47 protein-coding genes (2 of these 47 cut by a window edge) are annotated in these 57,671 nt (G+C 39.8%); 7 read left to right on the plus strand and 40 right to left on the minus strand.

Annotation, left to right across the window (positions count from 1 at the left end; genetic code table 11):
• The 11 genes from PI20285_RS08955 to croR form a co-directional block, all read right to left on the minus strand.
• On the minus strand, window positions 1–4,606 hold the 5' portion of the coding sequence (locus PI20285_RS08955) for an MBG domain-containing protein (protein ID WP_105782227.1). It extends 2,486 nt beyond the left edge of the window; 4,606 of the gene's 7,092 nt are visible here — the first part of the coding sequence; it begins with the start codon at window positions 4,604–4,606; its stop codon lies beyond the left edge, outside the window.
• A 30-nt stretch (window positions 4,607–4,636) separates the two neighbouring features.
• Entirely contained in the window at window positions 4,637–6,760 is a 2,124-nt protein-coding gene (locus tag PI20285_RS08960) for a beta strand repeat-containing protein (RefSeq protein WP_057773720.1), read from the minus strand.
• The gene (locus tag PI20285_RS08965) at window positions 6,757–9,720 is read right to left on the minus strand and encodes a lectin-like domain-containing protein (RefSeq protein WP_057773722.1); all 2,964 of its coding nucleotides are present in this window, start codon (window positions 9,718–9,720) and stop codon (window positions 6,757–6,759) included. Before PI20285_RS08965 ends, PI20285_RS08960 begins: the two co-directional genes overlap by 4 nt.
• A gap of 9 nt (window positions 9,721–9,729) precedes the next feature.
• On the minus strand, window positions 9,730–9,882 hold the full coding sequence (locus PI20285_RS08970) for a KxYKxGKxW signal peptide domain-containing protein (RefSeq protein ID WP_105782228.1): 153 nt from the start codon (window positions 9,880–9,882) through the stop codon (window positions 9,730–9,732).
• Between the two features lie 381 nt (window positions 9,883–10,263).
• Window positions 10,264–13,050 (minus strand): cation-translocating P-type ATPase, encoded by a 2,787-nt coding sequence (locus PI20285_RS08975; protein WP_057773724.1) that lies wholly within the window; start codon window positions 13,048–13,050, stop codon window positions 10,264–10,266.
• Window positions 13,051–13,230: 180 nt separating this feature from the next.
• Entirely contained in the window at window positions 13,231–13,563 is a 333-nt protein-coding gene (locus PI20285_RS08980; protein WP_057773725.1) for an AzlD domain-containing protein, read from the minus strand.
• A 156-nt stretch (window positions 13,564–13,719) separates the two neighbouring features.
• Window positions 13,720–14,496, minus strand: coding sequence for an AzlC family ABC transporter permease (locus PI20285_RS08985; RefSeq protein ID WP_057773727.1), 777 nt, complete (start codon window positions 14,494–14,496; stop codon window positions 13,720–13,722).
• A 148-nt stretch (window positions 14,497–14,644) separates the two neighbouring features.
• Window positions 14,645–15,145 (minus strand): GNAT family N-acetyltransferase, encoded by a 501-nt coding sequence (locus PI20285_RS08990; protein WP_057773728.1) that lies wholly within the window; start codon window positions 15,143–15,145, stop codon window positions 14,645–14,647.
• A 15-nt stretch (window positions 15,146–15,160) separates the two neighbouring features.
• On the minus strand, window positions 15,161–16,438 hold the full coding sequence (locus PI20285_RS08995) for a D-alanyl-D-alanine carboxypeptidase family protein (RefSeq protein WP_082623277.1): 1,278 nt from the start codon (window positions 16,436–16,438) through the stop codon (window positions 15,161–15,163).
• Between the two features lie 165 nt (window positions 16,439–16,603).
• Window positions 16,604–17,743 (minus strand): sensor histidine kinase, encoded by a 1,140-nt coding sequence (locus tag PI20285_RS09000; RefSeq protein ID WP_057773732.1) that lies wholly within the window; start codon window positions 17,741–17,743, stop codon window positions 16,604–16,606.
• A 15-nt stretch (window positions 17,744–17,758) separates the two neighbouring features.
• Window positions 17,759–18,448 carry a response regulator transcription factor CroR gene (gene croR, locus PI20285_RS09005; protein ID WP_057773734.1) on the minus strand — a complete coding sequence of 230 codons (690 nt, stop codon included), beginning with the start codon at window positions 18,446–18,448 and terminating at the stop codon, window positions 17,759–17,761.
• A gap of 456 nt (window positions 18,449–18,904) precedes the next feature.
• Between croR and PI20285_RS09015 the strand changes: the two genes are divergently transcribed.
• Entirely contained in the window at window positions 18,905–19,168 is a 264-nt protein-coding gene (locus tag PI20285_RS09015) for a hypothetical protein (protein WP_057773738.1), read from the plus strand.
• 179 nt (window positions 19,169–19,347) lie between these two features.
• On the opposite strand, the gene guaB is transcribed toward PI20285_RS09015, so the two are convergent.
• From guaB to PI20285_RS09090, 15 genes are all read right to left on the minus strand, one after another.
• Window positions 19,348–20,493: an IMP dehydrogenase gene (gene guaB / locus PI20285_RS09020; protein WP_057773740.1), complete on the minus strand. Its 1,146-nt coding sequence runs from the start codon at window positions 20,491–20,493 to the stop codon at window positions 19,348–19,350.
• A gap of 70 nt (window positions 20,494–20,563) precedes the next feature.
• The gene (locus PI20285_RS09025) at window positions 20,564–21,265 is read right to left on the minus strand and encodes a DUF1129 domain-containing protein (RefSeq protein WP_057773742.1); all 702 of its coding nucleotides are present in this window, start codon (window positions 21,263–21,265) and stop codon (window positions 20,564–20,566) included.
• 30 nt (window positions 21,266–21,295) lie between these two features.
• A complete protein-coding gene (gene ychF, locus PI20285_RS09030; protein WP_057773744.1) occupies window positions 21,296–22,402 on the minus strand; it encodes a redox-regulated ATPase YchF in 1,107 nt (368 codons plus the stop codon).
• A 221-nt stretch (window positions 22,403–22,623) separates the two neighbouring features.
• A complete protein-coding gene (locus PI20285_RS09035; protein WP_057773746.1) occupies window positions 22,624–22,809 on the minus strand; it encodes a DUF951 domain-containing protein in 186 nt (61 codons plus the stop codon).
• 40 nt (window positions 22,810–22,849) lie between these two features.
• Window positions 22,850–23,713 carry a ParB/RepB/Spo0J family partition protein gene (locus PI20285_RS09040; RefSeq protein WP_057773748.1) on the minus strand — a complete coding sequence of 288 codons (864 nt, stop codon included), beginning with the start codon at window positions 23,711–23,713 and terminating at the stop codon, window positions 22,850–22,852.
• Entirely contained in the window at window positions 23,703–24,461 is a 759-nt protein-coding gene (gene rsmG, locus PI20285_RS09045) for a 16S rRNA (guanine(527)-N(7))-methyltransferase RsmG (protein WP_057773750.1), read from the minus strand. The genes PI20285_RS09040 and rsmG overlap by 11 nt, the downstream gene beginning before the upstream one ends.
• A 154-nt stretch (window positions 24,462–24,615) precedes the next feature.
• A complete protein-coding gene (locus PI20285_RS09050; RefSeq protein WP_057773752.1) occupies window positions 24,616–24,957 on the minus strand; it encodes a type II toxin-antitoxin system PemK/MazF family toxin in 342 nt (113 codons plus the stop codon).
• On the minus strand, window positions 24,950–25,192 hold the full coding sequence (mazE, locus tag PI20285_RS09055; RefSeq protein WP_057773754.1) for a type II toxin-antitoxin system PemI/MazE family antitoxin: 243 nt from the start codon (window positions 25,190–25,192) through the stop codon (window positions 24,950–24,952). The genes PI20285_RS09050 and mazE overlap by 8 nt, the downstream gene beginning before the upstream one ends.
• A gap of 245 nt (window positions 25,193–25,437) precedes the next feature.
• Window positions 25,438–26,355 carry a ribonucleoside hydrolase RihC gene (gene rihC / locus PI20285_RS09060; protein ID WP_057773756.1) on the minus strand — a complete coding sequence of 306 codons (918 nt, stop codon included), beginning with the start codon at window positions 26,353–26,355 and terminating at the stop codon, window positions 25,438–25,440.
• A gap of 94 nt (window positions 26,356–26,449) precedes the next feature.
• Window positions 26,450–27,139, minus strand: coding sequence for a class A sortase (locus PI20285_RS09065; RefSeq protein ID WP_063698630.1), 690 nt, complete (start codon window positions 27,137–27,139; stop codon window positions 26,450–26,452).
• The gene (locus PI20285_RS09070; RefSeq protein WP_082623278.1) at window positions 27,140–27,964 is read right to left on the minus strand and encodes a class C sortase; all 825 of its coding nucleotides are present in this window, start codon (window positions 27,962–27,964) and stop codon (window positions 27,140–27,142) included.
• Window positions 27,965–28,056: 92 nt separating this feature from the next.
• The gene (locus tag PI20285_RS09075) at window positions 28,057–29,535 is read right to left on the minus strand and encodes a SpaA isopeptide-forming pilin-related protein (protein WP_057773761.1); all 1,479 of its coding nucleotides are present in this window, start codon (window positions 29,533–29,535) and stop codon (window positions 28,057–28,059) included.
• A 108-nt stretch (window positions 29,536–29,643) separates the two neighbouring features.
• On the minus strand, window positions 29,644–32,214 hold the full coding sequence (locus PI20285_RS09080) for a DUF7601 domain-containing protein (RefSeq protein WP_057773763.1): 2,571 nt from the start codon (window positions 32,212–32,214) through the stop codon (window positions 29,644–29,646).
• A 278-nt stretch (window positions 32,215–32,492) separates the two neighbouring features.
• A complete protein-coding gene (locus PI20285_RS09085) occupies window positions 32,493–33,773 on the minus strand; it encodes a NupC/NupG family nucleoside CNT transporter (protein WP_057773765.1) in 1,281 nt (426 codons plus the stop codon).
• 249 nt (window positions 33,774–34,022) lie between these two features.
• Window positions 34,023–36,392: an ATP-dependent DNA helicase gene (locus tag PI20285_RS09090; RefSeq protein ID WP_057773767.1), complete on the minus strand. Its 2,370-nt coding sequence runs from the start codon at window positions 36,390–36,392 to the stop codon at window positions 34,023–34,025.
• Window positions 36,393–36,515: 123 nt separating this feature from the next.
• On the opposite strand from PI20285_RS09090, the gene PI20285_RS09095 reads away from it, so the two are divergent.
• Window positions 36,516–37,124 carry a C40 family peptidase gene (locus tag PI20285_RS09095; protein WP_057773769.1) on the plus strand — a complete coding sequence of 203 codons (609 nt, stop codon included), beginning with the start codon at window positions 36,516–36,518 and terminating at the stop codon, window positions 37,122–37,124.
• 190 nt (window positions 37,125–37,314) lie between these two features.
• Window positions 37,315–38,604: an ISL3 family transposase gene (locus PI20285_RS09100; protein WP_245080578.1), complete on the plus strand. Its 1,290-nt coding sequence runs from the start codon at window positions 37,315–37,317 to the stop codon at window positions 38,602–38,604.
• Between the two features lie 212 nt (window positions 38,605–38,816).
• On the opposite strand, the gene PI20285_RS09105 is transcribed toward PI20285_RS09100, so the two are convergent.
• The 4 genes from PI20285_RS09105 to PI20285_RS09120 all read right to left on the minus strand — a co-directional run bounded on the left by PI20285_RS09105 (window position 38,817) and on the right by PI20285_RS09120 (window position 43,341).
• Window positions 38,817–40,229, minus strand: a complete 1,413-nt coding sequence (locus PI20285_RS09105) for a C69 family dipeptidase (protein WP_057773826.1) — start codon at window positions 40,227–40,229, stop codon at window positions 38,817–38,819.
• A gap of 130 nt (window positions 40,230–40,359) precedes the next feature.
• Window positions 40,360–41,787 carry an APC family permease gene (locus PI20285_RS09110; protein WP_057773823.1) on the minus strand — a complete coding sequence of 476 codons (1,428 nt, stop codon included), beginning with the start codon at window positions 41,785–41,787 and terminating at the stop codon, window positions 40,360–40,362.
• A 133-nt stretch (window positions 41,788–41,920) separates the two neighbouring features.
• Entirely contained in the window at window positions 41,921–42,694 is a 774-nt protein-coding gene (locus PI20285_RS09115) for an ABC transporter permease (RefSeq protein WP_057773821.1), read from the minus strand.
• A complete protein-coding gene (locus PI20285_RS09120) occupies window positions 42,691–43,341 on the minus strand; it encodes an ABC transporter ATP-binding protein (protein WP_057773819.1) in 651 nt (216 codons plus the stop codon). Before PI20285_RS09120 ends, PI20285_RS09115 begins: the two co-directional genes overlap by 4 nt.
• Before the next feature lie 127 nt (window positions 43,342–43,468).
• Between PI20285_RS09120 and PI20285_RS09125 the strand changes: the two genes are divergently transcribed.
• Entirely contained in the window at window positions 43,469–44,404 is a 936-nt protein-coding gene (locus PI20285_RS09125) for a glycosyltransferase family 2 protein (RefSeq protein ID WP_057773817.1), read from the plus strand.
• Window positions 44,405–44,458: 54 nt separating this feature from the next.
• On the opposite strand, the gene PI20285_RS09130 is transcribed toward PI20285_RS09125, so the two are convergent.
• From PI20285_RS09130 to PI20285_RS09140, 3 genes are all read right to left on the minus strand, one after another.
• Window positions 44,459–44,998 carry a MerR family transcriptional regulator gene (locus PI20285_RS09130; protein ID WP_057773815.1) on the minus strand — a complete coding sequence of 180 codons (540 nt, stop codon included), beginning with the start codon at window positions 44,996–44,998 and terminating at the stop codon, window positions 44,459–44,461.
• 82 nt (window positions 44,999–45,080) lie between these two features.
• Window positions 45,081–46,292 carry a multidrug effflux MFS transporter gene (locus PI20285_RS09135; RefSeq protein ID WP_057773813.1) on the minus strand — a complete coding sequence of 404 codons (1,212 nt, stop codon included), beginning with the start codon at window positions 46,290–46,292 and terminating at the stop codon, window positions 45,081–45,083.
• A gap of 67 nt (window positions 46,293–46,359) precedes the next feature.
• Entirely contained in the window at window positions 46,360–47,244 is an 885-nt protein-coding gene (locus PI20285_RS09140) for an NAD(P)-dependent oxidoreductase (RefSeq protein WP_057773811.1), read from the minus strand.
• 143 nt (window positions 47,245–47,387) lie between these two features.
• Here PI20285_RS09140 and PI20285_RS09145 point away from each other — a divergent pair, with 143 nt between their 5' ends.
• The gene (locus tag PI20285_RS09145; protein WP_057773809.1) at window positions 47,388–47,855 is read left to right on the plus strand and encodes an 8-oxo-dGTP diphosphatase; all 468 of its coding nucleotides are present in this window, start codon (window positions 47,388–47,390) and stop codon (window positions 47,853–47,855) included.
• Window positions 47,856–47,897: 42 nt separating this feature from the next.
• Window positions 47,898–49,340: a 23S rRNA (uracil(1939)-C(5))-methyltransferase RlmD gene (gene rlmD, locus PI20285_RS09150; RefSeq protein ID WP_057773807.1), complete on the plus strand. Its 1,443-nt coding sequence runs from the start codon at window positions 47,898–47,900 to the stop codon at window positions 49,338–49,340.
• A 45-nt stretch (window positions 49,341–49,385) separates the two neighbouring features.
• Here rlmD and PI20285_RS09155 read toward each other — a convergent pair whose 3' ends face one another.
• From PI20285_RS09155 to PI20285_RS09175, 5 genes are all read right to left on the minus strand, one after another.
• Window positions 49,386–49,802 carry a YolD-like family protein gene (locus PI20285_RS09155; RefSeq protein WP_057773805.1) on the minus strand — a complete coding sequence of 139 codons (417 nt, stop codon included), beginning with the start codon at window positions 49,800–49,802 and terminating at the stop codon, window positions 49,386–49,388.
• 4 nt (window positions 49,803–49,806) lie between these two features.
• The gene (locus PI20285_RS09160; RefSeq protein ID WP_082623283.1) at window positions 49,807–50,124 is read right to left on the minus strand and encodes a hypothetical protein; all 318 of its coding nucleotides are present in this window, start codon (window positions 50,122–50,124) and stop codon (window positions 49,807–49,809) included.
• Window positions 50,117–51,415 carry a Y-family DNA polymerase gene (locus PI20285_RS09165; RefSeq protein WP_057773801.1) on the minus strand — a complete coding sequence of 433 codons (1,299 nt, stop codon included), beginning with the start codon at window positions 51,413–51,415 and terminating at the stop codon, window positions 50,117–50,119. Before PI20285_RS09165 ends, PI20285_RS09160 begins: the two co-directional genes overlap by 8 nt.
• Window positions 51,416–51,511: 96 nt before the next feature.
• Window positions 51,512–53,281 (minus strand): ABC transporter ATP-binding protein, encoded by a 1,770-nt coding sequence (locus tag PI20285_RS09170; protein ID WP_057773799.1) that lies wholly within the window; start codon window positions 53,279–53,281, stop codon window positions 51,512–51,514.
• Window positions 53,281–54,996, minus strand: a complete 1,716-nt coding sequence (locus tag PI20285_RS09175) for an ABC transporter ATP-binding protein (RefSeq protein ID WP_057773798.1) — start codon at window positions 54,994–54,996, stop codon at window positions 53,281–53,283. The genes PI20285_RS09170 and PI20285_RS09175 overlap by 1 nt, the downstream gene beginning before the upstream one ends.
• Window positions 54,997–55,151: 155 nt before the next feature.
• Here PI20285_RS09175 and PI20285_RS09180 point away from each other — a divergent pair, with 155 nt between their 5' ends.
• Window positions 55,152–55,814: a TetR/AcrR family transcriptional regulator gene (locus PI20285_RS09180; protein ID WP_057773796.1), complete on the plus strand. Its 663-nt coding sequence runs from the start codon at window positions 55,152–55,154 to the stop codon at window positions 55,812–55,814.
• Window positions 55,815–55,872: 58 nt separating this feature from the next.
• Here PI20285_RS09180 and PI20285_RS09185 read toward each other — a convergent pair whose 3' ends face one another.
• On the minus strand, window positions 55,873–57,039 hold the full coding sequence (locus tag PI20285_RS09185) for an ArgE/DapE family deacylase (RefSeq protein ID WP_057773793.1): 1,167 nt from the start codon (window positions 57,037–57,039) through the stop codon (window positions 55,873–55,875).
• Window positions 57,040–57,058: 19 nt separating this feature from the next.
• A protein-coding gene (locus PI20285_RS11855) for an ABC transporter substrate-binding protein (RefSeq protein ID WP_245080686.1) crosses the window boundary here: on the minus strand, window positions 57,059–57,671 show its 3' portion. It continues 284 nt past the right edge of the window; 613 of the gene's 897 nt are visible here — the last part of the coding sequence; the start codon falls outside the window, past its right edge — the gene reads right to left on this strand; the stop codon is at window positions 57,059–57,061.

Below are 57,671 nucleotides of genomic sequence, written 5' to 3' on the forward strand. Positions count from 1 at the left end.
CATACGTAATCTCATCATTACTTGTGACAGTCAAAGTTGCTTTAGCTTTACTAATTGTGGCTTTGTTGACAATCGCACTTAAATCACCTAAGTCGTAACCATTATTGGCATTAGTGACTGCTGTGATCCCAGACTCAGTTAATTTAATCGTGTAGTCGCCTGCGTTAACTGGATCTTTTACTTCATTACCATCCTTATCGTAAAATACATACTCTCCAGTTGTTAAGATGACGTCATTCTCTGGTCCTTGAACAACAGGATTCCCACTAAACGTCTTACCATCATAAGTTTTACTGAGATCTTCTCCGTCCGCATTACCGATAGTGATTTCACCTGTTGTTGGGGCTTTAACAATCGTCATTGAGCCCTTGCCAGGAGTAATCTCATAGTTGCTGTTAACTTCATTATCATCGGCACTGGCCGTAACCTCATAGTGACCGATTGTTATCTGACTGTTGTTTTTAGCTGTATATGTGATCGTCTCACCGTATACTGCGCCCGTTACCTCAATATCTATGCTATGCGTATCGCCATCGTATGTGATATTGTCATTGCTTACGATATTAATTTTCGCTGGTGCTTTTCGGATCGTAGCCTCATTCGTCAAAGGACTTAAATCACCTAAATCGTAGTCACTGTTCGCATCCGTGACCGTTTTAATCCCAGCCTCAGTCAGTTTAATCGTGTAATCACCGGCATTAACTGGATCTGTAACAACCTTACCTTCAACGTCCAAATATTCGTATTCGTCACTTGTTAAAATAACATCCTTTTCCGGTCCCTGAACCACGGGACTTTCACCAAACGTTTTGCCATCATACGTCTTGCTTAAATCATTACCATTTGCATTACCGATGATGATTTCGCCAGGTGTCGTTGGTGCTTTAACAATCGTCATTGAGCCAGAGCCTGCCGTAATTTCATAGTTGCTGTTAACTGCATTATCCTTATCGGCGCTTGCTGTCACATCGTATTGGCCAACTGATGTGTGACTATTATTAACAGTTGTATAGGTGATGGTTTCACCATTTACTGCACCAGTGACTTCAATCTTCAAACTATGTGCATCGCCATTGTACACAACATGATTATCACTGGTAATGTTGATGCTAGCCTTTGCTTTTTGGATCGTGGCTTTGTTGACCACTTCAGTTAAGTCGCCTACATCATAGTTACTATTGGCATCTGTGACCGCAGTGATTCCAGACTTAGTTAACTTAATCGTGTAATCTCCTGCGTTAACTGGATTTGTAACTTCATTACCGTCTTTATCGTGAAATGCATACTCTCCAGTTGTTAAGATGACGTCATTCTCTGGCCCTTGAACTACAAGGCTCCCACTAAATGTCTTACCATCATAAGTTTTACTGAGATCTTCTCCATTCACATCGCCAATCTTAATTTCACCAGGCTTTGTTGGGGATTTAACAATCGTCATTGAACCTTTACCACTGGTAATCTCATAGTTACTATTGACCGAACTATCATCAGTGTTGGCTGTCACGTCATATTGACCAACCGCTGTGTGGCTATTGTTGTCAACTGTATAAGTGATCGTTTCACCATTTACCGCACCAGTCACCTCAATATCTAAACTATGTGAAGAACCATCATACATGATGTTATCATCACTGGTGATATTGATACTAGCCTTCGCTTTTTGGATTGTGGCTTTGTTAACCACCTCGGTTAAGTCACCCAACTCGTAGTTACTGTTAGCTACTTTAACTTTGGCCACGCCACTTGAAGTTAGGTTAATTGTATATTCACCCGCATTAACTGGATTTGTAACTTCAGTACCGTCTTGGTTGTAATAGGCATACTCACCGGCCTCTAAGGTAACATCCGCCTCTGGTCCTTGAACTACTGGATTCGAGCTAAACGACTTGCCATCGTATGTTTTACTGAGATCGTTGCCGTTCGCATCACCAATCGTAATTTCACCAGGCATTGTTGGGGCTTTAACAATTGTCATTGAGCCTTTGCCATTGGTAATCTCATAGTTACTGTTGACCAAGCTACCATCGCCGTTGGCCGTCACATTATATTGACCGACCGCTGTGTGACTATTGTTGTCAACTGTATAAGTGATTGTTTCACCATTTACCGCACCAGTTACCTCAATTTTTAAGCTATGTGAAGAACCATCATACGTGATGTTATTGTCACTGGTGATATTGATGCTAGCCTGTGCTTTTTGGATTGTGGCATTATTAACAAGCGTCTTCAAATCTCCCAAGTCATAATTACTATTGGCATTTGTGACCGCTTGGATCCCGGCTTCAGTTAATTTGATCGTGTAATTTCCTGCATTAACTGGATCCGTCACTTCTTTGCCATCTTTATCGTAATACGCGTACTCCCCAGCTGTTAAAGTAACGTTTTTCTCTGGGCCTTGAACTACGAGGCTATCGCTAAACGACTTGCCATCATACGTCTTGCTCAAGTCATCTCCATTCGCATCACCGATATGAATTTCGCCAGACGGTGTCACCGCTTTTTCAATTGTCATTGAGCCATTAGTAACCGTAATATCATAGTTACTATTAACAGCATCAACAGCAGCTGTTGCTTTGACGTCATATTGACCGACCACTGTGTGACTATTGTTTTCAACCGTATAAGTGATCGTTTCGCCGTTTACTGCTCCAGTCACCTCAATAACCAAACTATGGGCATTGCCGTCATACGTGATTTTGTCATTACTTACGATATTAATTTTCGCTGGGGCCTTATTGATTGTGGCTGTATTCTTCAGTGTAGTTAAGTCGCCCAAATCATAATTACTATTTGCGGCAGTCACAGCTGCAATTCCGGCCTCTGTTAGTTTAATTGTGTAACTGCCAGCATTGACAGGATCCGTCACTTCTTTGCCATCTTTATTGTAATATGCGTATTCACCCGTTTTTAATGGAACATTATTTTCTGGCCCTTGTACTACTAATACTGGGCTCCCACTAAACGTCTTACCATCATACGTTTTGATTAATTCAGCCCCATTTGCATCCCCAATAATAATTTCACCAGGTGATGTTGGTGCTTTCACAATTGTCATTGATCCAGAACCTGCTTTGATTTCGTAATTGCTGTTAACGGCGTTATCATCAGCCGTTGCCGAAACATCATATTGGCCAACCGTTGTCTGACTGTTGTTTTCAGCTGTATAGGAAATCGTCTCACCATTTACTGCCCCAACCACCTCAATCTGCAAGCTATGCGCCACACCATCGTAAGTAATGTCGTCATTGCTTGTGACGTTGATCGTTGCTGTCGCTTTATTAATTGTGGCTTTGTTGACCACGGTAGTTAAATCGCCTAAATCATAATTACTGTTCGCAGCTGTCACGGCTTTGATTCCAGACTCGGTTAATTTAATCGTGTAATCGCCGGCATTTTTAGGATCTGTAACGACACTACCTGCTGCGTCGAAATACGCATAATCGCCGCTTTCTAAAGTGACATCGTTTTCTGGTCCTTGCACAACCGGACTGCCATTAAACGAGTGCCCATCGTACGTTTTGCTGAGGTCATTACCTTTCACATCACCAACTGTAATTTCACCTGGTGTTGTGGAAGCTTTGACAATTGTCATTGATCCGGTGCCTGCTGTAATTTCATAGTTACTATTAACCGCATTATCAGTTGCCGTTGTTGAAACATCGTATTGACCAACCGTTGTCTGGCTATTATTTTCTGTTGTATACGCGATTATTTCACCATTTACTGCGCCGGTTACCTCAATAACCAAACTATGGGCATCGCCATCATACGTAATCTTGTCATTACTTACGACATTGATACTTGCCTTCGCTTTATTGATCGTGGCGTCGTTGGTCAAACCACTTAAGTCGCCTAAATCATAGTTACTGTTTGCGTCAGTAATAGCTTTGATCCCGGCATCAGTTAGCTTAATCGTATAATTGCCAGCGTTTAACGGCTCTGTAACAACCTTACCGTCAGCGTCTAAATACTCATAGTCACCAGTTGCCAAGGTCACATCTTTTTCTGGACCTTGCACCACTGGACTCTCAATAAATGTTTTCCCATCATACGTTTTGTTAAGATCGTTACCGTTTGCATCCCCGATCGAAATTTCACCAGGTTTTGTTGGTGCCTTAACAATCGTCATTGAACCCGTACCTGCGGTTATTTCGTAATTACTGTTAATCGCATTAGTGTCAGCCGTGGTTGTAACATCATATTGACCGACTGTCGACTGACTATTGTTGGAAACTGTGTAGGTAATCGTTTCGCCGTTTACTGCACCAGTAACCTCAATCTCTAAACTATGCGCATTCCCGTCATACGTAATCTTGTCATTGCTTGTAACGTTGATGCTGGCTTGGGCCTTATTAATTGTGGCGTCGTTGGTCAAACCACTTAAGTCACCTAATTCATAACCACTATTCGCATCTGTAACAGCTTTGATCCCGGCTTCGGTAAGTTTAATTGTGTAACTACCCGCGTTTACAGGATCAGTCACTTCGTTGCCGTCTTGATCGTAATAGGCATACTCACCGGTTGTTAAAGTGACATCTTCTTCTGGGCCTTGCACAACGATCACGGAACTTTCAGTAAACGTCTTGCCATCATACGTCTTGCTCAAGTCATAACCGTTCGCATCACCAATGCTAATCTAGCCTGCTGGGGTCGTTGCTTTGACAATTGTCATTGAGCCATCGGTAACCGTAATGTTGTAGTTGCTGTTGACGTCATTATCATCAGCAGTTGCTGTAACCTTATATTGACCGACCGCTGTGTGACTATTGTTGTCAACTATATAAGTGATCGTTTCACCGTTCACTGCACCAGTGACCTCAACATTTAAACTATGCGCATTGCCGTCATACGTAATTTGGTCATTGCTGACGATGTTGATAGTTGCCTTCGCCTTATTAATCGTGGCGTCATTTATCAAACTACTTAGATCACCTAAATCATAATTACTATTTGCAACAGTCACGGCGTTGATCCCCGATTGAGTTAGCTTAATCGTGTAATCACCAACATTAATCGGATTGGTAACAACATTGCCTTTGGTGTCCAAATATTCGTAATTGCCAGTCACTAAAGTAACGTCGTTCTCTGGTCCTTGAACCACAGGACCTTCACCAAACGTTTTGCCATCGTAAGTTTTGTCAAGATCATTGCCATTTGCATCAGTAATGATGATTTCGCCTGGTTTCGTTGGAGCTTTGACAATCGTCATCGAGCCAGTGCCTACAGTAACCTCATAGTTATTATTAACTACATTCGTATCAGCAGTTGCCGATACATCATATTGCCCAACTTTTGTCTGACTATTATTGGTTGCCGTATAAGTAATCGTCTCACCGTTTACTGCCCCGATTACCTCAATATCCAAGCTGTGCGCATTGCCATCAAACGTGATGTTATCGTTACTTGTAATATTAATCTTTGCTTGTGCTTTGTGAATTGTGGCATCATTCTTCAAACTGCTTAAATCACCTAGGTCATAACCACTATTTTCAGCAGTAACAGCGTCGATTCCTGATTGGGTCAGTTTAATTGTGTAACTGCCAGCGTTAATCGGATCTGTAAGAGTGTCACCGTTAGCGTCCAAATACTCATAGTCGGCAGTTGTTAGCGTAACGTCTTTCTCTGGTCCTTGGACTACAGGGCTGCCATCAAACGTCTTGCCATTATACGTCTTATTGAGGTTCTCACCATTTGCATCCCCGATGACGATCTCACCTGGAGTCGTTGGTGCTTTGACAATTGTCATTGAACCCATGCCTTCAGCAATTTCATAGTTGCTATTAACCGCATTCGGATCAGCAGTTGCCGTAACAGTATATTGGCCGACCAGCGTCTGGCTATTATTGACCGGTGTATAGGTAATTATTTCGCCATTAACTGCGCCAGCAACTGTAATTACCAAACTGTGTGTCTTGCCATCATATGTGATGTTGTCATTACTCGTGATGTCAATAGTTGCTTTGGCTTTATTAATCGTTACTAATCCAGTCGTCGCATCGCTGGTTGCCGCTAATTGATAGTTGCCGTTAGTGAAGCCATCAAGTGCAGCATTAACTGTCGCCAAACCAGTAGAATTCAGATTATAAGCATACGTATCAGCATTAGTTCCATCCGTCACAAAATCAACATCTGCATTGGATAAGGCAACCTTAACTGTAGAATTGCCTCCATTAACAGCAACAGTTGCGTACAATTCAGTTGAACCACTTGCTTTCGTAGTCCCATCGTAAACAAAATCTGTCTTACTTAATTCGGCAGACGTTTTAGCTGCCAAAATATTAAATGGTGCCGTTGCTAGATCAAAGTTAACTGTATAATTACCATTTCCAGTTGCGGCCGTGATAGCCGCCTGAATGGCTAATTTACCAGTGTCACTCAATACGACATCATAAGTGCCAGTATTAATACCGCCGCTTGTTAATTGAATGTCACTATCCTTCAACGCATACGTCACACCTGTTGGTAACGTAACCCGATAGTTGCTGGCCTTTGGAACTTGTTGATTGCCATTATAAGTCTCGGTTTCATTACCACTCAATGTCACAGTAGTGTCTGCTGGTGTAATGATAAATGTCCCAGTTGATTTACCAAGGGTTACATTATTATAATTTCCACCAGTCGCTGCGATAAGGGCCGCCGTAATATTGTTTAAACCAGTTCTTGTTAATTGAACATTGTATGATCCGACATTAGTACCACCACTGACTAACGCAATATCTCCAGCTTTCAATACATAGGCTGTCCCGTTTGATAATGTCACGGTATAGTTACCGAAATTTGGAATCTGTCGTGAACCTGTATAAGAAACCGTTTGCTACCATCTAAGTTAACCGTTGCAGTCGCTGCCGTCACTACATAAGTTCCATTGGCTGGTGTAATCGTATAGTTTTGTGCAGCGCCATTTGTAGCTTGCGCCGCTGTCAGTTTAGCTTGGCCTACTGCGCTCAATTGAACCGTGTATGATCCCGCATTAATTGGCGTGGATACCACCGTTGTGCCATCAGCCGCTAGATACTCAAAATCATTAGCGTCCCATGCAATTGTGGGTGCAACCATACTACCAGAGAGAACCGTATAGGCTACAGTTGGTGTCGTGACTGTTGCTGCACCATCATAAGCTTTTGTACCGGAACTAATCGTTGCAGTAAGCGGTGCTTTTGTAATTGTAAAAGTTGTCCCATTGGCTGCTTCAAAAGTAGCTGCATTATAGTTTGTCCCAGTTGCAGCTGTAATTGCGTTCTGAATCGCCGCTTTACCAGTCGTACTCAATACAACATTATACGTACCAATATTAATGCCACCGCTAGCCACCTGAACATCACTATCTTTTAAAGTATATGTGACGCCGGTTGGTAAGGTAATCTTAAAGTTACTTGCCTTAGGTGTTTGTTGTGCGCCATTGTACATTTCTGTTTCAGTGCCACTCAAAGTGACCTTGGTGTCCGCTGCTTTGATGATAAATGAACCAGTAGCCGTGCCGAAAGTTATCGCGTAGTTAGTCCCAATGGCAGTCGTAATATTACTCAAGCCAGTTGGACTTAATTTAACATTATATGAGCCAACATTAATACCACCGCTTGCTAATTGAATGTCGCTATCCTTCAAAGCATATGTGACACCAGTTGGTAAAGTAATTTTGTAGTTAGTCGCCTTTGGTGTTTGTTGGACACCAGTATAAACCTCGGTTTCAGTACCACTCAGGGTCACTGTGGCGTTGGTTTTATAGTAAAGCGTAATTGAAGTAATAGTCTTACCATCTACATCGGTTGCAAACACGTTACCATTGGCATCCAGTGCGGTAAAATTAACCACCGTTGCTGGAAGGTTCTTTGAATCTGTTGCAGTAAACGTATATCCGGCGATCGTTGGAACAGCTGGATTAGTAGTTGTTGTACCATTAATTTTTGCATCGCCGTAAGAGCCCGTCAGCGTTGCATCCTTTGAAATGGTGTTGCCAGCATAATCTTGATAATGTACCGTAACTGCCGCTGTTTGCTTGTTATAAACTAAGTTCACATTTGAAGAGCCAACCATAACGGTGCTGGATACTGGGCCTTGGAAAACATATCCAGGGACTTTTGGTGCCACCACGGATAATTCTGCAGTTGCTGTTCCTGCTGTGATTGCAGCATTAGCACTCGCTTGATCCGCAAATACTTGGATGGTGTCCCCGATATTACCAAGAATTGAGTGACTAGTCGTTCCAGGTAAAATTTTGCCTGAACTGTCGACTTCTTGATAATTTACCGATGCAGTTGCTTTAGTATAGCTATAATTATTAATCTGAACGCCAAAAGCATTAAAGTCATCTCCGGTGGATGCGGCAATCGACAATGACATACCTACTTTTTGTGCAGCCGTCAATGTGCGCGTCCAAACGGTTGCACTAGTGGCGCCGGTTGGTTTATAAATTTGATTCTGATTATCATTATCCGGAATAGAAATTGTTAATACGCCAGTTGTGGCATTATATGAAATGGAAAATGCATGTGCTTTTCCATCGATCATGTTATTATTCATTGCCACTACTTGAGACGTCTTATCAATTGCGCTAACGTTTCCATAGCCAAAAATATTTCCTTGTCCCTGTCTGGTGTTAGGGTTCAACTTCCCCGTACTATCGGTTGTGCGCCACGAGATAGTTGCGGCTGTCAAATAAGGGTTTCCTAATATGGCGCCTGCGTTATCAAAGTCGCCGTAAGTGCCACTATTATAATGTTCGTCAAGAGCTAACCCAAATGAATTAGGTAAGCCACCTAAGCCAAGGTTCCCACCAGTACTGGCAGTTCCCAGTGAGGACGGGTTACCTGGGCTAAATACAAAGGTCAGACCATCGGCTGCATTACTGACATTGTCTCCAAGATAGATTGTCCCTGAAATACTAAAGTCAGAACTAAAATTAAGTTGATTGTCTAGTACTAAATAACCAGATTCATTCTGTGCTTTCGTGGTTAAACTTGAATAACCACTTCCGGTTGGTACAGTAGCTGTTCCGGCCGCTGTAAAATCTTGTGCGACTGTACTAGACGTGCCAGTATACTTTTCCCCAGCCTTATTAATATTTGTCACATTATTTAAATTAGGAACAACAACGTTCGCATCTTTAGCTTCAATTACTACCGGCAAATTCAAATTAGCCTTGGCAACTAATGCTTTAACGGCCGTTTCATCAGCCCCAACAGCAAGCGCGATCACCACCGTCCCATCTTTTTTAGTTGTAACAACGGAGTCCGCTGGCAATTTATTTTTTAGGGTTGCTAATGCATCTGAGTTGGTCGTTGTTGATTCATTAACCTTTGATGCACTGGTCGCATTAGAATTGGTAGCCTCGCTTGTGCTAATAGTTTTACCTTCAGCGGATCCTTCTGTACTTGAACCACTTGTGGCAGAGCTATCTACAGACGAAACAGCACTACTCACCATACTTGAACTTTGACTAGAATTGGTCCCAGATGCCACTGAAGTTGCCTTTGTGCTGGCAGATGAAGAAGACACCTTTTCCTCAGAATTTGTCGCTGCATTAGACGTTTCACCAGAATTAACTGCACTTGCAGATGAAGCATCAACTATACTAGTTTCACTACTTGGTCCACTTTTATTTACATCAGCAGTAGAAGAGGACGATGCTTGATCTGTAATACTCGCGTCAGAAGAAGTATTTGCCGCACTATCAATTGAGATTGTTTCACTTGAAGCGTTTGAATTAGTATCAGCCTTCACAGCTGGTAATCAAAAAGAAACTCCGGCTCCAAAAAATATAATGGTAATTCCAGCAAATAACCAGCTTTTTCCTGCCTTGTACATCTTATAATGTTCTTTTTGTTGAACTGAGCTCCGCAATAATTTCATTTTTCTTTTATTTGTCTCATCTTTTTTTAACATGTTAATCCCCCATTTTCCTTAATCAACTGAAGTTATAGTTGTAAGCGCCCACAGTATAACATCATTTACAATGATTTGCATTAAAAATATGATTATTATTCAAAGTATTTTATATGATTATACTAAGTCTGACAATAAATAGCTCTTAATGAGATTTATTAAGTATAAAAACACGAATTAATCATTAATAAGTAATTAAAGCTGCTGTATTTTCCTTAATATACAGTAAAATTAGTCTATTTATCTTACTTTTTAATCAAATGATAATTAATGACTACCAGTTTGTTCTTTTGGGTGATTGAATATAAAAATATTTAAACAAAAAAACAGAATCAAAAGTTTTTCAACTTTTAATCCTGTTCCAAATTCATTTGTCCTACACTACCAAATCGTAATTCCAAATATTTCCTTTAATCCCGAGAGCACAAAAGTAGGAATTGCTGGCAAGAAAATAACTGCCAGGTACAATTGCCAGCTCAATGCACTCGTCCCCATCAGCATATTAAAGAACGGCAACATTGTAATCGCTAGGGAAGAAATTCCTGCAAACAAAATCATAGTAATTAAATAGGGATTACTGAATGGATTTCGTCTAAATAACGTATGTGCACTTCGAGCGTCAAACGCGTGCCACAATTGACCAAATACTAATGTCAAAAAGGCAATTGTTTGAGCTTCGTTGGTTTGCATTCCTGCACTTGCAGCCCAATAAAAGGCTACAAAAACTGCCAGGCCCATAACAAAGCCCCGAATTAATACCCGTGACAAGAGATGTTTAGCTAATAATGATTCCTTCACATCCCGCGGCTTTTCCGCCATAATATCGTGTTCCGGTTCGTCGTATCCCATCGCAAATGATGGCAAGGAATCACTAATCATGTTAACCCACAAAACCATAATTGTAGTTAGCGTTGGTGTCAATTCAGAAACGTGTCCAATCGGTTGAGTGATTAAAAACGTTCCCAATAAGATAGATAATACTTCTGCCACATTGGTTGTAAGCTCTTGGCGCATAAAGTTTTTGATGTTTGCAAAAATCGTCCGACCTGCTGATACTGATTTTTCGATTGTGGTAAATTTATCATCCATCAAAATGAGATCGGCAGAATCTTTTGTTACTTCAGTCCCATTAATCCCCATTGCAATTCCAATATCGGCAGCACGTAAAGCGGGCGCATCGTTCACACCATCCCCAGTCATAGCAACAATCTCATTATGCCTTTGGAGAGCTTTAATAATCCGTTGTTTATGTTCCGGAGATACCCGTGCATAAACTCGAATATCAGGGACTATCTCAAACAGGTCATCGTCAGACATTTTTTCAATTTCATAGCCTTCAACGACCCGTCCTTCTTTATCTTTAACCAGGCCAAGCCGATAAGCAATCGCACGAGCCGTTTCTGCATGATCTCCGGTAATCATAACTACCTCAACCGAAGCTTTATGCAAAGTTCTGATCGATTTTTTCACTTCTGGGCGGGGAGGATCAATAATTCCGACAATTCCCAGCATCGTGAGTTCTGTTTCCAAATCAGTTTGGTTAGCATTTAATGCCTCGTCCTTGGTTAAATCTCGTTTGGCAACCGCAATGGTTCGCAGCGCATCGTTCGCATAATCCGAAATCTGTTTTTCAAGCGTTTGTTCCGCCTCATCAATCGAAACGGCCCTATTATTGAAAATCGCATCTTTTGTATGTTGCATAATGACATCCGGAGCACCCTTAGTGAGTAATTGATAGTTCTCACCAATCTTAACCACCGTGCTCATCATTTTTCGGGTACTTTCAAACGGAAACACGCGTAAAATATCACAATCTTTGTCACCAGTTTCGCCTAATAGCTTATCCCGTGAAATCTTTGCCTTGCGTCCCAACACAATCAAAGACACATCGGTAGGATTGCCCAGTGGTTCATAGTTTCCTGCATCATTACGCTGAATTTGGGCTTCATTATTTAAAACGGCGCTTTGTAAAAACGGCACAAAATCGGATTCTTGCACATTTTTACCATCTTTAACGGAATGAATCTCACCAACTGGGTCGTACCCATTTCCATCCACAGCAAAATTTATCCCATTAGAAAAGAACCGCGTAACCGTCATTTCATTCTTGGTCAACGTTCCCGTTTTATCCGAAGCAATAAACGTCGTTGCCCCAAGGGTTTCAACGCTACTAAGTGACTTAATCAAGCCGTTATTGCGGGCAAGTGAACGAGCACCAATCGTTAAAACAATTGAAAGCACCACAGGCATAGAATCGGGAATGGCAGCAACTGCCAAGGCAATGGCACCAGAAATACTGTCCATTAACCCAGTAACCGAGATTGCATTTGTATTAAGATACTCTTTAACTAAATCAAACGTAATGGCGACAACAACCACTCCAGCAGCCGCAACCATTAACCGTTTCGTTAATTGACTCACAGTTCGCTCAATCGGTGTTTTTTCTTGTTTCGTTTGTTGGAGAAGATCAGCAATTTTTCCTAATTCAGTTTGCATCCCCGTGGCCGTTACCACCCCGATGCCACTTCCGTTCACGACAGTCGAGCCGGAGAAACCCATATTGGTTCGATCCCCCAGTTCTGTATCTTCAGATAAGGCATCCCGCGTCTTGTCGATCGCATCTGCTTCTCCCGTTAAATGAGATTCATTAACCTGGAGTTCATTTACAGAAAGCCACCGTAAATCAGCTTCGATAAAATCTCCCATCTTCACATCCACGATATCACCCGGAACAAGTTGATTGGCGTCGATTTTTTGCCACGTTTCACCCCGGAGCACATTTGATTGATGCCGCGAATCTGAACTTAGCGCATCTAGCGATTTCTGAGCCTTTAATTTTTGCCAGTAAGTGAGGCTAGAATTAACTAAAATTACGACTAGAATAACGAGTCCTTCATAAATCGCAGACATACCATGATTAAAATCGTTTCTGACAAAAAAATCATAGCTGGCACTAATTAAAGTTAAGATAATTGCAATCCACAAGATAATGATAATTGGCTCTGTTAAAGATTTTAAAAACACTTTCCAAGCAGGTTCTCGTTGCTCGTGCTGCATTTCATTTAAACCATATTTCGTTAGTCTTTCGCTGGCTGCTTCAGTGGTCAAACCATCGTGGCGTGAAGTTTCTAGTTGATCAAGTACATCGTGACGGTGTTGTGAGTGCATTACATGTCCTCCTTAGGCGATTGGTCAGTTGATTATTTATAATAAAAACATTATTACAAGTATAATTATCCCAGAGAAATACTAGGTTCGTCAATTCAGACGCTGTCGGGTCGAACCTAAAAAGAGCCCGCTTAACATCTTTATCGGATGTTCAGCGAGCCCTATCTGTTTTGTTTTATTTTATATAATCATTGATAACAAGATAACTGCAACTAATCCAAACACAACCGAGAGTGCCATCGACCGCGTCCAATAAGAAATGACAATGACAATCAGGGAAGCCAAAATCAAATCAAGTTTGCCGGAGGCCACAAACTGATATGAACCAGAAATAAAAATATCTTTAACCACAATAGCCGTGAACAAAGAGACCGGCACGTATTTCATCCAGTCATTAAACCATTCTGGTATTTTTCGATTTGAAAAGAAAAGAATTGGTATGTATCGCGGACCAAATGCGACAAAGAAACCTAGAATAACAATTAACAAATGGTCAGTTGTACTATAGTTCATATCATAATCTCCTGAACTTTTTTGAATACCTTTGTGCTGAAACGTGTTTCAAAGAGCAGCTTTTTCCGTTTAGCTACGATAACCAAACGATTCCAAGAACGAATCATTTGGCTATCTAGGCTATACTCGAAAGCTAAACGCTCTTTGAAACACTCTTTATATTTCAATATCTTCCTTATCCACTTCCGGTTGTCCCGATGGATCGTGAATCTTATACAATAAATGACTGTTTGGCCAACGTTTTTTCACGTATCCTTCAATCATAAACCCTAAGAAAGAGGCAATCAGTGTTGAAATTACCAGCCCTAATGTACTCTTGGTCATCATCATAAAGACTGCCGCCAGCACGCCCGCAATTATTGAAACCAATAAAATCAAGCGGGTCTTAAGTTGCATCACAATCATATACAAGAACAATGCCGTCAATGCAAAGTTTACCACTGTAAGGTCAATCGAAACGGCACTTCCAATCAAGCTTCCCACAACGTTAGCAACCGTCCACACTAATAAAGACCAGTGTTCCACCTGCAACGCATCTTTTGGTGTCCAGTTACGATCCGTTACAAATTTCAAATAATTAATTGCATAATTTTCATCATTCATAGAAACTGCGAAGAAAAATAAAAAGCGATGATTTTGGCCCTTTAAGTAACCGGCTAAACTTGATCCTAGTAATGCATAACGTAATTCAAGGAAAAAAAGCATTAAAATAATGGTTAGGATTGGTGCTGTGGTAGTTAACATCTGAGCAATCATAAATTGAGCCCCACCCGAAAACACAAGAATGGATACAAGCCCTGTCATGAGCGTATTAAAACCAGCAGCGTGTAAAAGGATTCCACAAGCCAGTCCAATTGGTGTGTAACTTAAGCACAATGGCCAAGCTTCTTTAAGCGTTACTCGCCATTGTGATCCATTTTCAATCTGTTTCACAATTTGTTCCTCCAACACATCTTTAAAGTTGGACCATAGTTACTGAAAAATACTAGAAAACACTGCGAAATCATTTTAACATTTTCAACCTATATTGAATAGTAACTTTTTTCATTTTTGGAGTTAAATTGCGAATAAACATTCAAAATTACCGAACGGCTTTACCCAGAATTTCTAAATCCATCAAATTTCCCGCAAGTAATGCGACTTTTGGCAACGTTCCCCATGTTTCATAGCCTAACTTTTTAAATAAACCTAAGCTCGGTAGATTAGCTCCGAAAATTAAACAAACAATATTTTCGAGTCCTAATTTAGGGGCTGCATTTTCTGCAAATTTCACCATCTTAGTTCCTAGTCCTAAATGGTGAAATTTCTGATCAATATAAATACTAATCTCAGCCGTAATTCGATAGGCTGCCCGTGGATGATAAGGTGATAAGCTCACCCATCCAGCCCGCTCACCATCCACAAAAGCCACCCAAATTGGATGTTCGTCTGGTTTGTGTGCAAGAAACCACGGCTGACGTTGAGCAACCGTCACCGGCGTCAACGTGGCAGTCACCATGTGTCCAGCAATAGTTTGATTATATATTTCTACAATAAACGGTAAATCTGCTTGGGTTGCAATTTTAAATTCAATTTTACTCATTAACTTTCCTCTATGTTAAAACACACTAACGACTGATCGCCACATTCTGACAAAAATATTGGCCTTTTCAACAGACTTTTTAGCAACTAATTGCAGCTTAGCATCACCAGCTTGCAAATAAGAAACATTTTTGTCTGCGATCTTGGCAGTTGCAGTTCCTAATTTTTGGCCTTTCGTGACCGGGGCGGTCAGATTCTTTTTAGTCTGGTTACTTATAAAACTGATCGCTTGTTTTGACTGTTTATTAGCTACCCAAATTGTGGTTGCTTGACTAATCCCGGCCTTGACCGTGGTCGTCTTTCCCTCTGGCACTTTAAATTTGTTGGCTTGTTTTAACTGCTCACCTTTTTTGTATCGGATGGGCGTGAAATTAGTGTACACATATTTCATAATTGTCTCTGTGTTTGTAAACCGCGCATCCGCCTTTTTAACCGGATTTGCGTTCATCACCACGGTAATCACTCGATGACCATTTTTATTGGCCGTTCCCGTAAAACAGTTACCTGCTTTATCAGAGGTTCCCGTTTTCAGACCATCTACATTGTAGCCCTTCATGTAATTTTCATTGCCCGCCAGCATTTCATTATGCGTTGTCATTTTGACGGCATCGTCGGTCCCTTTCGCAAACCAAGCGCTAGTTTCCTTGGTAGTATTCAAAACTTCTGGGTAAGTGTTAACCAGCTTCGAAGCGACAACGGCAACATCGTTAGCTGACATTTCGTTTTCTGCCGACTTAGCAGTATTCGGGTAGGCTTCCGTGCCAACTTCGCTTTCTGTTAAACCAGCAGCGTTATAGAGTTTCGCATCTGTGATTCCCCACGCATTTACCTGTGCGCGCATTTCGTTCACAAATTTTTCAGACGATCCTGCTTGCGCAACCCCCAAGGCGATTACCGCTGCGTTAGCCGAATAAATTAACGAGGCTTTGTATAAGTCACGAACTGTGTACGTTCGGCTGGCATTCAGAGGCACATTTGTCAGTTCCGTATTACGACTGATTTTGGCCACGTTGGCACTTACATGTACACGCTGGTCCCACTTCAGTTTACCTTCATGAATACTTTTTAAAATAATATAAATTGCCAACATTTTTGACATCGAGGCAATTGGCATTACCTTTGAACTATTTTTAGAATATAAAATCTGACCTGTTTTAGCATCCACAGCAAGCCCAGCTTTGGCTGAAATATTGGTGACCGCTGCGTTAGCCTGAATTGGTGCCAGCGCCAGTGTACTTAACATTAAAATTGCACTAAAGATAACTATTAACTTTTGTTTCCACTTTTTAAGCATCAAAACGCCACCTTTTATAACAAGAATATAACAAACTACGCGTGTTACGCAAAACTTTTTTAATTTCTCCAAACAAAAAAACGCGAATCGGTTATTTCAGTATGTTTAGGTAATTTAAAAGTGCTAGTTATGCCTAAATCAGAGAACCGTTCGCGAATTGCATTTTTATTTTTTGTTTGATTTATGTTGCTTTAAAGGTAAATCAATAATAAAGCTGGTTAATTTTTCACTCGACTCAACACGGATTTTTCCTTGGTGCAATTCCACAATACTTTGGGCAATCGTTAATCCCAGTCCAGTACCGCCCGTTGCCTTTGAACGTGAAGATTCTACTCGATAGAAACGCTCAAATAAATGGTTAAGCGATTTTTCCGGAATTTGTTCACCATCGTTGGACACGATAAACGTAATTTGCTGGCCGTTTTGGTTTGCTTCCAAATTAATATGGCGACCGCCCTTCGCGTATTTCAACGCATTTGAAATCAAATTATTAAAGACCCGTCCTAATTTTTCGGCATCTGCCTCAATTTTCAATGCAGTTGGGGTCGTTTTTACACCAATTTCAATTTGTTTTTTCTGAGCTTCCAATTCAAAACTTGCAGCCAGTTGTTCTAACATCGGTTCAACCGAAATTTCACTAAACGTCATTTTCGTAGAGGTTTGGCGGACCTTTGTATATTCAAACAAATCCTCTACCAGTGACTTCATCTGCTCAGCCTTAAGAAACGCTGTGTGCGTATATTTAAGCACATCGTCTTTTGTTTTATACTGTTTATTTTCGATCAGACCTAGGTAACCGATAATTGAAGTGAGGGGTGTCCGTAAATCGTGACTTACGTTGGTAATCAAATCATCTTTGGATTGCTCAATTTTGCGTTCCTCATCCATTGATTCAATCACTGAATCAACCAATGCATTGACACTATCCACCACTCTTTGAGTATCGCCTTTTAACGTAAACGGAATTCGGTGATCAAAGTGACCATCAGCAATATAGTGCAACTCACTAATAATATGCCGCAATTGCATTTGCTTGTACCGTCGCATCAAGCGCCAGTAAACCACCCACACATCCACAATCACCATAAAGAAAATGAAGAAATTCTGATAACTCCAAACTCGATAATTATTGGGACCAATGGTGATGGATTCTTTAATTTGAAAAATTCCTCGCTCCAAACCCGGGTTTGTTCGAATAAATTCGTTAAGCAAAATCAAAAGTGACAGATTCAAAAGAAGCAACAAAATAACTGTCACAAATCCTTCACCGAATAATTCACTTTTTTCTCGTGCAGTTAGTTTCAATACGTTACTCCTCGTTTAATGGGACTCAATCTTGTAACCCACGCCCCAAACGGTTTCGATTACTTTCTCGCCGCCAGTTGCTTCTTCAATTTTGTCACGCAAATGACTCACATGCACCATAACCGTCTTCGCTGAAATAATGCTTTCCTGCTGCCAAACACGCTCAAAAATATCATCTGCTGAAAATACACGATTCGGATGACTTGCCAGTAAATATAAAATCCCGAATTCCAAAGCAGTTAACTGAACTGATTTACCAGCTAAAGTCTTCACTTCGTGGGAATCACTATTGATCGTTAAAGGACCGATATCCAAGACTTCGGGTTCGTCTTGTTTCATATCGTTTTGACTCCGGCGAAGCAACGACTTTACACGTGCCATCACTTCCAACGGATTGAATGGCTTAGCAACGTAATCATCAGCACCCGTTAACAGGCCTTTAATTTTATCCATATCTTCCGTTTTAGCAGAAAGAATTAAAATTGGGAGTTGTGAATCACGACGAACTTCGCGAACAACTTCAATCCCACTCATTTCAGGCATCATCACATCCAAAATCATCAAACCAATGTCCGAATCTGTATGTAACTTTGTGAGTGCCTCTTTGCCATTAAACGCTGAAACTGGCTCATAACCTTCATTTTTAATGTAAATATCGAGGAGTTCAACGATTTCTTTATCATCATCAACGACTAAAATTTTCATTATTTGAAATCTCCTTATAAACTCAATTTTCTTTAGTGTAGCAAAAAAAACATCAACAAGGAATTATATCCATCGATGTTTTAGGTAATGTTAAGAATACGCCTATAAGTTTTGTCTGTTTCTAACCCGTTTTTGCGTCTATTTCGAAATCAGGTTGGCATTGTCACGCCTTGCACAAAGGTGAATACACCCACCACCGAGAGTGCTAGCGCGACTAAAACAAGAAACCAAATCAGCACTAATAAGTTAAAGAAGCCATCTCTTCTAATTGTTCTAATTAAGCTGATGAGCACATATAGCGTAACTAAAAACATGAAAATAATATAAAGGGTTATTCGCATGTTGTTGTTCCTTCTCTAATCTGAGTATTTACAGGAGAAGTATATCATACCCGCTGTAAAACTAATGAATAAAAGTCATTTTTCCTATGATATACTGGGTTTTAGGGGGGTATTTATGTTTAAAAAAGCTATGTTTGAAAGTATGTTGTTTATTGTCGCTATGCTTGTACTGCATATTTTAGGAATTCCAATCGAATTGTTAACCCATCGGCCCATATTTAACAGCCTAGTCACCAGTTTTGTTGAGGCTCCAAATCGCCCTGCCTTGTTGGGGGTTATTTTAATTACTGCCATTTCTTGTTGGTTTCTTCTGGCTTTGGTCATTTGGTTCTTTCTTTCACTTAATCGCCAATTAGCTAAACATGATTATAGAAAATAAGTTTATCTAGTTTCTTATAAATACAGAAAAACCGTTATCGATTAGGATAACGGTTTTTGTTTTGTTTTTTAGGACAGTTTCTTGAAACAGCTTTAGTGATATAAGAACGTCTTACCGCGGGATTGCGATCCCGCATCCAGGACAGTTACAGTTTGGCTTTTACCGCTTTGTTTCACTCACTACTTTTTGTAATTCGGTGCCACCTTTGTCATCTGCACATCATGCGGATGCGATTCTACTAAACCTGCATTCGTAATTTGCACAAATTGGGCACTCTCTGTCAGTGCATCAATCGTTGGTGCGCCCACATAACCCATCCCAGAACGCAATCCACCAATCATCTGGAAAATAATATCTTCAACTGAACCCTTATATTCCACACGTGCCTCAATACCTTCAGGCACCAACTTATTGGCTTCGTTTACGCCACCTTGGAAATAGCGATCTGCCGAACCATTCGACATTGCACTCAAGCTTCCCATTCCTCGGTAACTCTTGTACTTTTTACCGTTATCTTCAATGATTTCGCCTGGTGTTTCGTCAGTTCCTGACAACATACTACCCAGCATAACGGCGTTACCACCGGCAGCCAAGGCTTTTACGATATCACCAGAAAACTTAATTCCACCATCCGCAATAATATGTTTACCATATACTCGTGCAACCGTTGCTGCATCATAAATGGCAGTAATTTGAGGAACACCGACACCGGCAACTACTCGGGTCGTACAAATTGAGCCAGGACCAATACCTACTTTGACAACATCCACACCAGCGTCAAACAGTGCTTTGGTTCCCTCGCCTGTTGCCACATTTCCGGCAATTAATGTTGCTTTTGGAAAATGCGCACGAATTTCAGAAATCTTACGTAAAACACCTGCTGAATGTCCATGAGCGGTGTCGATTACAATGGCATCAACCCCGGCATCCAACAACGCCTCTGCACGGCCAAATGTGTCACTTGTCACACCAACTGCAGCAGCAACTAAAGGCCGCCCATCTTCATCACTCGAAGCATGGGGGTTCTTTTTAGGATCCGCTTTTCCAGCTGCCTTAGCTTCTAATACTTGGGTTGCTTGATCTTCAATGGACATATTCTTATGAATAACGCCCATTCCGCCTTGTCGTGACATTGAAATGGCCATTGCTGATTCAGTTACTGTGTCCATCCCTGCACTAATAATCGGAATATTTAATTTGATATTGTCCGCAAGCTGCACTGACAAATCAGTTTCATTTGGTAAAACGTGACTTTCTGCCGGTATCAATAACACATCATCAAACGTTAACCCTTTTTTTACAAATTTCGTATCCCAGTTAGACATAATTAAGATCTCGCTCCTTTTCGTTTTTAAGTTCTATCCTCGTATTCTCAAAAATTGTTCTTAAGATATTCTATAAAAATCCACCAGTTACGTGGTAGCGGCGTTTGAACCACATACGAACGCCAAACAAAACAGCTGCCAAGACTAAGTATGCTTCAAATGGTAACACAGGATTCAGTGATTGTGGTAATGATGAGAACGCCATGTAGGCTACCATCCAAACCAAAATCATCCCTGTAGCCATTCCGATCGTCTTCCAAATAGAAGTTCTTTCTTTTTTCTTGCTTGTTGGTTGCAAACGATCCGTCAAGAATGGCGCGCATGCACCACCAATGATCGAAATTGCTAACATCGCGGTGATTCCTGCAGGTCCTGGCTCACTAGTAATGGACTTAGGCTGCGCAATCAACATGATTCCAAACATTAAAGCAAAGATCATGAGAAAGACCATTCCGTTATCCAAAGCTTTCATCCAGTATTTTGTTTCTACCGGCGCCTTTTTAGGTCCTTCAACGATTGACTTCACACGGTCGGTTGGCGTGCCATAAATTTGTTTCGCCGTTTCGCCCTTTAGTTGACCGGCAAGTAAACGTAATTTTGTTTCTTCAAGTGCTTCATTTTGTTTTTCGACCGCAACATCACTTGCACTTAATTCTTTTTTAAGCCGAAACATAAAGTCTTCGTTCCGCTTGGTAAATGTTTGGTTCGTTTTGCCAGCTGAAACCTGCTGCTTGCCAGCATTACGTTCTTCGGTTGTTTTATCTTCACTCATATGCGAATTCTCTCCTCTATTTGTGCTTGTTTACACGTTAAACCGGAACTCGATAATATCTCCATCCTGAACAACGTATTCTTTACCTTCTGAACGAAGCTTGCCGGCTTCACGAACAGCTTGCATGCTACCTTTTTCATCTAAATCAACATAAGAAACTGTTTCAGCACGGATAAAGCCTCGTTCGAAATCAGAATGAATAATTCCTGCACATTGAGGTGCTGTCATTCCCTTTTTGAAAGTCCATGCTCGTGTTTCAGGACCACCAGCCGTGAAGAATGTTTCTAGACCTAATAATTTATAAGAAGACCGAATTAAGCGGTTCAATCCGGGTTCTTCAATTCCTTCAGCCTCTAAGAAATCTTTTTTATCTGCATCTTCAAGCTCAGCAATTTCTTCTTCAGTTTCAGCAGAAATTCCTAAAACCTCTGCATCAGGGTCGTCTTGCGCAATATAGTCCTTGATGGTTTGGTAGTACTTGGAATTTTCGGGATCCGCCATGTCATCTTCGGCAATGTTTGCTACATATAAAACTGGTTTTGAAGTCAATAAGAACAAGCTTCTCACAATCTTTTGTTCGTCTTTGTCGAAATCAATTGAACGAACCGCTTTGCCACTTTCCAAAACTGGTTGAATTTTTTCAAGAACAGCTAACTCAGCTAAAGCGTCCTTATCACGACTCTTAGCAGCGCGTTGGACCTTACCAAGGCGTTTATTAACAGCATCTAAATCGGAAATGCTTAACTCAATATTGATTGTTTGGATGTCTTCAACTGGATCCACTTTTCCAGAAACAGTTGTAATTTCATCATCATCGAATGCCCGGACAACATGCACAATGGCATCAACTTGACGAATATTTTCCAAAAACTTGTTTCCTAAACCTTCGCCCTTGCTGGCACCCTTAACAATTCCAGCAATATCGGTAAATTCAAAGGTTGTGGGCACGATCTTTTTGGCTGGCACAACTTCTTGAATCCGATCCAACCGAGCATCTGGCACTTCAACCATTCCGACGTTAGGATCAATCGTTGCAAACGGATAGTTAGCCATTTCGGCTCCTGCTTTGGTAATTGCATTAAACAAAGTTGACTTCCCAACATTTGGTAAACCAACAATTCCTGCTGTTAATGACATTCTTCACACGCTTTCTTTTTAATAATTTTAATTTAAGTGTATACAGTATATATAGTAACAAAAAAGGCCATCAAGGGACAGAGGCAACTCTAACGATCCATTAAAAAGCATTGCTAAATTTAGCATAATCGCTCGTTTACAGTGCTAATCCTAAAAAGACAAATTAAAAAGTCTCACAACCGTAAATTAACTATGGCTGCAAAACTCTTCTGCTCTTATACTTAAGCTTCTGCCTTTTTCAAAATTTTCTTCAATTTGCGTTCAAAATCACGCCGAGAAAGCATGACAATGTGACCACAATTCATGCACTTAATCTTGATGTCCATGCCCATGCGGATAATTTGCCACTCATTAGCCTGACAAGCATGTGGCTTTTTCATTTCAACAATATCATGTAGATCATACATGCCGTTTTTCCTCCTGCTTTGTATTCATACAATTTCTTTTCTAATCCAATGAAATATCTAACAAACTCAAAATCCGACTTAAATCATCATTTGACACATAATTAATTTCGATTTTACCGCCCTTGCTCTTCTGGTCAATAACGGCTTTGGTACCAAATTTTTCCTGTAATTGTTCTTCAATTTCACGGACATATGGTGACTCTCTGTGCGCACTCGTGAGGGTCTGTTTTTTTGTGACTTGTTGTTCATTCAAACGATTAACTAAGTTTTCCAATTGACGAACAGTCAAATGTTCAGTAATCACTCGTTTGGCCAATGGGATCAGTTTATGCCGATCCTTCAAAGCAAGCAAGGTTCGTGCTTGGCCCATCGATAGGTCGCCATCTTGCAACATTTTTTTAATTGCTTGTGGCAACCGTAAAAGTCTTAAATAGTTCGCAATGTACGGACGACTTTTGCCCAATTTTTCTGAAACTTGAGCCTGCGTAAAATTTAGCTTAGCCATCAATGAATCGTAAGCCTGCGCTTCTTCTAGCGGCGTCAAATCTTCACGCTGCAAGTTCTCAATCACTGCAGCTTCCATTGTTTCCGCATCGTTTAGTTGGCTTATCAGCGCTGGAATTGTATGTAAACCGGCCATTTTAGCAGCTCGATAGCGTCTTTCGCCCGCAATCAGTTCATAATGATTAGCGTTTGAAAGTGGCTGGCGCACAATAATGGGTTGAAAGACTCCAGAAGCTTGAATAGAATTTGCAAGTTCTCGCAAAGCCTTAGAATCAAAATTATGGCGTGGTTGATAAGGATTGGGACGAATGTCGTCTAGATTAATCTCTACAACTTGTTTGCTATCCTCATCTCGCAAAAGCTTTTCGGCGCCCATTGTAGGTTTAGATTTACTTGTCATGCTTGGTAACTTCCTTTTTCTGGCTGGCAATGGGTTCACGATTTGGTGTGCCCGGTTTACGCGGATATTTATTTGGCGTTTTACGAATTTTTTCAATCCAAACTAAATGGCGTTCATCACCTGAAACGGGTAACTCTAAATGCTCATCTTTAGTCAACTTTCCGCCTAAAACTTGCATCGCTTTGTCGGCATCTGTAAGTTCGTCTTGGGTGTGACTCGCCTTCAGTGCCAGTAATTGGCCGCCGATCTTGACTAGTGGTAAACAAAGCTCCGTCAAAACAGATAACCGCGCAACTGCCCGCGCTGTCACAAGATCGAAGGATTCGCGATGACCAAGCTTAGGAGCCGCAAAGGTTTCCGCACGGTCATGATAAAGTGTAACGTCTGTTAATTGCAATTTTTTCACTAACTCTTGTAAGAAAGTGATGCGCTTATTCAAAGAATCCACAATTGTCACTTGCAACTGGGGAAACACGATTTTTAGAGGAATTGAGGGAAAACCAGCACCGGCACCCACATCGCACAACGTAATTGGTTGCTCAAATAAAGCCGGATTTTGGACTCCTGGTAAAATTGAATCGTAAAAGTGTTTCAAATAAACGTCTTCAAGGCTGGTAATCGCCGTTAAATTTACGTGTTCATTCACTTCTACTAAGTATTGATAATATGTATGAAACTGTGCCATTTGCGTTTCAGATAGGTTGATACCATGTGCCGCAAGTGTCTGCTGAAATTCTTCTGGGTTCATGTTGTTCCTCCATTGTGAAACATTAAGTGTTCCACATTATTATAAACAAAATAAGCGGATGGAACAAGGTAAGACTTGTCTATAGTGGCTAACTAAGCCTGTTTATCTGTTAAAAAAGATACCAATCGTTTGATTAGCATCTTTTCTGTGTAATTCACAAACTCATTCCATTTTCTAAAATTTGCGTATAATTTTGAATGACTAAATTAAAATCCGCTGCCGACATTGTGGTCACTTTTTGCATATATCTTTTCCGGTAATCAAATGAGTAAATTTGCCATGCATTAACATAGCCATCAATTTTGATGTCGTGCACTTTAACGGAACCAAATTCATGTTTAGTATGTGTAATAGGACACACCACGCACAAACCAACCAACTTATTGTACGGCGTAACACTGATTACAACTGCCGGACGGCGTTTATTGATCTCTTTGCCCGTAGAAGGATCAAAACCTAGGTAGATAATGTCCTGACAATGAGGATACTCAGTCATCAAATTCACGCCCTAATCTTTTTACATCTTCAAATTCTGATTTTTGTGGAGTGATTTTCTTCATTAATTTGGGATCTTTAAATGGGTTCTGAACTTTTGGCATAAACACAATTTCTCCTTCTGGCCCTTTAGTCACAAAATAGCGTACATTTTCATCAAGTTTAATGCTTGCGGGAACGGTTAGGACTGTGGAGTTACCAACGTGTCGAGGCTTGATTGTTTGATCCATTGCCATATTTTCTCTCCTCATCATTGTATTCTAGAAATTATAAAGTCATCATTAACAACTCAAATCATATCGTATACACACCGTGTTTACAAGAAAAACGGTCTTCTACAACCCTATCACAACTCTCACAAAATAAATTACGCGCCATGAACGTTTTTCTACTAATTAATTTGGACATTTTTCAGTTGAACAAAAAAACAAGCTCTCACATTTTTGTGCGAAATCTTGTTTCAAGTTCACTCTATTTTTAATTATTCGACTTTCATATTCCGCACTTCTTCAATGAACCACTGATTAAAGTCATCGGCATCAATGCCAACTGCCACTTCAGCGTTCGTTTTCCCTTGATGATAAGCCCCGCGAATATCGGCCACTGTTTCACCGATCGCCGGACCGCTTGTTTGCACATCAATCCAGTAACTTGCCATTTGGTAGAACTCCGGATGTAATAAGTAACAAATCGTGTTGACGTCGTGCATTGGGATGCCACCTTCATGACCTTCATAATAATGTTTGAAAATGGCTGCCAACATGTTCCCTGCTTCACCCAGAGTTGCAACGGTATCCAGTGTTTTTGGAGTAAGCAACGCCTTCATTGTGACATCCAAGCCAATCATTACGATCGGAATTCCAGAGGCATACATAATCTTTGCTGCGTCAGGATCGGTAAAAACATTAAACTCAGCAGCACTGGTCATGTTGCCACGGCCTAAAGCACCCCCCATGGCAACGATCCGAGAAATTTTAGACTTAACTTCCGGATGAACTGCCAAAAGTAGTGCAATATTCGTATAAGCTCCCGTTGGAACTAAGGTGATTGGATCCTCGCTGCGCATAATGGTAAGGTACAAAGCTTCCATTGCGGAATGCTTCACAGTATCTCCGACCAGTTCATCGAAATCATAGCCAGGCATTCCTGATTCACCGTGAATCCGCGCTGCATCTTCAAACGGCTTCAGTAAAGGTTGTTCGGCACCACTAGCCACCGGTACTTTTTTGTTAAAAAAGTGCACTAATTTCAAAGCATTCTTAGTGGTTTTATCGACAGTTACATTGCCGGCAACTGTTGTAATTAGTTTGACGTCAAATGCTGGATTATTCAAAGCTACAGAAATTGCCGCAGCATCATCGATTCCTGGGTCGCAGTCTATAATTATTTTGGTGGTCATTGTTTTGCCCTCCTCGATTTGTTAGATCTCTCTAACCTCCATTGTACTGGATTCTCGGATTTTTAATAGTCTAAATTCTTTACAGGTGCTTGGCCTAACCAAAAATATTTTTGTACTGATTCAAGTCGGTACTCGTCCCCACAAGTTCTCCTTTCACCACGATCCGGTTAGGTTCATTCGCATATGGCGACGCACAGGTAATTAAAGTCACTACTTTTTTCCCTGCAACCTCTTTTAGAACTTCAACCTCATTTTTAGGAACGGTGCGTTTGCTGTAAGTTCGGTAACGATAAACTTTCTGCATATCCGTTAAATAAATCATATCCCCAATTTTAACTCGTTTTAATGGGGAAAATAGAATCTGCGTATTCGTCATATAATGGCCAGCCATGGCATAGTTTCCCTGACCCATCTGTTGATCTTCACTCATCGTTCCAGCACCGCGAGAAAGCACCTGGTGGCCCAGACCTTTCCCAATTGGAAGTCGCAGCGAAACATTTGGAATGGCGACTTTTCCAACTGGCGCATAGTCTGATGTATCCCCTTGAACAAAATCTTTGGCGGTACCCCAAGTCGTGCTGGCGGGATTCAGCATTTTAACAGATGAGTAATCAAAATTGGCTGGTTTTCGTTTGGAAGCTTCCACTTTTTTGGGTGTCATGTTATCCACTTCTTCATTTCCCATGTTTTGAATTAGCGGATTACTTAACAAGCCAATCAGCGCGATGATCAATCCGACACAAAAGATGCTGGCGACTAACCACTTTTTAAATTTTCGGCTCATCTACTTCACCTTCTTTTTCTTATACCAACGATAGCCACCATATGCAGCGCCTCCAGCTACAATTACTCCGAGACCGATCCAGATCCACGGAATTTGTTTCTTAGGGGCTGGTTCTTTCTCGTTTGGAATCCGATGTCCCCGAACCAACAAACGATGCGTGTTAATCATGTATGGCGTACAAGTCATCAACGTCACATAGTTATAATTATCATCCTTCGCAAAATTACCTAGTTCGGTCGGCTTGATCGTTTTGATTCGATCGACTTTGTAAGTCATCTTCTTACCCTTCGAATTAATGAAGAAACGATCACCCTTTTTTAATTTGGGCAAATCTGTAAAGAGCTTGCTTCCAGGCAACCCTCGGTGAGCCGTCACCACACTATGCGAACCCTTCTTGCCATCTAGTGGTGAAGTCTTTTCCATCAGCCCGGCGCCTTCACTTAATTGAAGATCCGCAGTTCCTTTAAAAATTGGTAATTTTGAGTCAATACCAGGAATATTAATCGTTCCCAACATTTCAACCTGAGTCAGCATTCCATTCATCGTGTGTGATTTTTTGTCTTTATCTACCTTTTTGACATTAAACTGTTGAAACGGGTTTTTAAACCAGGACAACGTTTTATTAATGCGGGAGGTGGAAACAACGACGGCTTGCTTACTATGTCGCGAAACGTCATTATATGTGTCGATCATGCGGTGCTGTTGTTGTTGCGACATTGCATTTGAAACGAACGGGAAGGCCAGAATTCCCAGCCCGATGACAAATATTAGCGTTGCAAGTATTCGTTTTAGCCATTTTTTCTTAATGACTAACACCTCCTTCATAAAATTTATTTTTACTATTTATGTATAACAATAAGGATGAGTTTTCATCCTTATCGTTGATAAAACTTATGTTGTAAAAGTCAGATTAGTGATTAAACTAATTTGTTTTTACGTGATTTGTAGTAGTAAAATCCTGCGCCACCCATCATTACTGCACCAACAAGGACGAATAACCAGATTCCCATACCACCAGTGGTTGGAAGACCAATCTTTGTATTTTCAATTTCTTGATCAGAAGTTGCCGAACTACCGGAATTGATTGTGAAAGGAATTAATTCTTTCTTTAATCCATAACCAGCTGGGGCCTTAGTTTCTTGGAGATAGTATCGTGTGCCTTCACCGTTATATGGCAATCCAGAAACAGATAATTTTCCATCGTCATCTGAAGTAATCTCACTTGCATTATCAAGATTGGTTACCCATTTAACAAATTTGTTATTACCATCTAGTTGCGCATACTTACGTGTGTCCGTGTTGTTATTAGTAACAACGAACTCAGCACCTTCTAAAACTAATTCTTCATCTTCACTATCGACTTTAATAAAGTCTTTATCTCCAGTCGTTAAGAAGTTGTCAATTTTAAAGACCCATCTACCATCTGTAGGCTCTGTTAATGTAGCCCAATCAGCTGATCCTTCACGCTTTGTAAGTGTTCCGTTATTAACATTAAATAAGAATTTACCTTCAAGTAATTTCCATCCATCTAAAGTCTTAGTTTCTTCAAGGGAATAGTCTCCGTTTGAAAGCTTTTGAATTTCAATTTTTCCGTCTTCCCCGGTTGTTTTAGTAACACTCCCATTCGGCCCTGTTAGAGTAAATTCAACGCCTGCTTTTGTAATATATTTTGTTATATCCTCAGGATCTTGCATTTGTTTTTCCAAACCTGGGTCGGTTTTGGGAACTGTGTTTTTGGCATATAGATGAATTTTACTTGATGTTTCATGATCTTTCAGCGGAAGTCCAAAAATTAACGGTGCCGAAATCGAAGTTGCTTGACTAGAATCAGCATCTGTTTCTAGAATTAAATATTTACCTTCATTTGAAATGCCTTCTTTATTGAAATTGAAAGTATTTCCTGTCCAGCCTTCGCTCTTAGTGTCAATCGTGTGTACAGCAGTTAAACCATTAGATGTAAGATATGTTCTTTGTGCCGCCAATATTTCGTCAACAGTTAAATCATTACCCTCGGCATCTTTTGAAAACTTGGAGATCAATTCCTGCTGAAAAGCGTTAAAGGCCTCTTCGTCATCTGCATATTGCCCCGATGGTTGCTCATCTTTCCAAGCTTCAAAAGTTGATTCAATATCGAAAATTGAAAACTCAACATTCCCATCTGTTTTTTTATCATAGACTTCGTACCCTGGAATATCAGTTTTTTCAGCCCCGTCACTTTCGATAGTTTGAGCATCATCAGAGTTTTTTACCATTTTATGCAAACTAATTGTAAAATCTGTTTCCGCTGCACTCACACTCTTAATACTTGTTAACCCAAGTGCTAAAGGTGCCATGGCTGCTGCAACCAGCAGGCCGGCCCCAATTTTTTTAAAAAGCCCTTTTTTCTTTACTGTCATGTGTTTTCCTCCTAATATTTAGCTATTACCCTCTTTGATTTTTTCTCGGACGCTCAATAAAAATTCATTTAGCCTCGCCGTTCCAGTACTAATGGCAATATGATCCAATTATCCATTTAAGCTACCTCGGCGGTTTTTGTTAAACAAGAAGCCACCCAAGGCTACTAATATAAAACCAACGAGAATAACTATAAAGTTTCCAATTCCACCTGTTACAGGCATTGTAGGCTCAGTTAAATGATTATTAAATACGACTGAAGTTGAGCTAGCGCTGATATTTTCAAAATCAATTGTGATTTCTTTTTTGTCTTCAGCATCATTTTCATCATGTTTAACTGTTGTTTTGTATCCATCTGCGTCAATTTCAGTAATTGTGACCTTTGCATTCTCTGGCAGTTCCTTAATTGTGGCAGTTTGGTCGGCTTCTAATTCGATTGAAGAAGTTGAGTTCCCTTCTTCATCAAATTCAATGGTTTGTTCTGTACCACCGTCAATTGAGTATTTATAACTACCCGCTTCTTTTGGATCAATACTCAAATTAAATTTGAATTTAGTGCCGCTTGGAACATTACCAGTCACTGTTTTTTTAATTTTAAGATCTTTAGTTTCTGGTTCTTCTTCGTCAAATTTATTTGTGTAGTTAACAATATGGCTCTTACCGGTCTCTTCAGTTCCCATTTCAATTTGCCCAGTTTGTGTGCCACTAATTAAACCCTCTTCGCCTGCGATATCAATGCTCGTTTCTGCCCCATGCGCTTGTGTTTCATTAATGGAAAATTTAGATCCATTTGGTACGGTTAATGAAACATGCTCTCCATGCTTCAAACTAATTTCTTCTGATTTACCATCCTTAAAGTTAAGGTCAACTTCCTCGCTTGAACCATTAATTCTTATTTTGAGAGAACCTGTAAAGGTCTCATCATCTAAACGTGTAATAACAAACTTGAAGTCTTTATTTTTGTCCTCGTCGCTACCATCAACTGTTTTTTGGACAACTAATTGGGTAGTTTCTGGTTCAGGATCTACTGGTTTAGTTGGGTTGTACGTCCAAGAATGCGTTTCAGCAGATGACCCTGTATAGGTATCAGCAACAATTGTTCCATTAAAGTCAGTTGTACTTGTAACTTTCTGGGTCGGTGCCAATATGGATCCAAAGAACCTACTACCAACAAGTGTGATGTCCTTAAATTCTTCTGGAATTACCCACAAAATTGAATACTTAAATTCATTTCCTCCACTTTCAGGATCGGCACCAACATCATCACCATCAACAGTTATTTTCATATGAGCAGCACCCAGTGTGCCTTCGCTATTTGGCGATGCAATAAAGATGACATTTTGATCATTTCGTAATTTAATGTCCAATTCTTTACCAGCTATTTGTGAATTATTGACCTTAATAACAAATGTATTTTGTATCAATTCATTCTCAAAATTTAACACTACCCGATTATCATCATTTGTCGTCAAATAACGAGTGTCATTAAAGTCAATTGCATACGGTGTTCGAACTAGGTCATCTCTTGTCGCATCTAATTGACTTAAAGTACTCGTGACATCAATCCAATTTTCATTAATTGCAGCTCCAGTTGGATTACTTGACTCGCTACCGTCACTGGTATGATATCTAATTAATGATGTTCCCAATGGTCCACCAGTCAAACAAGTTCCACTATCATTTTCATCCGGTACTAAACTATGACTATTACCAAAAACACCGGTTCTAAAACTAATTTCATTTTTTGAGCCATCATAATTCTTTACATAACTAGTTTCTTGCCAATGCTCATCACGTTTCTCATTACCAATACCAGAAGTATTGGTTAAGGAATTAACCGCAATGTTTCCACTAGTATGGGCATGCCCACCAGCCACAAAATTTTCTGCAAAAATATGGAAGTTCGCTGCAACACCCAATGGATTACCAGTCCGGTCAGGCAAAGTTGGCAAATCAATGTTTTCGATTGCTTTAGCAGCCTTTCCTGCAATACTTTCAGTATCGGCGTCCGCATCCGCATCATCCTCTGATTCATTGTTTTCACTACTCTCAGTATTTGCTTTGGAAGATGTTTCAGATTCTTTGTCAGTCGCTGTACTTTCCTCTGATTCAACCTTTTCATTTTCAACAGGAGCTAAAAACGAAAGAGATCCAAATTTGATGGTCTCTGTCAAACCACTAAATTTCATTTCCATATTGGCTTTAGAATCTTCGGTAATCGTTTGAACTTCAAGTGGAAGTGTCACTTCATAATCAAATACCTGATCATCTTCAATATTCTCAAAATCTGCTTCATTCCACTTCAACATGTAACTATTAAGACTTGATTCATACTGAAAAGTCATTGTCGGCGCTTTTACAAAGGTCCCGTTAACAACCTCTGGCGTAATTTGTTGTGCACTACTTGCTATCTTTAAACTATCTGACCCAAGCAATTGTAAAACTGTACTATCGTTTTCACGAGCCTGCTTTCCAGTCATCTTCAAGTGAAACTTGGCGTTCGCTTGCTTGTCTGCATCAACCTCCTCTAGTTTTTCGCCATTTTCGTTTGTCAGTTCTGTCTCCGTGATCTTAAATTGATCGTCTTTGTCTTCCTCAGCAAAGGCTCCCGTAGCAGGGTATCCTATCCCGAAGAGTAACAGACAGATCATTAAAACCGAGTAAACTTTTCTCATGGTCATACCGTTATTCCTCCTATACTGCGTCAATTGCAGCTCACTATCGTATCTATCTTATCGGAATCATAATATGGCTTTTATCTAGATTGGAATCAATATACTCATGTTTTTCTTATGGTTTCAATAATAATATAGTTAAGCATATAATCTTGAAAAATAACTATATTTAATAACCACTCTAAAATTGAGTTCTTGGAATTAAAAAATCCCCTGACAGTTAATAAGCAAACTTTCACTTATCAACCACCAGGGGATTGAACTATTTATTTAATTTTTCGATTCTACCAGCTAAACAGCCCAACCACGCCGGCTGACATTAGCGAGACTAACACACCGGATAACAGCATGTAGCCCACGTTTTTAGAGATCACATCATTCTTCTTACGATCAACAATTCCTTTAAACGCACCGATAATCATCCCGGTCGTTGAAAGGTTTGCGAAAGAAGTTAAGAAAACAGTTAGCATCGCCTTGAAATGAGGCGCATACGTATCAACAACAGGAGAAACTTTTCCCATAACGACAAATTCGTTGGTAACCAGCTTGGTTCCCATGAATTGGGCAAATTTGAAGGCCGTTGGGACATCTAACCCTAAAAGCCAAGCAAATGGGAACATGATCACTCCTAAAATATTTTCCAAAGTTAACCATGGGAAAATTAATTGTAATCCTTCATCAATTAACTTAGCTAAGGCCACGAATGCAATAACGTTCGCTAAAATAATTAGCACTAATTTACCAGCACCTAAAATAGAATCTCCCAAGAATGAGAAAAATGGTTCTTTCTTGGGTTTCATATCTTCTTTAACTTGTGCTTCTGCTAAGTCTTCAGAGCCACTCGTATCGGTAGTTTGATTATTTTCTTCAACTTGTGAACTTCCACCGATTTTGGCAATGGTATCCTCTTCCGGCGTTACAGTCACGGGATTTAAAATGATTGTGACAATAATTGCATTCACAATATTAATTGGAACTGCGGCGATCACGTACTCACCGGGCATCATCTGCATGTAGGCTCCCAAAATCGAAGCTGTCACACAACTCATTGACATCATGGCAATCGTTACCAGGCGTTGAGCTTTCATTTGTTTCAATTGTAAACTCGAAACAGCAAGTGCTTCGGTATTTCCAAGAAACATCATTTCAACAGCGAAAAATGATTCGAATTTTGGTTGGCGCGTAACAAATGCCAAACCACGACCTACCCATTTAATTAACCAAGGTAGGAACCCAATATAAGTCAAAATATCGAATAATGGCACAATCATCAAAATGGGTAATAACGAACTTGTCACAAAGTCCATTTGTTTGACGTCCACCCAACTCGCTAAAGCAAAACCAATTCCTGAATACGAAATTTGCACCATCCAATTAAACGCATTGGCAGCTGCTTTAACACCGTCAATTCCGATCGAGAAGCCCGTTAAAAACCAGGCCAAGAAGACGTTAATCACTAACATCGTGATCACTGAACGCCAATCAACATGTTTCTTATCTTTGGAGAACAAAAACGCGACACCGATAAAAACAAGAATTCCAATAATATTAATGAGTAAGTACATGTCTGCAAGCTCCCTCTTCCTATATAATCCCCACAATTACAACAGTCTTTATATAATATACAGATTAAGTGGCACGCTGTAAACAAGCAAATATCCGATAGGTCCCTTTTGACCTTGTTTACCCATCTAAAACAAAAAAGCTTTCAGCCTGAAAGTTGACTGAAACGTAGTGGCAATATTTCACTACTCGGTCATTTTCATTCTGAAAACTATTCAAAAATTTATGCTTCATATTTTCGAATTGATTTTTTACTCATTCAAATTTTGCCAAAATTCCTGAACATTTTTTGCCAACTGATCGATTGAATACACCCGCTGATAGTTTTGCCAGTGTCGTGGAAACAGCTGTGTATAGCGCTGACTGCTAAACCGGTTGTCCATCAAGAGTACGTTGCCGGCATCCTGATCACTACGAATCAAGCGTCCCGCCGCCTGCAGGACATGGTTCATCCCCGGTAGTTGATAAGCATACTCAAATCCTTTGCCATTTTTTTGGTCAAAGTAGTCTCGAATTAAATTGCGTTCATCACTCAATCCCGGCAAGCCAACACTCACAATTGCCACCCCAATCAAGTAATCACCCACCAAATCGATTCCTTCAGAAAAAATACCACCCAGCACACTAAAACCAATTAACGAATGCGGATAATTTTTCGCAAACGCATCGAGAAATTCTTGGCGGGCCTCTTCATTCATCTGATTGCTTTGCTCAATCACATTGAATTGTTGATACTTTTGAAGAAAGGCGTCTTCAATTTGTGTCATGTATTTGTATGACGGGCAAAAAATAAGATAGTTTCCCTTTTTGGCATTCACCATTTCAAAGATGCTTGAAACAATGTTGGCCAAACTATTTTCTCGTTGTCGATAGGTTGTATTGACATATTGCGTAATCAAAATATTTTGCCGTTTTTCTATAAATGGCGAAGTTAGCTGTAACGTCAGTCCGTTTTCGGCGCATCCCAACGTTTCCTTAAAATAATCCATTGGTGATAACGTGGCCGAAAAGAAGACCACCCCACGCCCCATTTTTAATGACATGTCTAAGTACGGACTCGGATCCAAACACAACTCTTTCACGCTTACACTCTGGTCATCATTAATTGTCACAATCACGCGATAACTTTCATCGTAGAAAGCTGAAATTTTGACGTACCTTAATAAGGTGAAATAAAAATCTAATATTTGGGAGGTAAAAGGGGTCGGCGCCTGTTTCGCCAACCAATCTGACACAAAAGTATTGAACTTCTCTAACCCATGTCGAAACCCAGTCAACTCTTCAGTCGTTATTGCTTGGGTTTTGTGTTGTTCCGTCAAGGGAAGTTTTACTTGATCAAAAACCGTCTGAACTTTCTTTAACTGATTGGTAATTCCTTGAATATCTTCGTTTTTACTAGCCGTTTTGCCAGCTTTAATTAAATCATCAGTTACCCGATCATCGACTTCGGCAGTATACATATCACGCGATCGCGACACTAAATTATGGGCTTCATCAACCAAGAAAAAATTAGAATCATCAGGTTGGGTGAAAAACCGTTGCAGATACACGATCGGATCAAACAGATAATTGTAGTCACAGATAATGACATCCACGAAGGTCGAAATATCTAGTGAAAACTCGAACGGATCTAAAGTATGTTTCTTCGCATACTTTTCAATGGTTGGCCGCGTAATTTGATTTTCGTTTTCAAAAACGTCGCGAATGCCATCCTTCAAGCGATCGTAGTAGCCAATCATATATGGATTATCTTCTGGTGCAACGTCCACTTCTTCAGGAAAAATGATTTTATCTTTGGCCGTTAACGTAATACTTTTGATCTGCAAACCCTTTTCCACCATCAATTGCAGCCCTTTTTCCGCAACACTACGGGTACTTTGTTTGGCGGTTAGATAAAATAAGCGATCACACAAATCTTCACCCATCGCTTTAATACTAGGAAATAAGGTTGAAATCGTCTTGCCCGTTCCCGTGGGTGCTTCAACAAATAACCGTTTCTTCAAGGCAACCGTCTTGTAGACCGCCACCGCCAAATCTCGTTGGCCATTGCGATATTCGTCAAATGGGAAATCTAGGTCCTTGATACTTTGATTTCGCGTTTTCCGCCAATCACTGCGCATGACTAGCCAGCTGCTATACTCTTCAATTAAGCCGTCAAAGAATTTCTGAAGTTCTTCGTGTGTATAGGTGTGCTCTGTTTTGGTGATTTTGTCAGTTGTCCGTTGGTAATACGTTAGGCGTAAAGTAACTTCTGGCATATCCAAATCATGGGTCAAAATGGCTCCATAAACTTTGGCCTGACTCCAATAAAGGGTCAGTGTATTTTCTGATAAATCCTCGAAATCAGGATCCGACGTTTTAATTTCTTCGATTAAGAGTTGATCATCAGTTTGAATCACACCATCTGCGCGCCCATCAATCACATAGTCTTCGTCGGCCATGGAAACTGTCCGTTTCACGTAAACTTCTTTTTCATAGTTTTCGCCACCCGCCTTTTGAAGCTTCCGGTGAATTCGAGCTCCTTCTAAAGCCGTATTTTGACTATTACTCGAAGAATTCAGGTCACCAGCACGGAGAACAAACTCAACTAGTTCCCGAATACCTATTTTTTTAGCTGTCATCCGTGCCGTCCTTTCTTTACATTTAGTAATATCTCGACTTACTTTTAAAACAGTTTTGTTAACTTTCCGTAATATAAGCTTGTTATGATTATTAAATTCGGTCAAATAATTAAGGGAGTACTTATGAAAATTAAATCTGCATTACCTATTTTACTATTCTTTACCACATTTTTGGCGATCTTCTTCGGTCAATCTACAATTTCGGCGGACAGCATTAAGCCAATTCAAGGAATTCAGACAACTGTCAACCACAAAGACTGTTTGGCTTCGCTTAGTATTCCTAAGAAAACTCAACAAATCAAAGCTGACTCCAAACCAGAAGTGTCTGAAACCAGCACCAAAAAAGCAACTAAAAGCTACAGTACTTTGATCAACTTAGCGCGCAAACAACTTGGCAAGAACTATGTTTGGGGAGCTGTTGGCCCAGACACATTTGATTGCTCTGGCTTAACCCAATACCTCTTTGATAATGCCTACAATAAAACATTACCAAGAACGGCCGCAGCTCAATATGCCGCTTTTGATCATGTTTCTCATGATAACGTTAAACCTGGAGACCTTGTTTTCTTCAGTTATAACGGTGGCGCTTCAATTGATCATGTGGGGATTGTCGTTTCTGGTGATAACCAAATGATTGATGCGCAAGACCGTGGCGTAATCAAAGAAAGCTACATGGCATCTTATTGGAAACCTTACATTGCTGGCTATGCGCATGTGATGGATCTTAAGTAATTTAAAACGACACTTAAAAACTAAAACGACTTTTGCAGGATTTCATGCAAGAGTCGTTTTTTTCGATTAAAAAGCTGATTCCCGTAATAACATGGGATCCGCTGTGAAATTATTGGGTCTACACTTTCTGGTATTGGTGAATAACTGATACCAGTTTTTATTTTGAAAATTAAAAGGACATCTGTCCTCTTTGTGCTACGATTTAATCGCCAAACAAAATCGAAAAGAGGAAAAACAGATGTCCCTAACTAATTCTATTTTAAGCTTGTTTGAAATGACAGACCCAAATATAACCGTAACTGGTGTTACCAAGAAACGTTGCCCGAATGGACAACGAATTCATGTCGTTCACGCCAACCTTTCTTATCAGCTTGTGAAATGTCCCCATTGTGGCCATAAAAGTCTAATTAAAAACGGTACCCACGTTAGTCATCTAAGGTTGGGAACCTTATCAGGCGGACGTTATGAAATGCAGCTAAGACGACAAAGATATCAATGCCAACATTGTTTAAAAACCTGTGGAGCTAAAACTAACCTCGTTAGACGTAATGAAACTTTTACCCACAATGTTAAACATCAGGTCATTGTGCTAGCTCGTGACATGCTGACCAGTAAAGAAATCGCTAAAATTTGTGGCATTTCACCAAGTAGTGTTCAACGTATTTTAAATGCAAATATTCACTTGGCTTACCGTGTTAAGCAACTTCCGCCAAATCTTTGTTTCGATGAATTTCGTTCCTGTAATCATCTAATGTCCTTTAACTGTTGCGATGCCGTTAGTCATCGCCGCATTGTGACCCTCAAAGATCGTCTCAGTAAGGATATCATTGATTACTTTGAAGCTCGTTATTCAGTTCAAGAACGTGCGAAAGTTCAAACAATTACTATTGATATGAACGCCGAATATGCTAGCTTTATTCATCGTTTATTCCCGAATGCTGTCACGATTATTGACCGTTTCCACATTATTCAGCTTGCTGGTCGTGCACTAGACAATGAACGTACATGTATTATCCGTACTTTTCAAGATAAGCATTCACGCATTTACCGCATCCTTAAATCTCAATGGCGTTTATTTCATTTGGCAGAAGAGAAAATCAATGACACTAAGCTTATCTATTTACGAGGCATTAACGAGTATATGACCCAACAGAACGCCATCGACCTTGCCTTAGATGAATTTCCAGAATTCAAAACTGTGTATCAAACTTATCAAGGCATTCTAACTGCTATCCACCAAAAGAATGCCACGGGATTTAAAAATTTGATTACCAACTACCAAGTAGCTGGTAATCAAATGGACGTCACCATTTCAACCTTCGTTAAGAACGGCTCAGCAGTGCTCAACAGTTGTCGTTATCCGTATTCTAACGGTCCTATTGAAGGACTTAATCGCAAAATCAAGGTATTAAAGCGTAGCTGTTTTGGTTTTCGAAATATTCATAACTTCTTCATTCGTATCAGTTTAATTCATGAGTAAACAAAAAGCACATTCACCGAAGTGAACATGCCTTCAAAAATCTCTACCAATACAGTTTGACAGAGACCCAAATTATTGTATGTGTTTTAGCATTTACAATAAGACCAAGATTTGAGCCAACAAGTTATCTCAAATTTGCGTCCACAGCGTTCCAGCCCAATTTTTATGGAGGAAATCAGCTTTTTAAACTATTTAGCTATTCAATTCTAATCCTATAAATTCTTATCCATATTAAACGTCAGTTTCGACAATCCGGCGCCCTGCACAACCAAACTCCCAATGAAATCAACGGTTTGTTTACGCATTTCAGCAACTAAAACTTTATTTTGATCAGTTAAGTAATCTGATAAAGCTGTTCCGGACAAGTCGCGCGCTTTATTATCTGTATTTTCCAAATGACGACGCTGCGTTTCCCGAATTGCTGTTAAGTAATCGCGAGAGTTTTGCACAAATTGTGGATAGTGACTTTCCACCATCATCGATAATGTGCGATACATCCAGTAAGCATCATCGAAATTAAAGTTCATGGCTGTATTCTTATAACTGTCGTCCGTATCCGTCGCATTGCTGTAGAACGGTACGTAAGGACTGAAAGAAGGCACCCCAAAGTTCAACCAATAAATTGCGGCCTGTTCATCTGGCACGTCATTACGAATCTGCAGCACATGTGAATTTTGCGTTCTGTTCATTGAAATTGGACGATAACGATATTTATCTGCACTTTCACCAGGTGCTAGAGGATCGTATTGTGTTTCGTTATAGTGGGAACCCAAAATAAATTCCACATCTTCGACCGAAATTTTATGTGATGTATGACAAATAAATGGCAGCTCACCAGATTCTGGATCCTGTTCAATTTCAGGATTCAGGAATTTTTGTGCGTACCAAACTCGTGGTGTATTGTAATGGCGATCTTTTTCGTTAAATGTGCCAAAAATATGGCGGAAGTTCCAACCCTCATCGTCCACATTCAAATGATGTTTTTCAACAAATTCTTGAATTCCATCGGCCCACATGAAATTATCGGGATCATTGAAATCAACTTGTTGAATCGCAACTTCATTAGCAGCTACAGCATACGCATCATCTGGAATACGTTGAGCGACCCAGTAATGACCAGTCACAATTTCCATGTACCAAACGTCTTTTTTATCACTGAAAAGAACACTATTTCCGGCATTAGAACCATACTTGGTGATTAGTTGGCCTAGTCTTTGGACACCTTCAACAGCAGAATTCACATAAGGAAGAACCATCGTTTCAAGCGAATCTTCACCTAATCCGTCTTCAACCAAAGGATCGTATGCTAACGTGCGTTCATTTCCGTAAGTACTTTCGGTAGCACTGACCGCCACGTTTTTCTCATTAATCCCACTTTCATCGTTCACACCTTCGTGAAGTTTGCTGGGATCGGCATCTGGCGTTGCTGTATAACGATAGCCGTTTTCTGGTAACGTTGCTTCAAAACCGTTTAATTGGGACTTTAAAATCACTTTTTGCCCCTTAACAGCTGGGTGCATATAAAATTTCTTTGGATGAATCGGCAAATACCGATCTTCGTTTCTTGCAATCATTGTTGAACCATCTAAACTGGCCTTTTTTCCTACTAAAACTGAGGTACACATGCTGGTTACTTTACTCACGTTTCATCGTCTCCATTTCTGTGTCAATAAGCCTATTCTACCAGAAAACGTGCTATATAGATTAATATAAAAAGCTTGTTCACAATTAAGTAAACAAACTTCTTAAAAATTCTTATTTATTTTTGCCGCGTCGTGCAATCATTGGCATGATAAAACCAAGGGCAATTAGCACAACTGGCGTAATAATATTTAAGCCTAACTGTAAAAGCCATCCGTGAGGGTCTGCAGAAAAATTAACTTTAGGAACCATCCCTAAGACACACACGAAAGCTGTAAAAATGAAACACCAGAATCCAAGTAACCAACCGATTTTCTTGTTTTTAACAAACATATAATCTGAATGGAATTTATTCATATGTTTACTCAAAAGCATGAAGGCTACGAATACCCATAAGTAACGAAGCGGCATGACAATTGAGTTCAAGTTCAGTAACCAATTGTAAAGTTGTTGAATATTTTTAATTCCGAGTCCAGGTAAAACAATTAAAATTCCAACTAAGATTCCCGTCATTTTGTATCCATTAATGAAGACACCATGCTTGTTGAGCTTCATTAGTGATTTAGGTACATATTCATCATTATGACCAGAAAGGAGAATTCGAAGGGGCGCATCAATTGAAACGATTAAGGCTGCAATTTGGCCAATGGAATTAGTTAATCCATAAGTAATCATCAAGGCATTCCCAACGTGATAATACTGCCCTAACCGTTGAAAAGCACTGTAAGCCCCGTTCATCATCAAATCCTTGGGAATTGCTTTACTATTGAACATGATAGCCATTCCGATTGATCCAACAATGGCACAAATACCAACCAAGACGGCCAACACAATCATTCCAAGTGGAAATTCTTTGGAAGGATTTTTCGTCTTGTTAACATACGGCGCAATTTTTTCAGAACCACCAACTGCTAAAACTAACATCGATAAAGTTGTAAAATAGCTAAAATTAAAGTTTGGAATATAAGTTTTAACATGGGTTAAGTTTTGTGTCGCTGCAGTAACGTTTGGCAAATGTGGTGCCGCGATGGCGAGAAAGATAAATAGAATCGACATTACAAAGGTGGCCGTCCCAGCCAACGTTGCAATGACCCCAAGCGTTGTGATCCCTCTTGAAGCTACCCACATGAAAAATAGAAATACAATTAAACATAAAATCGAAAAAATAGCTGTTGAAAAATGATTGAAGTAGGTTCCAGCTCCTGTAAACGCCCAACTAATGGCGATTAAAATATTTTGTGGCTTTTGTGCCAAATATGGCACGTGGACTACCCAATATGTCCAAGCGGCAAAGTAAGCTAATCCACGTGTTGAAGTTGCGTCAATCCAAGAACTAACACCCCCACCACTCTTTTGGAACGTCGAACCAAGTTGACCAACCATTAATGTATACGGAATAAAATAAACCGCTAAAATAATAATCCACGATGTAATAACGGATGCGCCTTGTTGCGCATAATTATTCACAACGTTGTTAAATCCCCAAACAGTGTTAAACGCGATCAGTGCAATTGTAAACCAGCGAAATTGCTTTGTGTTCATGCTCGTGTCTCCCAATTTAACCAGCTCCCCATTCTAATATTTGCCTCTATTATACCGGATAACTGTAAGGGCTTCCTGTGATGTTAGTGAGCGTTTTCACAAATTGCTAATTTTTTTCTCACGGTTTTATTAGTTAATCATTGTTAGTCATTTCTTTCAGTTGTTTGCGCTCATTATAAAAGTTTCGATAAGCGAGGTAACATGCAATTACAGAGCCAATACTAGTTGCCGAAAGTAACATAAAAGTGACCATGATTTGGTATTTAATTGCCCGGACCGGATCCACGCCCGCAAAAATTAGTCCAGACATCATCCCTGGTAAACTAACAATTCCAACCGTTTTTGCCGAATCAATAGTGGGTGCCATGCCCGTTTTAATACTTTCCCGTAAAATTCCGATTGAAGCATCTCGCACAGTACCGCCTAAAGCGAGCCGTTCTAAAACACTTTGCCGTTGATCACGGAATTGTGAATTCATACTGCGATAGCACAATCCAATTGCCACCATCGAATTACTAGCAATCATTCCTGAAATTGGAATCACTTGTGATGGGACAAGTTTTATAGCGCCAGACAAGATTAGTACTCCCAGCGTAACTCCAGTACTCGTAAGAATTGCGACAAACGAAATTGGCAACGCGTGCGTCATGCCATTACTTCGCTTTTGTGCATTCCAGGAAGCATTAAATAAAATGATAAAAATCATGACCAGGGTTAAGAAAATGTTATTAACTTTGAAAATATATTTCAATAAATACCCAACCACGAAGAGTTGAATGACAGCACGAACAACCCCCACAATAATTTCCCGGTCAATTCCAAGCTTTTCACGATAGCCAATCCATAAAGCCACCATGACCAGCAATGTGGCTAACGATAACGACCAATTACTTACATCAAGATTCATTGTGCAACCTCCAGTCTTCCCTTTGAGATGGTAATTAAGTGATTAGCTTTCTGAATTTCCGTTGCATCATGCGTCACCGACAAAATCGTCACGTGATGATCTTTGTGAAAATGTTCAATTAAGTTATGCACAATATCTTTATTTTCTTCATCCAGCCCGGCAGTTACTTCATCCAAAAGCAGCACATCCGGTAAGAACATAATGTTACGAATCATAGCTACTCGTTGCTTTTCACCACCAGATAGTTCTGTAATTTTCTTGCTTAAATAGGCCTCTGGTAATCCTACATACTGCAGCGCGGCTTGTTGTTTTGCCACGTTGATCTCTTCATTACGAATTTGAAAAGGAAAATCCAAATTATCCGCCACGGTTCTCCCAAATAAAGTTGGTTGCTGAAAACAGTATGAAACTTGTCGTCGGTATTCAATAGGATCTTTTTTACTAATATCTTGTCCTTTAAACAAAATCTTTCCTTCAGTGGCCGTTAACAACGAAGACAGAACTCGTAACAAGGTGCTTTTCCCTCCGCCTGAAGGCCCTGTAATGGTGAGATAATCCTCCGTTTCGACTGATAAAGAAATTCCTTGTAAAATTTGATTGTCTTCAACCCGATAACCGACTTCTTGAAGCTCTAATATTGCCGCCATTTTGCCATCTCCCAACGTTTTGCTTTATTGATCACATTATAGCCTGTCTGGATCTAATTATTAAATTTTTGTACTTGCCGCAAAGGTAAATGTTATAATTTAAAACAGAGTAGGAGGAGTTTAACTAATGCAAACTGTATCAATGATCGTGCCATGTTTTAACGAACAAGAATCCGTGCCAATTTATTTTGACGCTATCACAAAGGTATTCGAAGATCCTCAAATGCGAGACTATTCACTGGAGCTTTGGCTAATTGACGATGGTTCCTCAGATGCCACCTTAACTGAACTTAAAAAACTTAACACTCAACACCCTGAAACGGCCCATTATATTTCGTTTTCACGAAATTTTGGAAAAGAGTCTGCCATTTTGGCTGGCCTACAAGCCGCCACTGGCGAAATTGTCGGTTTAATGGATGTTGATTTACAGGATCCTCCTGAATTACTCCCCAAAATGCTTCGTGAACTTCGCACTGGTGAATACGACACCATTGGCACCCGTCGTGTCGGTCGTGAAGGTGAACCAGCATTTCGGTCTTTTCTTTCAAACCTGTTCTATAAATTAATTAACAAAATTTCTAAAGTTGAAATTATTCCCAATGCTCGTGACTATCGGGTTATGAATCGTAAGGTGGTTGAGGCTGTTTTAGATATGCCTGAAATCAATCGTTTTTCTAAAGGAATTTTTAGCTGGGTTGGATTCAAAACAAAATATCTAGACTTTGAAAATCGCGAGCGTGTGGCGGGAAATACTTCTTGGTCACTTTGGCAGCTTTTTGAATACTCCCTGGAAGCCATCATCGATTTCTCTGCGGCTCCTTTAGCAATTGCCAGTTTTGTGGGAATCTTGGCTTGTGTCATATCCGTTATCGCTGTTATTTTTATCATTTTTCGCACTATTTTCTTTGGCGATACAACAGCTGGATGGCCATCTTTGGCTGCAATCATCCTTTTCATCGGTGGAATTCAGCTTTTCTGCTTAGGTATTCTTGGCAATTATGTCGGTCGTATTTATTCAGAAAGCAAACACCGTCCCATCTATATTATTAACGAAAAAAAATAGGTGCAAAAAAGCATTTGAATTCGGCCGAAAGGCTTAGTTCAAATGCTTTATTTATTAGGCTTCATCCGTTTCATCGGAACCAAAATGCCGCTGCCACCAAGATTTTTTCTTAGGTGGTTCCTGTAATAGCTGAGCACTTTTTTTAGTTACCTCTGTGAGTTCAGAAATTTGCGTTTGTAATTTTACATTTTCTTCGTGATACTGTTGGTTTTGTTTAACTACCTGAGCTAACATTTCTTTGATCTCAGATAGATCCTTATTCTGTGCTTCAAACATTTTAGTATCAACCACAGCTGGTGTTTCGTCGGCCTTTTTGCTTCTTTCAGCTGCTTCTTTATCTGTAAGTCCCAAAGTTACATCAACAGCCTGTTTCAAGGTATGTCGGTCTCCCAACAAATCATTCATTTGTTGGAGAAGCTTCATATCATCCTCGGAATAAATCCGCCGTCCACGACCATCATGTTGGAACTTATGACCCATTCGTTCCATTTCTTTAGCCCAGTTACCCAAAGTTGCCAAACTACCGATCCGCTCTACTTTATGAACAACCTCGGAGCCTGTTATGTATTCATCTGCTTTTATATCTTTTGCCATATTGTCCACCCCGCTTTTAACTTAATTGTACTACAATTAGTTCAAAATTTGAAGTTAAAATTAAGTTCGGCAAACCCTAATCTCACAGGATTTGTTTCTTTTTTTCTAGTTTCATTAAATTTACAAATAATCCGAGTGCACCTAATTCACTAATCAAGATCAGAATTGCCATTGGTGCGTAGCTTTGGTTGCCCAGCGCACCCGCTAAAGGTGTAAATATCCCACCAACAATATTCATTAAAAGACCTAAGACTGCTGAGGCACTCCCCGTATTTGTACTCTGACTACTCATCGCAAGAGAAGTAGCAATCGTGTTAACAACCCCGATGCAAACAACCACAATAAAGAGTGGAACTGCCACCAACAAAATATTAGGTGTCAAAAAGAGACTACCAACCATAACCACACCTGACAATGATCCTAGAAGCAAGGTTGCTTTTAAAATCTGCCAACTCGTTAACTTCTCGGTGAGATATGCGGGAATATTGTTACCAATGATGATACCTAACCCGTTCAAAGCATATAACAAACTAAATTGTTGAGCTGTTAAATGGAAAAAGTTTTGAAAAACAAATGAAGATGCTGAAATGTAGCTGAATAAGGACCCAAATACCAGTCCTTGAATTAACGCAATCAAAACAAAATCACGTTTGGTAAACATGACCCCCAAAGATTTAAATCCTTGAAAGATGCTTTGTGTGCTTCGTAAGTTTAACGGTAATGTCTCTGTTAGTGTCAACCAAATTCCCAGTACTACCAAGATCCCAATAACAGTTAATAGCCCAAAAATTCCACGCCAACTCATGAAGTTCAGTAAGAAGCCACCAATGATGGGAGAAATAATTGGAAATATACCATTCACACCCATTAGCAAGGCGAAGAATTTAGTTAGCTCTTTACCAGAGAATAAATCGCGAGCGACGGCACGTGAAAGCACCTGACCAGCTGATCCTGCTAATCCTTGAATGAAACGAAGGATAAGAAAAAGGGTAATAGAATGGACAAGCATGATCAGGACTGAAGTTAAAGCAAACACTGCAAACCCAATGGCAAGCGGTACCCGCCGACCAAATTTGTCACTGAGTGGACCCACAATTAACTGTCCTACTGCCAATCCAACTAAACAAAAAGTAATGCTCATTTGAATTACTGAAGTACTTGTGTGAAATGTTGTTTGCATAGTTGGTAAAGCTGGTAAATACATATCTAACGATAAAGGGCCGGTTGCGCTGATCAATCCAAGGAAAAAGGTTAACCAAAGCTTCCGACTCTTTGAGATTTTATGAATACTCATTTATAGGACCCCTGTTCTGAATTTAGCTTCAGAACTTAGTGTACCTAATTTAACTTCAAAAACCAAATTAATTTGGTAGCTTTCCGGTTTCCCACCAAAGTTTTACCAGTACCTGGGTGCCATCATTACCCAGATGTTTCTCATCCACCAAACGGGCATATAAGTTCCGCGCTGCATCTGTTGCAGGAAGACTGATGTGCATGCGATCAGCTTCGTTTAAAGCAATTCGTAAATCCTTCAAGAAATGTTTAGCAAAAAATCCTGGCGTATAATCATTCTTGAGTATTCTTGGTGCATAGTTTTCCATACTCCAATTATCAGCCCCACCGCTTTCAAGGGTTTGAAGAACTTTTGGCAAATCCAATCCAGCAGCATTAGCGTAAACTAGCATCTCGCTCATCCCTGTCATAGTCCCGGCAATCATGATTTGATTGGCCATCTTTGCATTTTGCCCAGCACCTGCTTCGCCAAAATAATTTGCTTGTTGCCCAATAATATCAAAAATTGGTTGTAAACTGTCATAAGCGTCTTTGTTTCCACCAACCATAATGGTGAGTGTCCCTTTTTCGGCACCAATATCACCACCCGAAACTGGCGCATCTAAAACTAGAATCTTCTTTTCTGCTCCGCGCTCACTAATTCTTTTAGCTAAAGTTGGTGTGCTAGTCGTCATATCAACCACAATTTTTCCGGGTTTAACCCCGGCAAAAATCCCGTTTTCACCAAAGTAGACTTCTTCAACATCAGGCGGGAACCCGACCATCGTAAATACGATATCGCTGACTTCAGTTACATTTTGAGGGGACTCTGCCCAGTTAGCACCAGCTTCAATAACCGAATCTGCATGCACTTTTGTTCGATTAAACACTGTCACTGAATAGCCAGCCTTCAGCATATTTTTAATAATCCCAGTGCCCATCACACCAGTTCCAATAAATCCAATTTTTTTCAATTAGTTCATCTCCCAATCTTTACACCATTATCATACGCACTTTTTCCAAAAATGACATTGGAATGACTTAGTAAAAATAAATTCTTAACCTTAATTTCTGGTATGATAGACTATAAGATCATTGCTTAAAGGGAGAGTTGCCTATGTCACAATTACATTTGCCAGAAAAAACAATTTTAACTAATCTTGTGATGGTTGAGGACCCGACCACAAAAAAGGTCCTGCTTGAAGACCGACGTAATAAAAACTGGGCTGGTATCACCTTCCCTGGTGGGCATGTTAATGTTGGCGAATCATTCGTAGAATCTGCTATTCGTGAGGTTTATGAAGAAACCCATCTTGAAATTCAAAATCCTCAATTAATTGGCATTAAACAGTTTATGTATGATGCTCATGTTCGTTATATCGTATTTTTGTTTAGGACCAATCAATTTAAAGGAACTCCGCAGTCTTCTTCAGAGGGTGATGTTTTTTGGGAAGACCCCTATCAAGTTAAACAAACCCAGGCAGTTGATGATTTCTTCGATATTCTACAAATCTTTAAAAGCTATGATGTTTCCGAATTATACTATCAAGACTATAATGGGCAGTCAGTCAAACGTGTTGAATAGATTAAATATAATCCGTTCACACTAATCTAGAAAGGAACTCTAATGAACGATAATAAGAATTACAAGCCACAATTTAAAAAAGACTATCATAAATCCCCCCAATCTCAAGGATCCGTTCAAGATACAATTGAAATTGGACAACGAATCCCGTTGACCATCAAACGCCTTGGTATCAATGGGGAAGGCATCGGTTACTTCAAGCATACCATCTGTTTCGTTAAAGGAGCCTTACCTGATGAAGTTGTCACAGCAACCGTAACTGCCATCCATCCTCGGTATATGACTGCTGAATTGCATGCCATTCGCGAAAAAAGTGAGGATCGGGTTGAACCACGTGATACGTACGCAGGTAAAGTGGGCGGCTTTGAACTAGAACACCTTGCCTACCCCGCTCAACTTGAGTTCAAGCGGGATATTGTTCGTCAAGCGCTTGAAAAATATCGTCCTGCCGGCCATCAATACTATAAACTGTTACCAACTATTGGTATGGATAATCCTTATGAATATCGCAATAAGGCTCAATTTCAAGTTCGTAAATTGGACGGCAAGGTTGCTGCCGGCCTCTATAAAGAAGGCAGTCATGACCTTGTTGACTTACCTACATGTAGTGTTCAGCATCCTCTCACAATGAAAATCATGCGTCGGGTGGTTGCGTTATTAGATGAGCTTGACGTTCCGATCTATGATGAAGAACACGGCTCAGGCATTGTTAAAACCATTGTTGTTCGGGTGGCTGCTACAACTAATGAAGCTCAGTTAGTTTTCATTACTAATTCTACAAAGCTCCCTCACAAACGAGAAATGATTGCTGAACTTCAAAAAGATTTCCCTGAAATCGTTTCTTATATGCAAAATGTCAACAAAGGTAAAACGTCCCTTGTTTGGGGAGATGATACAGCCTGCTTGGCTGGTAAAACATTTATCCAAGATAAATTAGACGGATTGACCTTCAATTTATCAGCGCGTGCCTTTTATCAATTGAACTCTTCTCAAACTTCTAAACTATATGCAGAAGCTCGCAAGGCGTTAGAATTATCTCCTACCGATAACTTAGTAGATGCTTATTCTGGAGTCGGCACAATCGGTCTTTCTCTGGCTGATCAAGTTAAAGAAGTTCGGGGGATGGATATCATTCCCGAATCAGTCGAAGATGCCAATGAAAATGCAAAACTAAACGGGATCACCAATGCTACGTATGAGGTTGGTCGTGCCGAAGATCTTGTTTCGCAATGGATGGCAGCTGGCTTTCATCCGGATGCCCTCATCGTTGATCCACCACGAACAGGTTTGGATGATAAGCTCCTTGAAACCATCATTCACGCCAAACCAGAACGTTTTGTGTACATTTCATGTAACCCATCTACATTGGCACGTGACTTAACGCAATTAACAACCGACTACATTATTGATTACATTCAATCAATTGATATGTTCCCTCAAACAGCACGTTGTGAAGCCGTTGTGAAGTTCACCCGTCGTTCATAATAACCAACAGTCCTCATCCTAATTTGAAATAGGATAGGGATTTTTTTATGCATTTAAATTCAATTTTTTCCAATCGATCGAATCGCTTTGTTCGTGCACATTACAAATATCTTCAAGACTTACAGATTTTAGCTCACCTTCAGAATCAGCTAAAACTATCTCGTCTTCATAATACCCGCTAACCATTCCTGTCAGCGACTCAACTCGCTCTCCATTTGTACGAAATTTTAACTGGATATGCACTAAATGCTTATGAATCCAGGCTTGTTGTAATCGGCGACTAATCTCTTCAAGCGGTTGCTCTGGTAATTGTTTTTCTGGAATTTCAGCCTTTTTCATTTTTTTAATGGCACTTGTATGGTCTGATAGAAAAAATCCACCCCACTTCAGCATACCCCGATCATGATAATCGTTTTTAAAAAATTGTTCTGTAACTGATTCATCAACCCTTTTAATAATCATGAAATCATCCCTTTGAAATTCGGTTTTGACTTTCTGGCCACACTAATTCTTGAAAGCCTCTAAATTGCATTGTAATTTGCGTTTGTTTTTGCAGATCGCGAATAATCTGCTCTAGGTACGATAAATCATAATTTTCAATCGTGTGTAAGGGAATCGATTTTTCGCGATGATTTTTTGGCTTAATTTCAAGAAAAAAATTAAATGTCTGGCTGAATCGGTCACGCACAATTAACATCTGATAAATTGTACGCGATTTTCGCAAAAAATCCTTTTGTAGGCGTTCTAAAATTAATTTGGTTGCTTGTTCGCTGGTTTCAATCAAAACTATTCCCTCCATTATGTCCACCCACTAAGGATGCTCGTTCTAGCATCGTTGCACCATGTAACAAACTGCTAGCTGGCACTAAAGCTGTCGTTCCAAATTGATCATGCACCTTGTCTAGTACACGTGTCATCAAATCTTGTTTAATTTGTTTATGGGGATTCATAAACAAATTTAATTGCAGGCCATCGTTTGCTGACAACCGGGAAAGTGAAACTGCAATGTTACGAATCCCTTCTCCATCCCATGTTTTTCGAAATAGATAAATTAAATATTGATTGATCTGATCCGAACTCTCTGTGGCCTCAATTCGCATTGAATGGGCAAATCCGCCTTTATGATTAGCCTCTGCACTCGCATAGGAAAAGCCAATCATTAAGCTTACACAGCCAGCCTGCTGGCGATGATGTCGCATGCGTGAAGCAACCTGATTACCAATTTCTTTAATAACCGTTTCAATTTCTCGCTGCACCAAGTAATCTCTAGCTAAAACTTGTGAGTTTCCCCAACTTTTATCATTTGGTTTGATCAAATCTGATAATTGACTTCGATCAACCCCCCACGCTAAAGCTAATAATTGGGTACCGATAATGCCAAACTCCGCCTTTAGTTGATACGGATTTGAATGGGCCAAATCATCCATGCTATGAATCCCTATCCTCACTAAATGAGCTGCTGTTCGTCGTCCAATACTCCAAACAGACTTCAAATCTGTAATTGGCCAAATTTTTTCTGGAAACGATTCATAAGTTAAAGTTCCCATAAGCTCCTTGTCATGTTTAGCCATTAAATCCAATGCTAGCTTTGCCTGCACTGGATTCTCACCAATTCCAACCGTTGTCCACAATCCTAATTTTTCGTGAACAGTTGTCTGAATTCGTTTAGCAACTTCTAACGGGGTTCGGCCAAACAAACGCCAAGATTTCGACATATCTAAAATCGATTCATCAATTGAATACGGATAACAATCCTCGTCTGCTACAAATTGTAAAAAGATTTTGTTAATCGCTAAATTCTTTTTTATGTACAGATTCATTCGTGGTGGGACCACCGTTAAACGTTTATCATCAGGCAGATCTCGACAACGAGAGACGTTAGTAATTCCAAAGATTTCTTTTGCCCGCGGTGAGGACGCCAAAATAAGGCCCCCATTCGTGTTATCCGCCTCTGACATCACAACTAAAACCGACTCCAAAGGATCCTTATCGCGTGTGACGGATTCAACACTGGCATAAAATGATTTATTATCAATCATGAAAAACACTCCATGCGGTTCTCGATCATAATTCATCGCCCTCACCTCTTGTTACATTATACGAACATACGTTCTTAAAAGTCAACAAAAAAACGTCACTGATTAATTTTTCAGTGACGTTCTGAGGTCTATCTATTCAAACACGAACTGATTGTGATAAAGTTCCGAGTAAAACCCTTTTTCTTCCAGCAACTGATCATGGCTTCCTTGCTCAATAACTTTTCCGTCTTTTAAAACCACAATTTTATTAGCATTTAGAATTGTTTTTAAACGGTGTGCAATTACAAAACTGGTTCTGCCTTGAATAACATTGTCCATCGCTTTTTGAATTTTAGCTTCGGTTACGGTATCAACATTTGAAGTAGCCTCATCAAGAATTAGTAGCGTTGGATTGGTCAGAATTGTTCTGGCAATGCTTACCAGCTGCTTTTGACCAGTAGAGAAAACAGAATTTTCATCCGAAACCTGGGTATCATATCCTTTATCTAAATTCAGAATGAATTCGTGAATATCAGCTTGTTTAGCGGCTTCATAAATTTCTTCGTCGGTAGCATCAGGTTTTCCAAAACTAATATTATCCCGAATGGATCCCGAAAAAATCACACTTTCTTGTAGCACAATTCCCACATGATCTCGTAAACTCTTTAATTCAATATCCCGGACATCTGTTCCATCAAACGTTACAGACCCCGCATTAACGTCGTAAAAACGATTCAACAGATTCATGATCGTTGTTTTGCCAGATCCAGTTGGTCCGACTAGCGCAACCATGTGCCCCTTTTCAACGTTCATTGACACATCATGCAAAATTTCTTTACCTTCATTGTAACCAAAATGGACATGCTTTAGTTCCACGCCTTGCTGTAAATCGGTAAGTTGTTTGCCGTTTTTAGGATTAATCTCGTCAGGTTCTTCAAAGGTTTCGTTGAGTCGTCTTGCCCCAGTAATGGCCACTTGAAACATACTGTAAAGTGAAGAAATTTGAGAAATCGGTTGATAAAATTGTTGTGAATACTGCACGAAAACAACCACTAATCCTAGCGCTGTTGTACGCGCCATATCGCCGTTTAGCGCCATCCAGCCCCCAAAGAAGATCACAATTGCTGTATTTACCAGCGATAATCCATTCATCACTGGAAAAAGCATCCCTGAATAGACTTGGCCTTTAAACGTCGCCTTACGAACTTTTTCGTTGTGCGGAAGAAACCCTTTAACAGCTTCGTCTTGTAAGCCATTACTAATCACAATTTTCTGACCACTAATTTGTTCGTTAATATACCCATTCAGTTTTCCAACTTCGTCTTGCTGCATATCTACATATTTTCGCGTTTTCGCAATTAGAATCACTGCGATAATGACAGCCACGGGAGTAGAAGCAATCGTCACCCACGCTAAAGAAACATTTTCATGGAACATCATGATAATAATCCCAATCATCATGGCGACATTTATCATGATTTCCCCTAATGCCTGATTTAAGGCATTGGAAATATTATCTAAGTCACTGGTAAACCGGCTTAAAATATCACCATCTTGATGAGAATCGAAAAATTTAATGGTCATTTTTTGCAATTTACCAAATAACCCACGTCGCATCCGATTCGTTGAATTTCCCGAGATATATGTGACCACAATGTTAGAAATAAACATTCCGACCGTTGTTAAAACATAAAATAGTAATAACAACCAAATCGACTGCATAAAAGAACCTTTATCACTCACGCCATGCGTTAACCCAATCACATAGTTTGCCAGTTCTGTAATGGCTTTTCCCATATAGACAGGTGCAGTCACTTGAAAATAGGTAGAGGCAATAATCGCCAAAATTGTGACCGTAAATCCAAGCTTATAGCGTTTCATGTAATGATAAAAGAACTTGATTGATTTACCCATTTCAGTCATTAGATTGCCTCCTTTCCTTTTTGAGTTGCATATATTTCTTGATAAATACGATTATGCTTAACTAAATTCTCGTGGGTACCCTCACCAACAAGTTGGCCATCATTCATTACAAAAATTCGATCTGCTTGAATAACAGAAGCAATTTTCTCAGCAATAATAAACGTGGTAGTTCCTTTTAGTTCATGGTTTAACGCCTCTTGTACCAGCTTTTCTGATTGGGCATCCAAAGCCGAAGTAGAATCGTCCATAATCAAAATTTTAGGCTGGCCAATCACCCCACGTGTAATTGATAAACGTTGTTTTTGTCCACCTGAAAAATTGGCTGATCGCTCCTCTACTAACGCATCATACCGTTCCGGTAACCGATCAATAAACTCGGCAGCTTGTGCAATGCGACTAGCTCGATCCATATCCTGTTCGGAAGCATCATTTTTCCCTTGTTTTAAGTTATCACCAATCGTTCCAGAAAAAAGAATTGCCCGCTGCAACACAAACGCGACAGCCTTTCGTAGAGCACGTTCATTCACCTGCTTCAAATCAACGCCACCAACTTTGATAGTTCCTTCTTGTGGATCAAATAGCCGAGGAATCATTTGAGCCAAAGTTGATTTTCCGGATCCAGTAGCCCCAACAATTCCAATCATTTCACCAGGTTGAACTTCAAAATTAATATCTTTTAAAGTGGGAGTCTCATCGTTATCATAGGCAAATGACACATTTTTAAACGAGACGGCGCCCATTAATTCCTGTTCCGGTACATCAGGATAGGTAATATCTGGCTCTGTATTTAGGATTTCACGAATTCGTTGCAAAGAAACCATCGCCCGTGCACTAAATGTCATCATCATCCCACCAATAATGATGGCGAACATAACTTGCATAAGATAGTTTACAAACGAAGCAACTGCAGCAACACTTCCGGGATCGCTCTTAGCCAAGTCGCCCACAAAGTAAATTGCTGCTACGACCGCTAAATTTCCAACTAATGTAAAGGCTGGAATCAGTACCGAAAACAAAGTTCCAACGAAAATATTTTGTTCATTTAACTTATCTGAAACTTCATTAAAACGTTGCTTTTCGTTTTCTTCTTGATTAAATGATTTCACAACGCGCACACCAATTAAATTTTCTTTTGCTAGCTCATTTACCCGATCAATTAGACCCTGCATAAGTCCAAAATGGCGCCCCATTTGGCCAAACGTTGCCGCAGAAATTGCAACGACCAAAACGACGAGTAATAAGATGATCCACCACAGTTGGGGGATCGTATGAATTGCTAAAACAAAGGCCCCAATAAAAAGAATGGGCACCCGTAAAAGTGATTGCAAAGTTGTCATAATTAAATTTTGGACCTGCGTCACATCATTTGTTAATCGAACAACTAAATTTCCAGCCTGAAATTTTTCAATATTTCCAAAAGAAAAAGTTTCAATTTTTCGAAAAATAGTTTCCCGAATATCAGCACTCATTGATTGAGCCACTTTAGCAGATAAAATTGTGTTGAAAACACCGGCTAACAGCCCAATTACTGCAATCCCAATTAAATAAATCCCCAATGTTGTGATTTTACTATTTTGATTCTTTAAAATGGCATTAATTACTTCTTGAAGTAATTTTGGTTGCCAAAGTGTCGCCGCTGCCATCACCACTACGGTCAATAACGCCAACAAAATATCTCCCCGATATTTTCGTGCATGTATTTTTAAAATGTCCAAATGATTTTCCCCGCTTGAATATTCATGATATTATTTAGTTGTTTCAGTTTATCCAACAGTGTTGGATAAGTCAATTAAAAGTATTCTGAATTTTTTAAAAATTTAAGGCGCTTAAAATAAGTGTTTATTAAACTAATTTCAAGGAAGTTAATTCAATGCCAAAAGCAAAAATTTCACGTTCTCATATTATCCAAGCCTCATTAAAAACACTAAGTACTTGTCAGTCATTAGAACACTTTTCAATGCGCAAGGTCGCTACTACCCTTGATATTGATGCGTCGACCATTTATTGGTATTTTGCCAACAAACAAGCGCTACTGCAGGCTATGGCCGATGAAATAACCGCTGAGATTGCTTTCCCGAATACTAAGTTAAATTGGCAAGAGCAACTTAGACAAGTTTTTAACAACATTTTTGATGTTTACACTGCCCATCCCCATTCCGCTGAATTAATGATCGAGACAGTTCCTACCTCTAAAGTTCGATTAAGTTTAGTTAATTACATTATCGAAATCTTGGTGAAGGCTGGTTTTAGTGAATCGCAAGCGTTCTCAGCTATGTCGACCATTGATTTCTTCCTAGCCGGACTAATCATTGATCTCTCAAAAGAAAAGCAACTTCAATCTGGCCTTGCTAATAAACAAGATTCCTATGCCCATACGCAGTTTCAACAGGTTAAAAAAGTTAGCACAGATGAGAAATTAGAACACATTCAAAATTCACTCAACAATCAAAATATTCATTCGCCAAAACGCCAATTTGAGAGTGGCCTTAAACTCATATTAAACGGCTTGATGGCAGACCTATCACCAGAATAGTTTGTATTCAAAAAGATTTAGAGACCAATTAGGTCTCTAAACCTTTTTTGAATATCCTTTAAATATTAGTAGAAACCAAAACACCAACAAACTGACTAGCAACATCCTGCAAATACGTGATACTCGTTAGATACTGTGAAATATCTACGTATTCATCATAGCCATGTGAAGAATCATTCCCCGGGCCAACTAAAATAATTGGAAAATCTTTTTTAGCTTGAACAAACTCTGAACCATCATTTGCTCCTGAAGAGCTTTCGACAGGCAAAATTTCATCAAAGTACTTACCACTGACTTCTTGTGCCAATTTAGTTAGTGAGTTTTCACCATCAAGAATAGGCACTTCCGGATAAATGAACTTAATTGATAAATCCATTTTTGGATCATTTGCGTTCAGTTCATCGATAATTTGTTGCAAGTCTGCAAAAATTTGATCATTTGAATATTCAGGAATTGAACGAATATTACCTTTGAGCATCGCATAATCCGGAACACTATTTACCTGTTTGCCACCTTCAATAATATCAATACTATGGGTCATCTTACCCAAGGTCGGATTGACCTCGTTATGCTGACCCATTAAATTTTGAACAGCTAGATAAAATTGCATTAAATTATCAATCGCATTCACACCCATATCCGGACGGGAACTGTGAGCTGGCTTTCCAATTGAAGTTACTTGATAGTCAATCACGCCTTTACAACTAGTGATGATGCCATCCATATGAGGCTCTGTAATAATTAGCCCATCTAAATCATCAGCATAACCCTGCTGAGTCAAAACATGCGCGCCATATTCACCGGTTTCTTCTCCTACGGTGGCTAATAACTTAATTTGACCTTCAATTGAAGTTCCACTTTCCAATAAATCCAGCATAATAATGATTGCCGCCGCTAAACCACTCTTCATATCAGAAGCGCCACGTCCAAATAACTTGCCAGCATCTACATCCCCAGAAAATGGATCATGTTCCCAATGATCAAGGTTTCCAGGATCAACAACATCCATGTGACCAGAAAAGCCAAGATGTTTGCCAGCTGGATTGCCCATTGTAATCACTAAGTTTGTGCGTCCAGCTGCAAACGGTACTTTCTTTATTTGAACTTTATCTGAATAAGGTTCAAATAAAGAAATGATATAGTCTGCCACTTTTTCTTCGTGATCGTTTACGGATGGGATCTGAATTAAATTCTGTAAAATACTAGTTTTTTCATTATCTGTCATATTAGTTTCCTCGATTTATTTATTTGATTGAAGCATATTGATATAATGCATCCCCACTTTGATTGGAGTAAGTCAGCCCTTGGACATCTTTGCTAACTAAGTGACTTGCGGTACTTTGGTAAAGTGGCACAATACCTTGTTTGGCCATCAGATACTTGTCAGCTTCTTGCATCAATGCCCACCGTTCGCTAGTTGTATGATTATTTGTATCATCAATTTCGTTCATCAACTTGGTATAGTGTTTGTCGCCCCACTTTGTGAAGTTAACTGGATCTTCACCATTGCCTAATTGAAGGAATTCTTCGGGATCTTGATTATCACCTGTCCAACCATCTAAGTTAATGTCATAACCACCATTAGAAGCAACACCAATGTGTTGGGCATGTGGCATAGCCTTGACGTCAATTGTGAGACCCTTTAAATATTTATGAGCCTGACCTTGAATGTATTGGCCAACTTTTTTATCAGTAGTCGTGTTATCAACTAACATCGTTAACGTAAGTTTTTTCTTACCCAATTGTTTTTGAGCTAATTTCCAATCTTTTTGGGCATCCTTTATGTTGTACGAAAGAAGATTGCCGACCTCACCTGCAAAATCTTTACCATTGGCTGTATCTGTTGAATCACCCTTT

The sequence above is a fragment of the Pediococcus inopinatus genome (assembly GCF_002982135.1).
Taxonomy (GTDB): domain Bacteria; phylum Bacillota; class Bacilli; order Lactobacillales; family Lactobacillaceae; genus Pediococcus; species Pediococcus inopinatus.

Coding starts and splice junctions, on each gene's coding strand:
- PI20285_RS09065 (WP_063698630.1), bottom strand. CDS start 27,139: ATGAGCCGAAAATTTAAAAAGTGGTTAGTCGCCAGCATCTTTTGTGTC.
- PI20285_RS08970 (WP_105782228.1), bottom strand. CDS start 9,882: ATGTTAAAAAAAGATGAGACAAATAAAAGAAAAATGAAATTATTGCGG.
- rsmG (WP_057773750.1), bottom strand. CDS start 24,461: ATGAACCCAGAAGAATTTCAGCAGACACTTGCGGCACATGGTATCAAC.
- PI20285_RS08975 (WP_057773724.1), bottom strand. CDS start 13,050: ATGCACTCACAACACCGTCACGATGTACTTGATCAACTAGAAACTTCA.
- rlmD (WP_057773807.1), top strand. CDS start 47,898: ATGAACGATAATAAGAATTACAAGCCACAATTTAAAAAAGACTATCAT.
- PI20285_RS09115 (WP_057773821.1), bottom strand. CDS start 42,694: ATGAATCTTGATGTAAGTAATTGGTCGTTATCGTTAGCCACATTGCTG.
- PI20285_RS09155 (WP_057773805.1), bottom strand. CDS start 49,802: ATGATTATTAAAAGGGTTGATGAATCAGTTACAGAACAATTTTTTAAA.
- PI20285_RS09165 (WP_057773801.1), bottom strand. CDS start 51,415: ATGAATTATGATCGAGAACCGCATGGAGTGTTTTTCATGATTGATAAT.
- PI20285_RS09180 (WP_057773796.1), top strand. CDS start 55,152: ATGCCAAAAGCAAAAATTTCACGTTCTCATATTATCCAAGCCTCATTA.
- PI20285_RS09050 (WP_057773752.1), bottom strand. CDS start 24,957: ATGACTGAGTATCCTCATTGTCAGGACATTATCTACCTAGGTTTTGAT.
- PI20285_RS08990 (WP_057773728.1), bottom strand. CDS start 15,145: ATGAGTAAAATTGAATTTAAAATTGCAACCCAAGCAGATTTACCGTTT.
- PI20285_RS09135 (WP_057773813.1), bottom strand. CDS start 46,292: ATGAGTATTCATAAAATCTCAAAGAGTCGGAAGCTTTGGTTAACCTTT.
- PI20285_RS09170 (WP_057773799.1), bottom strand. CDS start 53,281: ATGACTGAAATGGGTAAATCAATCAAGTTCTTTTATCATTACATGAAA.
- PI20285_RS09090 (WP_057773767.1), bottom strand. CDS start 36,392: ATGACAGCTAAAAAAATAGGTATTCGGGAACTAGTTGAGTTTGTTCTC.
- PI20285_RS09080 (WP_057773763.1), bottom strand. CDS start 32,214: ATGACCATGAGAAAAGTTTACTCGGTTTTAATGATCTGTCTGTTACTC.
- mazE (WP_057773754.1), bottom strand. CDS start 25,192: ATGGCAATGGATCAAACAATCAAGCCTCGACACGTTGGTAACTCCACA.
- PI20285_RS09035 (WP_057773746.1), bottom strand. CDS start 22,809: ATGTATGATCTACATGATATTGTTGAAATGAAAAAGCCACATGCTTGT.
- PI20285_RS08995 (WP_082623277.1), bottom strand. CDS start 16,438: ATGCTTAAAAAGTGGAAACAAAAGTTAATAGTTATCTTTAGTGCAATT.
- guaB (WP_057773740.1), bottom strand. CDS start 20,493: ATGTCTAACTGGGATACGAAATTTGTAAAAAAAGGGTTAACGTTTGAT.
- PI20285_RS09185 (WP_057773793.1), bottom strand. CDS start 57,039: ATGACAGATAATGAAAAAACTAGTATTTTACAGAATTTAATTCAGATC.
- PI20285_RS09130 (WP_057773815.1), bottom strand. CDS start 44,998: ATGGCAAAAGATATAAAAGCAGATGAATACATAACAGGCTCCGAGGTT.
- PI20285_RS09070 (WP_082623278.1), bottom strand. CDS start 27,964: ATGAAGGAGGTGTTAGTCATTAAGAAAAAATGGCTAAAACGAATACTT.
- PI20285_RS09105 (WP_057773826.1), bottom strand. CDS start 40,229: ATGTGTACCTCAGTTTTAGTAGGAAAAAAGGCCAGTTTAGATGGTTCA.
- PI20285_RS09025 (WP_057773742.1), bottom strand. CDS start 21,265: ATGAGTGAAGATAAAACAACCGAAGAACGTAATGCTGGCAAGCAGCAG.
- PI20285_RS09095 (WP_057773769.1), top strand. CDS start 36,516: ATGAAAATTAAATCTGCATTACCTATTTTACTATTCTTTACCACATTT.
- PI20285_RS09040 (WP_057773748.1), bottom strand. CDS start 23,713: ATGACAAGTAAATCTAAACCTACAATGGGCGCCGAAAAGCTTTTGCGA.
- PI20285_RS09075 (WP_057773761.1), bottom strand. CDS start 29,535: ATGACAGTAAAGAAAAAAGGGCTTTTTAAAAAAATTGGGGCCGGCCTG.
- ychF (WP_057773744.1), bottom strand. CDS start 22,402: ATGTCATTAACAGCAGGAATTGTTGGTTTACCAAATGTTGGGAAGTCA.
- PI20285_RS09145 (WP_057773809.1), top strand. CDS start 47,388: ATGTCACAATTACATTTGCCAGAAAAAACAATTTTAACTAATCTTGTG.
- PI20285_RS08980 (WP_057773725.1), bottom strand. CDS start 13,563: ATGAACTATAGTACAACTGACCATTTGTTAATTGTTATTCTAGGTTTC.
- PI20285_RS09015 (WP_057773738.1), top strand. CDS start 18,905: ATGTTTAAAAAAGCTATGTTTGAAAGTATGTTGTTTATTGTCGCTATG.
- rihC (WP_057773756.1), bottom strand. CDS start 26,355: ATGACCACCAAAATAATTATAGACTGCGACCCAGGAATCGATGATGCT.
- PI20285_RS09125 (WP_057773817.1), top strand. CDS start 43,469: ATGCAAACTGTATCAATGATCGTGCCATGTTTTAACGAACAAGAATCC.
- PI20285_RS09120 (WP_057773819.1), bottom strand. CDS start 43,341: ATGGCGGCAATATTAGAGCTTCAAGAAGTCGGTTATCGGGTTGAAGAC.
- PI20285_RS09110 (WP_057773823.1), bottom strand. CDS start 41,787: ATGAACACAAAGCAATTTCGCTGGTTTACAATTGCACTGATCGCGTTT.
- croR (WP_057773734.1), bottom strand. CDS start 18,448: ATGAAAATTTTAGTCGTTGATGATGATAAAGAAATCGTTGAACTCCTC.
- PI20285_RS09085 (WP_057773765.1), bottom strand. CDS start 33,773: ATGTACTTACTCATTAATATTATTGGAATTCTTGTTTTTATCGGTGTC.